Consider the following 57,671-nt stretch of genomic DNA (forward strand, 5'->3'; position numbering starts at 1 on the left):
GGCGGATCGCGAAGGAAGGCATGCCGATCGTGCTGTACGATACGCGCGGGCTGGAATTGGGCCATCCGATCCAAACCGAAGTCAAGAGGGAAATCATCGAGGCCATCAAGCATAGCCAAAAGGAAGGGTCCGATAAAGCGATCCATTTGGTCTATTATTGCATCAATGCGCATTCCTCCCGCATCGAGGAATCCGAGATCGCCTTCATGGAAGAATTATCCGGTCTGCTGCCGGTGCTGGTCGTCCTGACGCAATCGATCGGACAGCCTGCTACCGAGCTGAAGAAATACATCGAAAACCTAAATTTGCCGATCGCCGGGGTGCTGAACGTGATGGCGGAGCCCTATGCCATCACGGATGCGCTGGTGCTTCCGCAGAGCGGATTGAAGGAATTGATCGAGCGGACGTTTGCGGTGCTGCCGGAGGAGACGAAAGAGGCTTTTAACAACGCCCAACAAGTGGATATTGCGCGTAAAGCGAAAGCATCCCGAAGTTGGGCGACCAAATATATCGTGACCACATTCGGTGTCGGTTTCACGCCGATTCCTTTTTCCGATGCGACTGTCTTGGTGCCGATGCAGATCGGCATGCTGGCCCACATCACCGCCATCTTCGGCATTTCGATGGACAAAGCCACCATCACCAGCGTGATCGGCGCGGTTGGCGGAACAGGGGGAGCCACTTATTTGGGGCGGTACATCGTGTCCAACTTGCTGAAGTTGATCCCTGGTGCGGGGACGCTCGTTGGAGGGATCATCAGCGGCGCCACGGCTGCGGTGCTGACGACCGCGTTGGCGATGAGCTACATCGAGGTGCTGTCGGTCGTTGCGAAAGGCGAAAAGGACGGAAAGTATCCGGACCTCAGCAACATCGAGACGCTGATGCGCGAAAAAATGCAGGAACGGCTCAAAATGGGGACCAAGGATCAGGACGTCAAAGAGGTCCTGGACAACCTGAAGAAGAGCAATCCATTGAAAAAATGGCTAAAAAAATAGAAAAAACAAAAACGCGGACAAATTTGTCCGCGTTTTTGTTTTGGGGCCGGAACTCCGGCCAAGACATACCTTATTTTAGATGCCTGTTACGTTAAGCGGCTGTTTTAACGGGCCATTTTTCAGGGCGAAAAGGTAACAGAATCCGTAAATGACGCTGAGCGCCATCATCGCATACATCCCAATTGCATATGAACCGGTCACATCGTAAACGGCTCCCCAAAGCGGGCCAGAGATGGACATCCCGATGGAAGGCGCCATACCAAGGATGGACCAGATGCGCGGATAATCCCCGATACCGAAGACTTCACTCACGACCAAAGGGGTCAACACTGCGGGTCCGCCGAGCCCGAATGCGAGGATGAACATGACGATCGACAAGGCCAGGAAAGAGCGGGTGGTCGCAAGGAAGAACAAGGCGATCACCATGCAGACAACGACAACTGTAAGGGTGATGGTCGAATCGATTTTGTCATTGATGGCTCCCACCGAAATGTTGGCGATGATCATGCCAGCCATGACGAGCGAAAACAATGTGCCAACCTGTCCGGATGTGAACTCCAGGCCACTGAAGTGCGCCGGCAGATGTTGCATCATTCCGCCTCCGAAAGCGGAAAGGAAAATGCCTATGAATAGGATGTGAAACGGTTTCATCTTTTTGGCTTCTTCATAAGGGATGGACAGATCATGTAGAGGTTGATTATTTTCGCTTAGAGCCGACAATTCATTTCCATAAGCGGTCAACCCGATGCTGTCCGGCTTTTCAACCAACAAAAAGAGGGCGTTTGGTACAGTTAAGAGCGCGAAAAGTCCTGCAATCAAAAAATAACCCATGCGCCAACCGAAATTATCCAGAAATGTCGGCATGATCATCGAAACGATGGCTCCCGCAAGTCCTCCTGAGGCATTCAACAAGCCCATCATCAATCCTTTTTTGGCGGTGAACCAATTGTTGATCAACAAAATCGCCAGAAACATGGTGATCGGCATCATGAACAGACCGAGGAAGATGCCGCCCAGATAAAATTGCCATAAACGGGTGGCGAATGCCAACCAAACAAATCCAAGCGAAACCCAGAGACCTCCTCCGATCAGCAAGCGCTTTGCGCCAAATTTAGGTAGAAATTGTCCGATCAGGGGAAGCACGAAGACACCGGTCAAAGTCGACAGGCTGATGTAAAGCGAAAAGGCACTGCGAGTGAAACCTAATTCCGTGGTGATCGGCTCAACGAAGAAACCAACCGCATTCCCGGCAATGTACATGGCCATGATCAAAAAGGCTGCAGATAAAAAAGATAGATAGTGGCGTAAGGTCATATAATAGTTCCTCTCTACATTAAAATTAATGAAATATGATCCATGTCAGGTTTTTCATATAATAAAAAGGCATTCCACGATATGGAATGTCGTTTCGTGAAACCGAATACATGTATCTGCATATAAAATTCTATATTAATAATCAACAAAAAGCAAGAGACTGTCAAAAAAAACGTCACACCCCGAAGGATGTGACGACAGAAAGAGCTATTCAATTTGTTGGGATTACGCTCCAGGCATCCCAAATTTCAATCCTCAAAATGCAACTGCAATTGCGGAACCTGGAAGAAATGCTGGAGGGCCAATGCGATTCCGCCCAGAAGTGCGCCGTTTTTCCCCAGTGTGGACAAACTTACCGGAACGTTTTGTCCGGATTTTCGGTTCAATTCCGTTTGGATTGCGGTCACACATTCCGGCAATGCCCTGAAGAGATCGCCATTCAGATAGACTTTTTCTGGATCGAACAGGCTGACGACGTTGCTGATTGCGATGCTCATATGCAGCACGAGATGTTCCACTACGTTTTTGGCATCTTCATCGCCTGTTTTGTACAAGGCAATCAGATCGGCTAGCTTAAGTGCGGGATCCTTCTTCAGGTCCCTGATTTCCGCAACCAAAGCACCCGTTGAACAATATTGGTTCAGGCAACCTTGTTTGCCGCAATCGCAGTCTTTTCCGAATGGATAAAGGATTGTGTGCCCCAGATTGCCTGCCAAGCTGTTTTTGCTTCGGAACAACCGGTTCTGCAGTAAAATCCCGGAACCAATGCCTTCATCCAGATCGATACTGATGATGTTCCCCGGAGAATGAGCGAATACCGCTTCGGCTATAACAGCCAGATTATTCTGGTTCTCCAGAAAAATCGGGCAGTCGATGGCGTCACTCTCCAAGTGTTTGGCGGTCAGATGCTCTAACATTTTGTTAGTTGATGCTACTATCTCATCTTCATGCACAAAGCCGTCGATGGAGACAACAATACCCACGAAGCGAAATGGCGTCTTATTGAGGTTCTTCCGGTGGTAGATGACCACTTCCTCGATGCTGTCGATGATATTGCTGGCCTCAACTTTTCTGACCAAATCGTATTGCGCGACGATTTTACCTTGAAGATTGCAGACGAGAGAAGAAATCTTTGTTTGTGTAATGGTCAAACTCATCGCGTATCCGCCATTCGCGTTCACCTTCAATAACACCGGTTTTCTCCCGCCAACAACAGAACTTTGACCTGTACCGAGTTCGACGACAAGTTTTTCCTTAAGCAGTTTTTTGACAATTTCAGATACGGTTGCCTTATTGAGTCCGGAATCATGAGAGATGGCTGCTCTGGAGGTATTGGGATGATTGATGATTGCTGTCAAAACGATGGTTTCATTCTGTTCCCTGATTGTGTTACGGTTGACGATCATGGTGTGTCACACCCTTTACAGATTTTTTTTGAGTTTTGGGCGCAAGAAAGGTGATGGATCTGAAAAATATACAAGGAAAGGCCATCCTGAAGCAAGGTCGAACACGTTTCAGAAAGTCTATCGGATGTGGGAATATCTTGCATAGTCGTCAGAAGTGTACTGGTGAAGGCGATTACAAAAATGGTTATGAAGGAAGTGGGCTCGGTGAAGAGCGATGGTGGGGGGAACAGTCATTGTGGGCATAAGTCTTTGGTTACATTTTAACACTTTTTGCTGTTGAGTGCGAGGTTTGGATGACCGCCAAACCCAATTCACACGTACTTTTTTTCTAGTAACCGAAGTGATTAAGCGTTTTCCGGATTGTGGTCTCTGAGTCATTGTCATTTTTGAGGATAATCGGTAAAATGAAAGAATCGTTGGAGGGGGGTTACAGAATGTTGGGTTTGAACGGGATTGAATGGGTGATGTTGATCATTGCCGCGATCATCATCGGTTTTTCGAAAACAGGCATACAAGGTGCGACAATACCGGCAGTGGCACTCATTGCGGTTTTGTTCGGCGGGAAGGCGTCAGCCGGAATTATGTTGCCGATGCTGATGCTGGGGGATTTGATCGCCATCTTTCAGTACGGCAAACAAGGTAAATTCAGTGACGTCCTGAAATTGTTGCCTGCAGCCGTAATTGGTATTGCCATTGGAGCCATCACGGGCAATTATCTCGATGACAAGCAGTTTAAAGCTTTATTGGGTATCGTCGTGTTGATTTGCTTGGGGCTGTTAATCTACAGAGAGGTGGCAAAAAGAGTTTTACCGCTTCCGAAAAATCCAATCTTCCACTGGATGGTCGGGGCTGTCAGCGGTTTTTCATCGATGGTCGGGAATGCGGCCGGGCCTATTTTCAACGTCTATTTGCTGTCGCAGGACATTTCCAAGAACAAGATGATCGGAACAACGGCCTGGTTCTTCCTGCTGATGAATATCGTGAAATTGCCTTTCCATATCTTCATGTGGGGCACCGTTACCTGGGGAACGCTCCGGTACATGTTGCTGATGATTCCGTTCATCGCATTCGGCAGTTGGATGGGAATCACTTTCGTCAGGAAGATAAACGAAGTGTGGTACAAACGCATCATCATGATCATGACCGCAATTGCGGCGATTCGTCTGTTCATCTAAAAGTAAAAAGCGATGCCTTATGAACGAGTTTGCTCCGTTCATAAGGCATCGCTTTTGTTTTCCGAAAAATTAGCTACTTGGTGTGTTCGACTTCTACTTCATCAGCCGGATCGACTGGCCCACGCAAAGCGCGTTGGTTGGCCCGGTGGAGGTGGAATGCTTCCAAGATCGGAACCAGTATCGAAGCGACAAGTCCGCCCGAAAAGCCATTGTTGTAGAGGTTGACTCCGCCATGGAGATAACCGATATTCATGACCAACGTCAGATGCATGGCTCCCGCGATGATGCCCGCTATGTTCCCATAGCGACCCGCCAACGGTGCTAAGGTTGTACCGAACAGTGCCGAAATCAGCACGATGGTTGACTGATTGTCCTGATAATTGAGTCGGCCCATCAGCGTGACCCCGATTAGAATCGGCAGGACATTCTTGACGTTTTTCCCGAAGGCTCCAAAACCTATGACTGTGAAGATTCCTCCCAAAACGGGACCGTTGATTTCTCCACCCATTAAAAGAATGTAAGTCGTAGACAGGAATCCAAGCAAGGACATGTTAATGAGCGTCGCACCCAAACCGCCAAGCTCCAGGTAATCAGTGGACAATTGGCCCGAATGGCGCATGATTCGCTTTAACCCCTTGAAGCTCCATCCGTTGAGCCACAAGCCAAACAGGAACATGCCGCTGAACAGTGAATAGAGCATCACTGAAAATGGGCCGTTGTAGCCGCTGGCAAGGATATTTGCTGTTTTGATCTCGAAGCCGAAGTTGCGCATCAAAGAGATGAAGACCGTTCCGATGATGCCGCAGGTGAAGCCGACGTTATAGAGGCTGAATCCTCTTGTGAAGGTAACGAAATGATGCGCTAGTGGGGGAATCAGGAAGCCGGAAATGAAACCGGCGCCAAGCCCCAGAAGCACACCATAGGGTTGACCGATGCCGAGGCTGAAAGAGAGTTCACTGACCAACGGTGCCAAGGCAGTCCCGAAAAGGGCAGCCAGCAACGATTTGTGCATCGGTACTTTTGTGACTCTTGCATAAGTGAAGGCACCGATGCTGATCGGCATGGAATTGAATAAGTTCTTACCAAAAAAGGCAAATCCCGCAATCGTCAAAATGCCAGCTATGACCGGGCCGTTTATCTTGGCATCCGCCATCCGGACAATCCAGATGGCCTGCAGCGTCATCAACGAAACGTTGAATAATGCCGCTCCGACGTTCGTCAATGCCATGTAATCCGTAAACAGATTAGCCGGAGAGGCCAAGATGGTGAGGTTGCCTTCATAAATTTCCCGTGGGCTGTTGAACAGGAAGGCCACACCACCCATCAATAAGGCAAATCCTATCAATAAACCGAATTTTAATTGCTCGGAGAGTTCCTCTTCGCCACTCATAGTAGGCTGTCTTTTCTGTATCATTAGTGTCCCCCAATCTTATAGTGTTGAAACTGATAAATGAAAACGGAATATGGAAATTGCTGTTTGTCGTGACTGAAAGAACCTAATCTGACAAACTCATGTAAACGTTAACTTACATTTAATTATACAGGGCCGGAGCGACTCTCACAATATTTATTTTCAACTTTACTAAAATCAACTAATATTGCAACAGGAAATACACAAATGGAACAATCTGCGCTGAACATTTGGTCCAAAAGAAAGCACCCCATCTAAAAATGGGCGCACTTTTGTACCGATTCAGCCCGGATTGGTTTACATTCGGATATATACCGCTACAATATAGAGAGAAGATACAATCATTTAGGGGGAAGAAATATGCTGACAATCGGATACATCGGAAACGGAAAGAGCACGAACCGTTATCATCTGCCATTTTCTTTATCAAGAAGCAACATAAAAGTCAAAACAATCTATAGCCGGAATCCGGAGAAGAGCGATTGGGAAAAAATCGAGGGCATCCACTACACCGGGAATATTGCGGATGTGTTGGAGGATGATGACATCCAGTTGGTGGTCGTCTGCACGCATACGAATTCCCACTACGAGTTCGCCAAACAAGCTTTGGACCACGGCAAAAATGTACTGGTCGAAAAACCCTTCATGGCAACTTCCGAAGAAGCGGCCGCCATTTTTGCTTACGCAAAAGAAAAGGGCTTGCTGGTCCAGTGTTACCAGAACAGACGCTACGATTCGGACTTCCTGACGACGCAGAAAGTCATCGAAAGCGGCAAATTAGGCGATCTGTTGGAAGTCGAGATAGCCATTGATTACTATCGCCCGGAAATTCCCTTGTCTATCGACAGCTTCACCAAGGATACCAGCTACCTGTACGGAATCGGCAGCCATACCATCGATCAGGTCCTTTCCTATTTCGGCAAACCGGACAAAATCCATTATGATGTGCGCCAATTGTTGGGGCCGGGCCGGATGAACGATTATTTCGATTTGGATTTCCACTATCAGAATCTGAAGGTTTCCATCAAATCCAGCTTCTTCAGACTGAAGGAGCGTCCGAGCTTCATCGTTTACGGCAAAAAGGGTATGTTCGTGAAACAGACCCGAGACCGTCAAGAAGAGCACCTGAAAATATTCCACATGCCGAACAATTCCGATTTCGGTGTCGACCTGCCGGAACATTACGGGGTTCTGACATATATGGATGATGAAGGCGTCTACCACGAAGAAAAAGTTGTCTCCGAAAAAGGCGATTACGCCAGAGTCTATGACGATCTGTACAACGCAATCGTGAACGGTGCGGAAAAAGTCACCAAGGATGAAGAGACCCTGCTGCAGATGGATATCATCGAAACAGGCATAGAGGGTATGGTCTAAAGAGTATGATAGTGAAAGAACCCAGTGTCGGCCTCATAGGGGGCGGACACTGGGTTCTTTGTTTATTTGATTGTCCGGTAACCGTCTTTTTGAAGGGTTTGTGGCCAGCGGGGCTCTACCTCCGGTGAACGGTGCCTTCGCCGAAGTTCGGCCAACATTCCGTTTGCGTCCTCCGCCGAGCGCAGCCTCGCTGTAGTTACGGCTGAAAGTTACCCAAGAACTTCGGTGAGCGTACGCCTCACCGGAGCTGCGCACTCGCATTGATTGCTATTTTTCGTAAAAATTATCATCTGTAAAAATAGAAAAAACCTTAAAATGAACGCCCACTTTAAGGATTTTTTTGTTGGTTATTTAATTTGCGCGGACATCTTTCATCGCATCCAAAATGGCTACATCTTCCGGCGAAATGGTGAAATCAAGCTGTGCATTTTCGGTGATGCGGGCCTCATGCGTAGACTTCGGCAAAGGCAAAGTATCCTTTTCCAAACAGTAACGGATGGATAACTGCGCCGGCGTTACATCGTATTTTTCAGCCATTTGCTTGATTTCCGCGCTATCCAGAATCGCACCGGTAGCTAAAGGTGAATAAGCTTCAACCACGATTTTGTGCGTTTTGCAGAAAGTCAGCAGGTCTTTTTGGTCGCGGCCGATGTAGAAAGGAATCTGGTTCGCCATCGGGATGATGTCGCAGTTGTCCAGGATCGCTTGCAAGTCTTTGATGGAGAAGTTCGAAACCCCGATTGCGCGAATTCGGCCTTCGTCATAGAGCTGTTCCATGGCTTTCCAGACTTGGATGTTGCCTTCGGTACAGTCTTTGCCGATCTCGTCCCATGGCCATGGCGCATGGATCAGATAGAGGTCCAGATAATCCAGGCCAAGATTGTTCATGGTTTCTTCGAAGTGCTGCATTGCACCATCAAAATCTTTGATTTGCGCAGGCAATTTGCTGGTCACGAACACTTCTTCGCGCGCAATACCGAAATCGCGGATCGCTTTTCCCACATTTTCTTCGTTGTGATAGGCATGTGCCGTATCGATGTGCGTATAGCCGTTCTTCAAAGCCATCGTCACCGCCGCATGGGCTTCTTCGTTGGGGATTTGCCATGTCCCGAAACCGATAGAGGGAATCGTCACGCCGTTGTAAAAAGTGAATACGTCTTTATTTGTCATTAAATAACCTCCTGATATGATAACGTTTACTATTATTCAGTTTAGAGTAGTTGAGGGCAGATGTAAAAGAATACACCTCGCAATCCAAAAAACGATATAAATCAGATATGCGTAAATAGAATAATTATTGCGACATGATCTAGTAAAATATTATCGGTATGATAAACTGGTGAGTAAAGACACAAGTGAGGTGGAGCCATGTATTCGTTGATTACCAACAGCAAAAAAGGGACCTTGTTGGATGAATTAGTCCAATCGTTGGAAACGTGCCAACGCTTTTACCTGAACGTGGCCTTCATCAACTTTTCCGGACTGCAATTGTTGCTGGATCCGATCCAAAAAGCGGCAGAGAATGGTGCGTCCGGAAAAATACTGACGGGGACTTACCTGAACTTTACGGAACCGTATGCGTTGACCCGATTAAAAGCATTCCAGCATATCGATACGCGCATTTTTGTCGCTACCCATCAAACAGGCTTTCATCCTAAAGCTTATATTTTTGAATATACCAATTATTATAAAGTCATCGTCGGCTCTTCCAATATCACTCAAAGCGCCTTGAAAAGCAATATTGAATGGAACCTTCAGATCATCACCAAGGACGGCGATGAGGACGAGCAATTCATTTCGGAAATTATGGAAGCCTACAGCCTGATTTGGGAAAGCAGCGAAATATTGGATGATGCCTTCATCAATGATTACGCAAGTTTCTTGATGGATCGCAAAAAAGATCTTGTTGTCCAAGAGTCTTATCCTATGGTTTTCCAATTCACGCGCGGACCGTCGATCAAACCAAATATGATGCAGGAATTAGCGATAGAAAAGCTGATGCGGCTGCGGGAAAAGCACCAGGAGAAGGCGTTAGTGGTGGCTGCCACTGGAACCGGTAAAACGTTCCTAGCTGCTTTTGATGTGAAACAGGCAAAACCAGAGCGGCTTTTATTTCTGGTGCATCGAGAAGACATCCTGCATAGTGCGATGTCTTCCTTCAAAAAAATCATCAATCTGAAGGATAAATCGACCGGGATTTTATCCGGAACATCCAAAGAGCATCAGTCTGATTATTTGTTTGCGACGATCCAAAGCATGAAGAATATTTATGCAGAATATGATCCGGGGCACTTCGACTATATCATCGTGGATGAGGCGCATCATGCGACCAGTCCGAGATATATGGAGGTTCTCGAGCATTTTAATCCCAAATTCCTGTTAGGGATGACTGCGACTCCGGAGCGGACGGATGGCGGTAACATCTTTGACCTGTTCGATAACAATGTACCGGTTGAAATCCGGTTGCGCGAGGCTTTGGAATACGATTTGTTGGTGCCGTTCCACTATTTTGGCATCACCGATGAATCGGGTGTCGATTTAAAGGATTCGGAAAATCTGACGCCTGATCAAATTGCAAAGCGCCTCAGTGTTCATCGAAGGGTAGATTTTATCATCGAAAAAATGAACTACTATGGGCATGATGGCTTGAAACGAAAAGCGTTAGGCTTCTGTATGACGATTGCGCATGCAGAATTTATGGCGGAGGAATTCAATAAACGGGGTATCCCAAGCATCGCCTTATCCGGTGGCGATAAAGTATCCAGAAGAGAAGCCTACACGAAGTTACTGGAAGCGGAAGATTCTGATCTGGAAGTGATCTTCACCGTGGACATTTTCAATGAAGGAATCGATATTCCCGGCGTCAATCTGGTCATGATGCTGCGGCCGACCCAATCTTCCATTGTGTTCACACAACAATTGGGACGTGGCTTGCGCAAAAAAGACAACAAGGAATTCCTGACGGTCTTGGATTTCATCGGCAATTACAGCAAAAGCTTCCTGAACGCGATCGCTCTGAACGGGCGCCGCTTTTACGACAAGGACAGCGTCAAGACGTCAGTGAAACGCAATTTCTCGGATTTGCCGGGAGCGACCCATATCCAGTTGGACGAAATCAGCAAACAACAGATTCTGGAGCAAATTGATTTTGAGAACTTTTCTACTCTGGCCTATTTAAAGAATACGTACAATGAATTCAAAAACTTGAATAACGGAAGAATTCCTTGGCTATTGCAGGATTATTTAAAAGTCGATGCCGCACCAGACCCGGTTAAATTCTTCTCCAGATCGGGTAAATTTAAAGCGAAGAACTACATCGAATTTTTGGATAAAGTCGAGCCGAATAATGAACTAGTGATGGAATTGCAAGGTAATCCTTTATTCATGGCCATGTTGACTGATTTGTCTCAAAAATTACCTTTAGTTCGGCTACATGAAAATATGATCTTAAACTATCTGCTGACAAGTGAAACATGTAGTTTGGAGACAGCAAGAGCAGAATTACTAGAGTATTTGGATACAGTCGATGACGAGACCATTCTGCATGCTTTCCGTACCTTGAATATGGAATTTTCTGATAAAGGGGAATTGAAATCTGCAAGACCATTGGTGACTTTGGATGATAGGAATATGTTGCATCGGACGGAAGAATTTTCAATCATCTTGGCAGATGAACAGTATCGTCCTTTTATCGAAGATGTCCTGCATTACGGCAGAATGCGCTATTTAAAAACATTTGGCTCAATAAACTATGGCATCCCGCATTTGAAACTCTACGAAGAGTACACAATGAAGGACATCGCCATTGTTTCAAACTATAAAAAAATACATTCTTCCTTCCGAGGACAGGGCGTGCTGAAAAATGATGAAATCAATCATTACTTCTATTTTGTGGACCTTCATAAAGGTGACGACGTAGAAGAACGCGTGAACTACAAGGATAAGTTCATCAACACCAAGCAGTTCCAATGGGAATCGCCTAACTCCACAAAAGTAGACTCTGACCGAGGGCAAGACTTCATCCATGCGGAAAAACGAGGCGTAACCTTGCATTTGTTCGCGCGGAAATTCAAACAAATCGATAATGTGACATCCAAATTCATCTATTTAGGCAAAATAAATCCATTGTCATACCGAAATGAAAAACCGATTGAGATTCAATATAAGCTGCAAAACGAAGTGCCGTGGGAGTTATATCAAGAGTTTGAACCGGAACTTCCCATCAAGTAAATACATTTGGTGCAAGACTGCCGGGAACTGTAGCTGTGATTCTAGGCGAGCTACAGCTTCCGGTATTTGTCTGCACACATGCGAATGAATCTGGTTTCGTCAGGAATGGCGACAACCAATGTCAGGGTTAATTTGAGAACGCTTTTAAAAAACGGTATATTTTAGACAGGGGTGAATGTTATAATTTCGCCAAGGGGGAATGTTCATGGGCTTCGATAGGAATCAGTATTTACGTGAATTGGAGACGATTGTCAATATCGACAGTGGCAGCAGAAATTCTGCGGGCACACGGGAAGTGGCGGCGTTTTTGGAAGAGAAATATAGGCAGCAAGGTTTTCTGACTGAGCTGGTTTCGGTCGGTCCGGAAGTTGGGCCGGTGCTGGTGGCGACGAATGCTCCGGACGAACCCATCGATTTGCTCTTCATCGGCCACACTGATACTGTGTTCCTGGATGGGGAAGCGAGCAGACGGCCTTTCAAGATAGAGGGAGAGCGGCTTTATGGTCCGGGTGTCTATGACATGAAAGGCTGCAGCCTGTTGACGGCTTATGTGCTGGAAAACTTGCCCGAAGAACTGAAGGGGAACCTCAATATCTGCGTGATTCACAATCCGGATGAGGAGATCAGTTCCTTTTATTCTCGCGAAGTGATCATCGAGAAAGCGAAAACGGCCAAATTCGCCTTCGTCATGGAGCCGAGTTCAGCGGACGGTTCGATGATCAAGGAAAGGAAAGGCATCGAAAAACTGAAGATCCATTTCAAGGGCCGGTCATCCCACGCCGGTGATGCTCCCCAGGAAGGGCGCAGTGCCATCAATGAACTGGCTCATTGGATCGTTCGCATGAATACTTTGATCGATTACGCTGCCGGTGTGTCTGTCAATGCGGGCACGATCCAGGGCGGCAGCGTACCGAATGTCGTTCCCGAGCACGCCCAGATGGAACTGGACTACCGTTACTCAAACCCCGCGGACGTCACGGCCTTCTTTGATATGCTGGAGGAACTGCAGGCTCATGCTGCCGAAATGGAGATTGGCATCGACATCGAAGTGATTGGCAAGCGTCCGCCTATGGTCGACGTTCCCGGAGCGAAAGCTTTGCGGAGCGTCTTCGAGGATGTCGGCAAGCGAATGGGCACAGTCGTTTCGTTCAAGAAATCGGGAGGCGTATCCGACGCTAACTTCACGACTAGTGTCGGGGTTCCGACGGTCTGCAGCATCGGTCTGATCGGCGGTGCTTTCCATACCAATCATGAATATGTGGAGCTGGATTCCATTTTGCATCGCTTGGATCTTTTGACGGCGGTCATAGCAGAAATGAGTCAGCGGAAGATGTTCTGCGAAAGCGCAGATCGACTTTCCATTATGTGAACTCCAACGATTCAGACATGAAAAAATATAAATTGAACAGCAGCGCGAAGGCCATTATCTGGTCCTCTGCGCTGCTGTTTTTTTTGATGGAAGGCGCAGTGTTCCGCGGCGGAAATACTTGCCGAAGCACACCGGAAGAACAGCACTTTTACCGCTCCAGATGCGATAATAGAGGTATAGCATTTCAGCCGTAAATACCGATTTGTGCAGACTGCAGTTCGTGCAAATCAGTGATTGGATAATTCCGGGGGATTAAGCAGAAGGAGTGGTAACATGGTGAAGATTGGTGAGAAGACAGTTGTGTCCGTAACGTGCCAAGATGTTATTCTGCAATTAGCTGAGCAATATTGTTCTGAAGGCGAGTACCTTCATTTCGGGATGAAAGAGAATCCGAAAAAATATGTGTTGGTGACCGATGAAAAAATATATCTGATCAAATCCAAAGAGATGGCGGATGATAAGCATAAAGAGGATGTTTTCAGTATCCAATATACGCAGATGCGAAAAGAGGAATTAAGGATGAAGTTTGATGGCTGGTTTGTGGAAATGTCCACCAACAGCCCCACGAAGAAGGAGCCTCATTTCCATGTAATTTTGGACAAAATCCAAGGCTTGCATCCTGAAGAAAAGGAAATTTCCAACGAGAGTCCGCAACCCGTTTTGCCGGATTATCTGGATGCGGAAATCAACTGCTTAAAAGAAATATTGGCGGAAGGCCTCATCACGCAGGAGGAATACGAGAGTGTGAAGGACAGACTTTCGGAAATGTGACCAAGCAGCCGGTTCCTCGGAGTCGCGATACAGAATATATAAAAGAAAAACATGGATCTGCCTCGTTTCGAGACAGATCCATGTTTTTTGGAGTAGCGTGTTACTGGTGTTGCCCGATACTTATGGATTATCGGACAACTACGGGTGAAAGCAAGCAATGATTGTCCGATACTTAAAGGTTATCGGACAACTTCTTATGAAATTAAAATCAGACTGCCAAGCTTGTTCTTTTGAATGTGTTGAACTGGTCGCGCAGAAGGGCGCGCGTCAGGTGATCTTCAAAAGTCACGTTCAGATTCGGCAGTTTTGCGATATTGTAGATGTCGTTTGTATCTTCCACGAGCACCCAATTATTCAATACTTTTACGACGATGGAGGACAGTGGTTCTGCATGGCTGCACTTGAACAATGTATCATCCACAAATTTTTTGAAAGGATTGGCCAGTTGCGTTTCCGGCAGCATGTTCTCCGCCAAGTCCAAGGCATTATCCCGATAAATTGTGAATTCTTTCTCATAAACAGGTGGGGATTGTTTGATGAGTTCGTAATCCCGTTCCTTAATGTAGGCTAAGGCATCCTGATAACCTTTGCGGTATTCCTTAGTCGATTTGATGCCGCTGTTCATGTAGGTTTTGGCTGCGATGACTTCTTCCAATGAATCTTCAGGGATCAACCAGCCCTCTTTGTTGCTGAATTTCACGGCATCCTTGATTTTTCCTTTGCGGATCCATCTGCGCACCATTTCTTCTGAATGGGTAATATTTTTTTTGCTGAGTATTTTGACTGCTTCGGCTACGGTAAGCACTATTCATTCCTCCGTTATTACTTGTTTAGTTGACTCTATAGTAGCATTAAGCTTTCGGGATGTGGTGTTTCTTTTGTGTACTCCCAAACATAGTACAGTGAAAAAACACTTCTCGGATGCAAAAAAGTCTAATACACCAGTACAGTGTTTTTTTACTGTTCAAAATATCAAGCACATCATAAGTACACCTCATTATCGGCACAAACACAGAAAAGCATACTATAATGAAGGCATCAAAACTACGGAGGTCGAGTATGGCAACAATTGAAACGTACCAAAGATCTGCATTGAAGAAAACCAATCCATTGTTAACTAAATTACGCACTACAGTCGAAACTGCTTTCTACGGCAGCAATATGCATGAAGTGACGACACTTGCCGAAGCCTATGAGTTGGCGAAAACATCCCCAGGGGTCATCGTGACCGACCTTCCAATCAAAGAAACGGAAAAATTGGGCCTGCCTGAAGACGCAAAAGTGCTGGTCGAAAACGGCGGAAAGATAGTCGGACGGACCGCTAAAGCAAGAAGGATCGTCGGCGAGGACAAAGCGGAAGACGAACAATTGATCGCGATCGTCCGTGATGTCATCTACCAGAACCGTACCAAGAAGTACCACCATGCAACCGGCTATGTCGGATTGGATGAAGCGTTCATCATTAAAGCGCATATCGCATTTCCGGAAGGGAACGAAAATAATCTTTATTCTTGGTTGTTGAACTTCCAGTGGGCCAATGACATGTACAACGAATTGTACGCGCATTCAAAGAAATATGATGAAGGGGATATCTACATCTATGCAGATCCTGATTGGCGCCATCCCGATTATCCGCTTGGCCTTGCTTACTTTGAACCCGATCATAACGTCGCCTGTATTTTGGGTATGCAGTATTTTGGGGAATTCAAAAAAGGCACGCTGTCATTGGCCTGGGGTACCGCGCATCGCAACGGGTACGCTTCCTGCCACGGCGGCCTGAAGAAATTTGTGTTGGAAGACAAGAAACGCGTCTTTGCATTCTTCGGCTTGTCCGGTTCGGGTAAATCGACTCTGACGCATTCGAAGCACAACGGAAAGTACAAAGTGAAGGTATTGCATGATGATGCCTTCATCATCAATCTGGTTGACGGCTCATCGATTGCATTGGAACCGGCTTACTTCGACAAAACGCAGGATTATCCGGCTGACCATCCTGAGCAGGAATATTTCCTGACGGTGCAGAACGTAGGCGTGACGAAGGACATGGACGGGAAACGGGTCTTGGTGACGGAAGATATCCGCAACGGCAATGGCCGCACCGTTAAATCGCGTTACGTGACGCCGGACAGAGTGGACAAATTCCATTCGGGGATCGAGGGCGTCTACTGGATCATGAAAGATGATGCCTTGCCACCGCTTGTCAAAATCGAGAATCCGATCCTTGCCGCCACATTTGGAGCAACATTGGCAACGAAACGCTCAACAGCGGAAACCGCAAGAAAGGGCGAAGATAGAGACCGATTGGTTATCGAACCTTATGCCAACCCATTCCGCGTCTACCCGTTGATCGAAGATTACGAAGATTTTAAAGCCCTCCTGAGCAAAGAAGCAGTGGATTGCTATATCATCAATACCGGCGCTTTCCTGAACAAAGACATCACCAAAGACATCACGCTCGGCGTAATCGAAAGCATCGTCGAAGAGACCGCCGTATTCAAACCTTTCGGGAACGGGACCGGTTTGGCATACTTGGACGTGCCTGAATATGAACCGCCGTTGGAAGATGAGAATTACAAGAAACTGGTTAAAGAACGGATGACAATGCGCACGGAATTCCTGCAGACGTTCAACCAAGAACATCCCGAATGTCCGCTTCCGGATGAAGCCATCCATGCGTTTGACCAGATTGTCCAGTCTCTGTAAGTGCCAGCAAATCGGTTAACTCCTGATTTGAAATGAAAAAACCAACAGCATTGTCCCGTCAATCAGGAATAATGCTGTTGGTTTTCATTTGTTTTTGTGTCAATTTTTTTGGAGTGGGATATTGATGCAGACCGTCAAACCTTTTTGGGCTCTGTCCAGTCTGATTTGCCAATCATATTTATCAGCGATGGAAGAAACCACAAACAGTCCCAAGCCGGACCCATTGATGCCTTTGGTAGTGAAGAAAGGGTCGAACAGATCATTGCTCTCCAATCCTTCCGCGATGCCGGGTCCATCGTCTGTGATGGATAAGACCGCAAATTCCTTGTCCTTCGTCACAATCGAACGCTTCTGCAATTCGGCGTTGCATTCGGCATCAGCTTTTTTCAGCCTGATCCTGACATTGCCGGGACGCGTATCGATCGCTTGGAAGGCGTTTGTCAGAAGGTTATACAGGACCACCTGCAAGTCCTGCTTATCGAAGCCTTCAACCAAGATGCCAGGAGCGATGTCACTCTCGACTGTGATGCTCTTCGGCGTCAGGATCGTGATTTCGGAAATGGTGTCCTTGAGCACTTGCGAAAGATCGTGCGCGGTATCTTGTTGTCCTTCGCTGACTTTGGAAAAACGCAATACGTTTGTTGAGAGATCCTTGCCTTTTTCCGCCGCAAGGTAGATTTCCTTCAGTTCGCTGACCAATTCCTCGTTCTCGGCGTAGTCATCCATCAACAGCTGAGCATTTCCCAGGATAGGGGTAAGAAAATTATTCATGTCGTGAACAATGGTCGTGGTCAAAAGTCCGATTGCTTCCAGTTTGCTTTCTTTCAGGATCCGTTTTTCCAGTTGATGGCGCTCATTTTCGAATTTTTGTTTTTCGATGAGGCGTTGGCTTTCTTCGTAAGCCTGATTCTTTTTGTTGTAGCCCCTTATCAAAAGGATGAAGATGAGAATTATAGCAGAAATCAGCAATAATAGACTTAATAGGATATAATTGTTTTGTATAGGAACGCGGTTGTGCTCGTAGAAATCCGAGTTCAGTGCGACTACCCAGTGGGCTGCACCAATGTCGATCCACTCGAAGGCACCCAACTTCAGGACCTTGGTCGGATTCTCTTCGTCCCACCAATAGGAGTAGTAGCTGAGCGTCCCTTGTTCTTGGGTAAGCTGCGCTTCCTCCAATCGTCTCAGGTCGGAAAGATCCAAATCCGGGAACTGCTCTTGGCGGCCGGAGATGATATCAAGTCCGACTTGGCTTTCGACAGGATGGATGACGACTTCCATATCGGCATTCTTTACCAAGGGATAGCCACTGTAATCACTGGTGTCGCTGAATATTTCCGCCTTGAACATGTTCTCAAGGTTCAACGGTGCGACAAAATAACCGCTGACTTGGCCATCGTCTTCAACGATGGGGGAATAAAGATTCACGAAAGATTGATTTTCCAGAAAATAATCGCTGCTGTTTTGGACGGGTGACCCACCAGTGAACAACGATTTCAAACTCGGATCTGCTTGCAGATACGATTCGGCACGAGTTTCGGAAAGTACCTGGAGGGACCCATCTTCGATCTGCCATGCCTTCGCGAAAACACCTGCGCCATCCAGTTGGATCAAGAGATTCGTTTGATCTGCATAGGAACCGAGATAAGCGGCTACGATTGCCTCTATATCGGCATCGGCGAGTTGCGATTCTGGGAGATCCTCGGAAGCCAGTTTCTGAGAAAATTGCTGGAGCGATAAGGAACGGTTTTCGATGACAAGTTGCAGATTGTTCGTCACATAGTTCAAGGTGCGCATCAGTTGTTCCTGGCCGCTTTTCTTGGCATTCTCCTCCACGGAGTAGAAGCTGCCGGCGATCGTGACCAAGGTAATCGCGATGATGATGAATAACCCTGTCATGATGATGTTGATGATACGTGTCGTTGGTTTATTTTCCATCATAAGAGCCCTTTCTTAAAAAATACACAGTATGTAAATTATCAGTTGACAAAACGATGTTCTGCTTGCGAAACTAGAGAACATTGAGGAGGAAAAATATGAATAATCAAAAAATACTCGTCGTTGATGACGATATCGCAATCCGGCGCCTTATTTGGAAGTCGCTGCAATCAACGGGTGTTCTTATTTACCAAAGTGATTCCATCGAAAAAACACTGGATATTATGACCCGTGTGACTTTTGATCTTTTTCTGTTGGATATCAGTCTGGAATATGAGAATGACGGCTATCATCTGGCGCAGCTGATCCGTGCTGACTACCCGTTAACCCCTATTATATTTATAAGCGGCAAAAAAAGCGAGACCGATATCATCAACGGTCTCGAAACAGGGGCGGATTATTATATTACAAAACCTTTTTCACCTAATCTTTTGCGTGCTCAAATTTTGAGCACGTTGCAAAGAATGAAGACCATTCAGTCACAAAAAACAAATCCGAACAGCCGTGTATTGAAAGTGGGCGATTTTACTTTCGATAAAAACCTGTATCAACTGCAGAAGCGGGGGCAGGATATCGCCCTATCATCCAAAGAAATCCAATTGATGCTGTTTTTCCTGGAAAATCCGAATCAAGTCTTTTCGAAGGAGCAGATCTATGCGAATGTATGGAATGATGGGGAAATGGACAATAATCTGATCATGGTTTACATCAGTTATCTGCGCAACAAGATTGAGGATGACTCGAAAAAGCCGCGTTATTTGAAGACTGTCTGGGGAATAGGCTATACGTTCAGCCCGGACGGCGAATAAGATCAGAGAAGATTTTCCAATTTTGCAAAAAAGATACCTAAGGATAAAAGATCGGCAGCTCCGCCTGGGCTCAAGTGTCTTTCTATCAAGATCAGGTCATAGCTGTACATCAACTCTTTCAGGTTTCCTTCATGTGAATCTTGCAGGAGTTGTTTTGCTTCCGTTTTGACTGTCTGCCAGGCGTCGATGCCTCCGCGGTGGATGATGTTGCCATCTTCAACTTGGCTCATCAACAGGAGCAGCGCCTTTAATAATAGCGTTTCAATGGGCTGGCTTTGATTTGCTCTTAAAAAGGGCAAAATCAGTTGGCTCAAGGCAGGGTAGCCGGCTTCGGCTTCACCGCGGATACCGGTGACGCCATAGCTGAGGTATAATTTTTCTCCATACGTCAAGGAGTCTTTGGCTGCGAGATCGGCAAAATCATCCGTCACCAATCCATGACTCATTTCTTGGGCATAGGAGAGTACTTCTTGTGTATCATTTTGTGTGAAAGGAGGCTGCAGACCCCGACCAATGCAAGCGCCAGTCGCCCCCAACAGTACCGCGAAAGAGAAGTTGGCCCCTTTATGGGTATTGATGTTTTTGGTGGCAGCCAACATCGCTTTTTCGGCATGGACGCCCATTGAGCGGACTTTGTGGAACAACTCTTTTGCGGTTCCTTCATGTTCCATTCCTAATTTTACATATTGGTACAGGTAAGGGCTTAGGCTGACGATGCTGTCCAAGAAAGTAAAGAAGTCCATGTCGGAGTGGGCACCGCTGTTGTTGCGGTCCACCAGACCAGGTTTTGGCGTCAATGCTACCTCATAAAGGAGAGCTTTCTCGGCTTGCCCGGCAATTTCGACAAGCAGCTCATTCATTGGTTTCAAAGTCAATTTTACGTTTCTCCATTTCTTTGACGATAAAATTCAGCGAGTGATCCAAATGTTCATGGGTGATGAGTTGGATCTGGAGCGCATCCTGTGTCTTCATCCCGCGGTAGATCAACCAGTGTTCCGCCAATGCAAAATCACGTCTTTCCTTCGAACTGATCGAGATGTCCCTGAAGTACATCAAGTATTCCGAAAGCTTCAAAACGATGGACTTCAAGCGTTGCATCTGGCTTTTTTCGTATATGAAATCGTTGAACTCAAAAAATTTTTGCTGTAATTCTTCAACTTTATCTTCCTGATTCAGCATTTCGCAATATTCCAAATGCAGGCGCATCACTTTGAAATCCTCGGCTGTCATCAGCTTCATGGCTGTTGTGGTAGCGAGGGTATCCAGCGCTTTGCGGATATCATAAATTTCGTACGCATCTTTGATGCTGATGCCTTTTACGACAACGCCGACTCCAGGGACGTGTTTCACTAAATCTTCTTCGGTCAACTTTTTCAGAGCGTAGCGGATGGGTGTGCGGCTGATGTTCATGTTTTCGGAGAACTCTTTTTCGTTGATGCGTTCTCCAGCTGGGATTTCGCCTAAAATGACGGTCTTGCGAAAAGCTTCGTAAATCAAGTCTTTGAGTGGCTTGTTTTGGCTAAGGTCTAAGTTTTTGCTGACTGCTTTGATTATAGTGCTCATCTTTTTCCCCTTCATCCTATTATTTTTTGGTTAATTGTTGGTTAGTTCTTTATGAGAGCGATTCCTTTATACTAAAAAGCCGAGCAGAGTCGCCCGGCTTTCCAGTCCTTATAAGGATTATACGTTTCTTTATTGTGGGATGTAAAGCGGCATTTGGCCGAACAATACGATTGTCACTAGGAAGATAACGAAAATTCCCAATGCATATTTCGCAGATTCTTTCTGCCAAGCGCCCATGTCCAATCCAGTCAAACGAAGCAACAGGTAGATGAATGCTACCAATGGGCTAAGTAAGTGGAACGCTTGACCCATCAGGGAAGCCAAAGCCATTTGCATGTTTGTGAATCCGTAAGAGCGACCAGCTTCAGCCAATACAGGCAATACACCGAAGTAGAAGCCATCATTGGAGATGAAGAAAGTACCTGGTGCAGAGATAAGGGCGATGATGATTCCCCAGAAACCTGCTAATTGTTTAGGAATGATTGTTGCGAAGCTTTCTGCCAAAGCAGTAGCCATTCCTGAACCTTGGAATAAGCCCATGAATACGCCAGCTGCGAATACTAAGATAACTACTTGAACAGCGTCGCCGCCGTTTGCGCCGATACGAGAAGATTGATCTTTAAGAGCAGGGTAGTTGACCATCAAAGCGATACACGTACCAACCAAGAACAACATCAAAGGTGGCATTGAGATAGCTTCGATAAATGATCCAGCAACCAACCAACCGATCAAGCCGATTGTAAGGATACCATTGAAAGCGAAGTTTTGTGGACGACGGATTTCTTGTGTTTCAGGATCAGTAACAGTAGTCATTTCATCGATTTCTTCATCAGTCAGGACTTTAACGCCTAGACGAGCGCGTTCTTTGCGGCCCATGTGTGGAGCAACCCAGAAAGTGACATAAAGTAAAGCCAATATCATACCAGGAGCAAGGTAAGAAAGGATGCTTGCATCAACTTCCAGAACAGCCATTGCACGAGCAGTAGGACCGCCCCATGGAAGCAAGTTCATGATTGTGTTTTGCAGGATAACCAAGACAGCAAGGTTCATCAAGTTCATGTTTAACTTCTTATAGATAGGAATAAAAGCTGAACAGCAGATCAAAGTTGTTGTAGTACCGTCACCATTCAAGGAAACAGTGGCAGCAACGACAGCAGTTGCCATCAATACTTTCATAGGATCGCCTTTAGCGAAGTGGATCATTTTTTTAGTGATAGGGTCGAATAGACCAGTATCCAACATGATAGAGAAGTAAAGAATAGCGAACAATAACATGATACCAGTTTTAGAAGTTGTGGTTACCCCTTCCAAAACAAATTCCCCGATGTTTCCAGAGGTAACACCCGTTGCCAAAGCGATAAGCGTAAAAACAAGTGGGATGATTACTAATGCGGTGAACGGTGATAATTTCTTTTTCATGATCACGTACATGAAGATCGCGATCATTCCATAAGACAATACTGTAAGTAACATTTTTTTTCTCCTTCCGACTATAAAAAAGTTTTTTGAGAGTGCCTGACCGCTTCTGTATTTAAATAAGTAAGTGAATCGATTCACATTTCTTCTAATTTAAAAAACCCGAAGTTGTTTGGGCTGTCTCTCTAAGAGCAATAATAGTTACTTTGCAAGTCAATTGAAAGCCGTTACTTTAAAAAAACACGAAAAACACACTCGAATTGAAACGCTTTCTTAAATGCGGCTTAACCAAATATTAAAAAAGTCTTAAATGCCTCCGAACGTTGATATGACAACGTTTTTAGTGTTTGGTCGTTTTTGAGAACATAAAAAAAACAATAAAACAGGCGTAATGACCTGTTTTTAATGAGAGAAATTTCTATAATGGGATTAAATCCATAGAAAGGACGTGAGAAAATGATTTTTTTCAAAGGTTTCTTTGGGAAAAAGGACACAATAGCGCCTAAGCAAGCACCGCCAGCAACTGTTTCAGCAAGTGCACCCGTGAGTGATCTGATTGAAATTCCAGCTTTTATACCCACTGATCCGAATGAATATGAATTAGTCAGTGTCATCGCGACAGCAATCGCTGCAGGAGATCATCCTAAATCGCAGTTTGTGGTAAAGAATATTATGAAGCGTAATCCCGAGGCTCATCTTGTTTCGCTGATTTCCGCAAGTATTGCGGCAGGCACCATGCCTGAAAGTAAATTTGTCGTAAAAAAAATAAGTCAGGTTAAATAATAAGGAGGAATTATAAATGTTAAGAAAATTTAAGATTGCAATCGATGGTAAGGAATACTTAGTGGAAATGGAAGAAATCGGCGGCGTGCAACAACCGGTTCAAGCACCAGTTGCAGCAGCACCGGCAGCTCCAGTAGCAGCACCAGCAGAACAAGCAGCACCAGCTGCAGTGCCAGTTTCAGCAGCTTCAGGAGACGCAATGACATCCCCAATGCCAGGAACTATCTTAAGAGTGTTAGTGAACATCGGCGATGAAGTTAAAGAAAACCAACCATTGATGATCCTTGAAGCAATGAAGATGGAAAATGAAGTTGTCGCAAACCATGCTGGTAAAGTAGCTGGAATCCATGTGAACCAAGGGCAAGTCGTAAATGCCGGCGATGCATTAATCACCATCGCATAATTATTTTATTAGGAGGAAGTGAATAAATGGAGACATTATTAGCAGGAATTACATCCATTACGATGGGCCAAATCGTGATGATGCTTATCGGAGCCACCCTGATTTATTTAGGAATAAAGAAAGAGTACGAACCTACATTATTGGTGCCTATGGGACTTGGTACCATCTTGGTCAACTTTCCAGGTACAGGCGTTCTGACTCAAATGGTCAACGGATCTGAATCAGAGGGCGTTTTGGATGTTCTCTTCGAAGCAGGTATCAGCACAGAGCTGTTCCCGTTACTGATTTTCATCGGTATCGGTGCCATGATCGATTTCGGTCCGCTATTGCAAAACCCGTTCATGTTATTATTCGGTGCTGCCGCTCAATTCGGTATCTTCTTTACAATCGTTGTCGCTATCTTCTTCGGATTTGATATCAGAGAAGCCGCTTCAATCGGTATCATCGGTGCTGCTGATGGCCCGACAGCCATCTTCGTATCCAACCAGTTGGCGCCTAATCTACTAGGACCGATCACTGTTGCTGCTTATTCCTACATGGCGCTTGTTCCGATCATCCAACCGATCGCGATCAAAGCTGTCACTACCAAAGCAGAACGTCGCATCCGCATGACTTATAAAGCGGAAGGCGTATCCAAATTGACAAAAATTCTTTTCCCGATCATCATTACGATCGTTGCCGGTTTTATCGCACCAATTTCCCTTCCGTTGGTAGGTTTCCTGATGTTCGGTAACTTGTTGCGCGAATGTGGCGTCTTGGACAGACTTTCATTGACTGCCCAAAACGAATTGGTAAACATCATCAGTATCCTGTTGGGTCTTACGATTTCCGTCAAAATGCAGGCTGAATTGTTCTTGAATTTCCAAACATTGATGATCATCGCTTTCGGTTTGGTTGCCTTCATCATGGATACAATCGGCGGCGTATTGTTCGCAAAACTGCTGAACTTGTTCAGAACTGAAAAAATTAACCCAATGATCGGTGGAGCCGGTATTTCCGCCTTCCCGATGTCAAGCCGTGTTATCCAAAAAATGGCTACGGATGAAGATCCTCAAAACTTTATTTTGATGTATGCGGTCGGTGCGAACGTATCCGGACAAATTGCATCGGTAATCGCTGGTGGTTTAGTACTTGCCTTCTTTAGTTAAGAAGGTTCATTGAAAGGAGAATTATTATGGTATATGATCCAGAAGCTTTAAAAATTGCATTTGAATTGATGATTTTCGGTATGGGCGGCATCTTCCTAGTCCTATTCCTCCTGTATGTTGTATCGATTGTACTGATCAAACGTTTTCCAGCCTAAAAATAAAACAAAGAAGGCTTACCTATGTATGAACTGAAAAGAATCTGGATAACGCGTGTTCCAGCAGACAAAAAAGCTTGGGAGGATTTATTGTTCTTAGGCGGACTTGTCCCGGACGAGCAAGTCGACTATACAGTAGGCCTTTACGACCGAAACAAATTAGTCGCTACCGGATCGACTTATCAAAACATCATCAAACTTGTCGCTGTCGATCCTGAATATCAAAGCGAAAATTTATTGACAAAAATCGTGATGGCTTTATCTTCCAAGCTTCATGATGAGGGCATTATCCACTTCTTTTTGTACACGAAGCCCTGTGTGGCGATTTCCTTTGCATCTCTGGGTTTTAAAGAGATCATCCGCACAAACACGATTCTCTTTATGGAACAAGGCTCACCCGATTTTTCGGACTACATGGCCTTGCTTGAAAGCCATAAGAGGGATGCCGATCATGCGGGAGCCATCGTAATGAATGCGAATCCGTTCACTAAAGGTCATTTGTACTTAGTTGAAACGGCTGCTGCACAAGTCGATATTCTCTATCTTTTTGTCCTGTCCGATGATCGCTCCGAATTTTCGACGGAAGAGCGATCAATGCTTGTCAAGGCGGGCACACAGCACCTTCCGAATGTGGTCATCCTCCCGACAAGGGATTACCAAGTGTCATCCGCTACTTTCCCATCCTACTTTCTGAAGGATCAGGCAGTAGAAAGCATAGCCCGCGTACAGGCAACGCTGGATGCAACCTTGTTCAAGGAGAGGATCGCGCCTGCTCTCCAGATCAAAACGCGCTTTGTAGGGGAAGAACCACTATCCCCCGTTACAGAGGTATATAACGAGAGTATGCGTGAGATTTTTTCTGATACGCTTGCCCTGACAGTCGTTCCCCGGATCGAACTGGATGGACAGGTCATCAGTGCTACACGTGTACGAAAAGCATTGAAAGAAGATGATTTTCAAACAATTAAAAAACTTGTACCACCAACAACTTATATTTATTTGGCAGAAAATTATGGAAAAGACAAATTTAGGGGTGAAAAAAGTGGAAATTAAAAAATATGCAGTAGCTGGAACGACTGAATCAAGTGACATCATGATTGTCGTTGAACCTAGTGATAACAATGAAGTTGCAGTGACACTGGATTCAAGCGTGGAAAAACAATATGGCGATCGTATCGAGGAAGTCATCATCGCAACACTTAAAAATCTGGGCATCACAAGCGCGAAAGTATCCGCTGTTGACAAAGGCGCATTGGATTGCACGATCGAAGCGCGCACAGTAACAGCCATTCATCGTGCTGCTGAAAACGACGACTACAACTGGAAGGAGATGGACACATGGAACGTTTAAGAAGAACGATGATGTTTGTCCCTGGCGCAAATGCTGCAATGCTTAGGGATGCACCCCTGTATGGTGCTGATTCAATCATGTTTGACTTGGAGGACGCTGTTTCTCTGAAAGAAAAAGATTCAGCCCGCACATTGGTGCATTTTGCATTGAAAACGTTTGATTACAGCAAATCAGAAACAGTTGTACGTATCAATAGTTTAGACACTGTTGGAAAACTAGACATTGAAGCTGTAGTTTTGGCTGGCGTAAATGTTATCAGACTCCCAAAAACAGAAACTGCTCAAGATATCATTGATGTAGATGAAGTAATCACTGAAGTCGAAACAAAATATGGTATCGAAATCGGAACAACTAAAATGATGGCAGCCATCGAATCTGCTGAAGGTACATTGAATGCTCGTGAAATCGCAAAAGCATCTACTCGTTTAATCGGGATTGCATTAGGCGCAGAAGACTACGTAACAAACATGAAAACAAAACGCTACCCTGACGGACAAGAATTGTTCTTCGCAAGAAGCTACATTCTTCATGCTGCTCGTGCAGCTGGAATTGCTGCTATTGATACAGTTTACTCTGACGTTGAAAATGTACAGGGCTTCTCCAGAGAAGTTGAACTTGTTAAACAACTTGGTTTTGATGGTAAATCTGTTATTAATCCTCGTCAAATCCCAATCGTGAACAAGATTTACGCACCAACAGAAAAAGAAATTCAAAATGCAAAAGAAGTTATCTGGGCAATCAGAGAAGCAGAAGAAAAAGGTTCAGGCGTTATCTCATTGAAGGGTAAGATGGTTGACAAACCAATTGTTGAACGTGCACAACGCGTTATTGCATTGGCCAAAGCGGCTAAACTGATTAACGAGGAGGAAATTTAATAATGGCCATCAATAAAGTTGGAAAAGACATTCCTGAAGTATTTGCTCAACAATACGGTGTTTATGACGGGGAATTAGCAAACATCGCTGATTACGAAGAGTCTACTCGTAAACTTCATCCTGTAAAGCCTAACGACAAAAAGATGTTAGGTAGCATTCGTGAAGCGATTGAAAAAACAGGACTTAAAGACGGCATGACAATTTCTTTTCACCATCATTTCCGCGAAGGCGACTTCGTAATGAACATGGTTATGGATCAAATTGCTAAAATGGGTTTCAAAAACATTTCTATCGCACCAAGCTCCATTGCAAATATTCATGAACCATTAATTGGACATATTAAATCAGGTGTTGTGACAAACATTACATCAAGCGGATTACGTGATAAAGTTGGGGCAGCTATTTCCCAAGGTATCATGGAAAACCCTGTTGTGATTCGCTCTCATGGTGGACGTGCCAGAGCAATCGTCCGTGGAGATATCCATATCGATGTTGCTTTCTTAGGCGCTCCAAGTTCTGATGAATATGGTAATGTGAATGGAACATCAGGAAAAACAACGTGCGGATCTTTAGGCTATGCTATGGTAGATGCAAAGTATGCTGATAAAGTTGTCGCTATTACTGACTCATTGATGCCTTATCCAAACACTCCAATCAGTATTCCTCAAACAGATGTTGATTATGTTGTTGTCGTTGATGCAATTGGCGATCCTGAAGGAATTGCTAAAGGGGCAACACGGTTCACTAAAAACCCTAAAGAACTATTGATTGCAGAATATGCTTCTAAAGTAATCATTAATTCTCCTTATTATAAACAAGGTTTCTCTTTCCAAACAGGTACCGGTGGAGCATCTCTTGCTGTAACGCGCTTCTTGAAAGATTCTATGATTGAAGATGGTATCAAAGCTAGCTTTGCTTTAGGTGGTATTACTAACGCAATGGTAGAATTGCTTGAAGAAGGACTTGTTGGAAAAATCATCGACGTGCAAGATTTTGACCATCCATCTGCTGTTTCTTTAGGAAATAATGTTAACCATTATGAAATTGATGCAAACATGTATGCTTCTCCATTAAGCAAAGGCGCTGTCATCAATCAATTGGATACAGCTATTTTATCTGCGCTAGAAATCGATACCGACTTTAACGTGAATGTTATAACAGGTTCTGATGGTGTTATTCGTGGCGCTTCAGGCGGACACTCAGATACAAGTGCAGCATGTAAAATGAGTTTGGTTATTTCACCACTTATTCGTGGACGTATCCCAACAATTGTTGATACAGTAAATACTGTCGTTACACCAGGTGCTAGTGTAGATGTAGTTGTTACCGAAGTTGGTATTGCTATCAATCCTGAACGTAAAGATTTAATTGAACACTTCAGTAATCTTGATGTTCCTCAATTTACAATTGAACAATTAAAAGACATTGCATATTCTGTAGTAGGAGCACCAGAACCTATTGAATACGGGAACAAAGTAGTTGCTTTAATCGAATACCGTGATGGCACGATAATCGATGTGGTAAAAAATGTCTAATTCAACCCTTTTTACTGAAGGAGAACGCGTCACTTTAGCAGAAATGTTGGCGGTGCGTGAAAAACGTGTCGCCATCCAACGGGAATTATTGAGCAGCCAGAAAGAGGACAGCCTCTTGATGGCACTCATGAATATCCCGGGTCCGATAAAAAATAATCAACAGTTGGAAGCTGTCTTTACTGAAGTTCTGGAACGCATAGAAGAAGTGGTGGGCAATGATCTGCCGCAAGCTTCCCTCTACCGGAACCTGAAGACAGGGGCGGAATATTATTTCCTTTCGCCATTGACGCCAGCACAACTGAAAGAAAAAATGGTGATGATCGAAGAAACGCATCCTTTCGGCCGATTGTTTGACTTGGATGTTCTTTGGATGGAAGGTAATGATCTGAAGAGCATCAGCCGGACCGAATTAGGCCTGAATACGAGACGTTGCTTCATCTGCAATCGTGATGCAAAAGATTGCGGCCGAAGCCGTCGCCACACCATAGAAGAAATGCAAGATGCCATTTCTAAAATAATACAAGAAGGAAGTGACCAATTACATGACTAAAGAAATCCGTTTTATGGAAACGGTCTTGCGTGATGGTCAACAAAGTTTGATTGCAACACGTATGCCACTTTCAGATATGTTGCCGATCATCAAAACCATGGATGAAGCCGGCTACCACTCCATCGAAATGTGGGGAGGCGCCACCTTTGATTCTTGTATCCGTTACTTGAACGAGGATCCTTGGGAACGTCTGCGCACGATCCGTAAAGAAGTCAAAAATGCAAAATTGCAGATGCTTTTACGTGGCCAGAACTTATTGGGATACAAACACTATTCCGATGATGTCGTCAGCGCATTTGTCGAAAAATCGATCGAAAACGGAATCGATGTTGTGCGTGTCTTCGATGCATTGAATGACTTGCGCAACCTGAAGACAGCCATCGATATCACCAAAAAAGCTGGCGGCCATTGCCAGACTGCCATCTCTTATACAACCAGCGAATTCCACACAGTCGACTATTTCGTCGGCTTGACGAAGGAAATGGCTAAAATGGGCGCAGATTCCATCTGCATCAAGGATATGGCAGGCGTTTTGACGCCAGCCGTCGCTTTTGAATTGGTAAGCAAAATCAAAGCTGCAGTTGATTTGCCATTGGAAGTCCACACACATGCGACAAGCGGCATTGCTGAAATGACGTACTTGAAAGCTGTTGAAGCAGGTGCTGACATCATCGATACAGCCATCTCTCCGTTTGCTGGCGGAACAAGCCAACCGGCTACGGAATCCGTCGCAATCGCGTTGGAAGGTCTGGGATATAACACGGGTCTTGATATGAACAAACTTGCAGAAATCGCGGATCACTTTGCACCGATCCGCGATCGTTTCCGCAACGATGGTATCCTGAACCCTAAAGTGAAGGACGTCGAGCCGAAAACATTGCTGTACCAAGTACCAGGCGGCATGCTTTCAAACTTGTTGAGCCAACTGACTGAACAAGGCCTGCAGGACAAATACGACGATGTATTGGCAGAAGTTCCGAAAGTGCGCGCGGACTTAGGCTATCCTCCATTGGTTACACCGTTATCGCAAATGGTCGGTACGCAAGCCTTGATGAACGTCATCTCAGGCGAGCGCTACAAACTTGTGCCTAACGAAATCAAAGAATATGTAAGAGGTCAATACGGCAAACCGCCAGTAGCGATTTCTGCAGAAATCACGAAAAAAATCATCGGCAACGAAGGCATCACAACTGTGAGACCTGCCGATCTGATCTTGCCGCAAATGCCTAAATTTGAAAAAGAGATCAGTCAATACGCTAAATCTACGGAAGACGTCTTGATGTACGCTTTGTTCCCGCAACAAGCAAAAGACTTCCTGGGACGCAGAGAAGACAGATTCTACGATGTTCCGTTACAAACAATCGATGTTTCCATCGACGTACAATAATTTTGTATCAAACCAAAAACTTCAAGCAAACCTTTAGTGGTTCGCTTGAAGTTTTTTTGAGTTTCGGATGTTAAAATAAATGTATACACAGTCGATAGACCGAGTTTATCGACGGGAAAAAGGAGGGCTATAATGTTCTGCGATTATCATGTCCATACGTATTACAGCGATGATTCCGTCTACCCGATGGAAGACGTCGTAAAGGATGCTATCGGATTGGGGATGGCGGAAATCTGCTTCACGGACCACGTCGACTACGGCATCAAGGTCGATCCGGAAAACTTGTCGGAAGAGGAAAAAATCGGAAAGATCCTGAACGTCGATTATCCGGCTTATTTTGAAGAGTTAGGCCGCTTGAAGGAAAAGTATGCGGAAAACATCGCCATCCGGACAGGCTTGGAATTCGGGATGCAAACCCATACCATCGAAGTTTTCCAAAAGTTGTACGATCGCTTTGAACTGGATTTTGTGATCCTTTCCTGCCATCAGGTCGGAGACAAAGAGTTTTGGACTCAGGACTTCCAGAACGGGAAAACCCAAAAAGAATACAATGATAGTTACTATCAAGAAATCCTGGATGTCATCTCCCGCTACAAAGACTACAGTGTGCTGGGTCATCTTGATCTGATCAAGCGCTATGACATGAAAGGGGATTACCCATTCGAAGCGGTAGAGGAGATCATCACCGAAATTCTCAAGAAGGTCATCCAGGACGGCAAAGGAATCGAAGTGAACACGTCCTCCCACAGATATGGCCTGAAGGATCTGACGCCATCCAGAGCCGTTTTGAGGCTCTACAAGGACTTGGGCGGCAAGGTTATAACCATCGGCAGCGACAGCCATGAAAAGCATCACCTGGGGGCATATATTGAAGATACAAAGTTGGAATTAAAGGCGTTGGGGTATGAACAGTACTGCACCTTTGAAGGGATGCAGCCGATTTTCCACGAATTGTAGAACGATGAAAGAAGAGCCGAATGCCTGTGAGCATTGCGGCTCTTCTTTTTGTCGATTGGCTTATATGATTGCCTTGTGGGGTTCGCGTTCATGGCGTGATTCCCCGCCAAATTGGTTTTGAAGGGGAATCTCGTGTTGTCCGCGAGCGTTTTTCCCCGCCAAGGTGGTTTTGGCGGGTTTTCTGACTCTGATTTGAACTGATTTTCCCCGCCAAAATGCTTTTGACGGGTTATTTCTGTAGCTTGCAGTCCCTGCGTCTTTATGTTGTATGCGGCACCTCAAGGGAATCACCGGTGTGAGCTTTTTGCTGCTCAACCTGCCAAAAAGATTTCCGGTATTTCTCCGGCGTGATGCCTACATAATCTTTGAAGGCTTTTTGGAAGTGGCTTTGGCTGGAGAAACAGAGATAATTGCTGATTTCGCCTAGGCTTTGCATGGAATAGGACAGCAAATCTTTGGCTTCCTCCAATTTTGTATCCCTGATGAAAGTACTCAGGTTGAAACCAAGTTCTTTTTTTACCTTTCTGGAAAGAGATGTGCGGGTGTAGCCCACGCGGTCCGCGATTTCCGCTACAGTAAGGGATTTATTCGTGTTGTTGCGGATGTATTGGACCACTTCATGCAGTACTTTGTCGGCATGGAGCGGAATTGCGGAATCGGCTACCCGTTGCGCATAATCGAATTGGACTTGCCAAAGGAGCGCTTTGACAGCCTCCACATCGGCCAACCGTTCCACTTGCTGCAGATAGACATTCGATAATTGGTAAGCTGTACTCGGGGAGAGTCCGCCTCGCATGGCAGCCCGGGAAACAAGCGTGACGCTGACAATAAACAAATTTTTCCATTGCCGCAGAGCGCCCGGCGCAATCGCACCTATTTTTGCGTATCTGGCTTGGTTGGCGAATTCTTTCAATTTCTCGACTTGGCCGGTCTCGACAAAACGCACCATCGCTTCCTCTACGTTGAAGGTGTTATACAGGGCACCTTCCTCTTTTTCCAGAGCATTCGTCAGTACAAATTCTTCATGGATGGGCATATTGGACTGCTGCGGGGAAATGAGCGCAACCTCTTTTTTTGTCAGTTTGGTTCCATTCAAAAGGAAGTCGACAAACAGCAACGTATTGATGAAAGAGTCCCAGTTTTGGGAAGGTATCTTTTTGAAAAAATCGCTGAAGGTAGGAGAATCGGCATCCGCGACGCCAAATTCCTTTTGTATCGCCGCCAACGAGTCTTCCGAATAGGCGAAATCATTCACTGGCCCAATCAGGAGATGCTGATTCCCTTCCAAGTGCACACAGCCGTAATAAGAGTGGAAGGAAGTCATGATATAGGTGATCTTTTTGGAAGGATCTCCCGTCAAAAGCGCCAAATAATCTTCCGGGGGATGGGTGTCTTCTCCTTGTGACGGGACTGCGCGGATCACTTCCTGATTTTTACATAAGTAGACCGGAATGTAGTAGGAAAAGTAAAAGTAGTCCAAAAAAGAAGATAGATCCATTATTCACGCCTCCTGAGCATTGTTGGCACCATTATATAATTTGAGGAACATATTTGCAATACAGGATTGGAAACGCTCTCTATAATAACTACTATACGACAGAAAAGGGAATGGTAGAAATGGAAAAAATGGATTTCATGAAAGGTTGGGAGTTCTTCAGAGAGGGAAGTACAGTAAAGGAGATCATCAAGCTGCCCCATGATGCCATGATAGCGGAAAAACGGCATCCTGAGAATCCATCCAGCAGTGCGGGGGCATTCTTCCCAGGCGGAGTCTATACCTACAAGAAAGAGTTTTTCGTTCCTGTTGATTGGAAAGGTAAAAAGATTCTGCTTGAATTTGAAGGGGTTTACAAAGATGCTTGGGTGTACATAAACGGGGAAGAGGCGGGCAAGAATGCCTATGGGTACACGCCCTTTGTGGTTGATACAGATGGTTTCCTCCATCATGGGGAAAGCAATGATGTGAAAGTGGTGGTGGACAACAGTCAGCACCCGAATAGCCGTTGGTACACCGGCAGCGGCATCCATCGCCCGGTCTGGTTGCATATCGGGAACAAGGCACATATCCAGCGTCAAGGGGTGAAAATAACCACTTTATCCCATCAACCGGCAAGCATCCGGATAGAAACGGAACATACCGGGGAAGAAGTGCAGGTGGAAATCCGCCGTGAAGATGCAACCGTGGCCTCCGGAAAAGGAGACAAACTCACTTTAGATATTCCGGATGCGCAGCTATGGAGTGACGAAAGCCCTCATCTTTACCAGTGCGTGGTCCAGCTTAAAAGAAATGGAAAGATTGTTGACCAGGTAACGGAAGATTTTGGGATCCGCACGATTGAATGGAATGAAAACGGTCTCTTCGTCAATGGGAGAGAGACATTGCTCAGAGGCGGCTGTGTCCACAGCGACAATGGCCTATTGGGTGCCGTTTCGCTTCCTGAAAGTGAAGACCGTAAAGTCAGGATCATGAAGGAAGCCGGTTTTAACGCTGTGCGGGCTTCGCACAATCCTGCATCCGAATCTTTCCTGACGGCTTGCGATAAATACGGCATGTATGTGATGGATGAGACGTGGGACATGTGGTACTTCCATAAGAGCAAACATGACTACGCATCTCAATTCATGGATAACTATCAGGGGGACATCCGCGCCATGGTGGAAAGGGACTACAATCATCCTTCCGTGATCATGTATTCGATCGGAAACGAAATCTCCGAACCGAAGGACGAGAAAGGTGTCCAGCTTGCGCGGGAAATGGTGGATATCATTAAGGAACTGGATGCTACGCGTCCTGTGACTTGCGGGGTGAATCTGATGGTCATCAATATGGCAAGCAAAGGAAAAGGTATCTACAAAGAAGAAGGCGGAAGAGAGAAGGAAACCGCTGGCGGAGACAATAAGAAAGTAAGCAGTACCTTGTTCAACCTTATGACATCAGTCGTAGGTACGGGGATGAACAAGGCTGCCAACTCCAAAAAAGCGGATGCCGTCACTACTCCGTTATTCGATAGTTTGGATATCGCGGGCTACAACTACGCTTCCGGCCGTTACCGGAAAGAAGGGAAGATCCATCCCGAAAGAATTCTGGTAGGGTCAGAAACCTTTCCACAGGATATCGCCAAAAACTGGAAAATGGTAAAAGAATTGCCTTATCTGATCGGGGATTTCATGTGGACTGCTTGGGACTATTTGGGTGAAGCCGGCATCGGTGCCTGGTCGTATACGGAAGACGGCAGACGGTTCGACAAGCCTTATCCTTGGATCTTGGCGAATGTAGGCGCCATAGATATCTTGGGCAACATCGGCGCGGAAGCGGAATATGCAGCAGTTGTCTGGGGAGTCCGGAATGACCCCTATATCGCAGTTCAGCCAGCCAATCAGCCAGGGAATCGTCCCGCAAAATCCGTTTGGCGAGGAACGAACGGGCTCAACAGTTGGTCCTGGAAGAATTGCGAAGGAAATAATGCCATCATAGAAGTGTATGCAGCTGCCCATTCAGTGCAATTACTGCTGGGCGATAAAGCAACGAAGAGGAAAAAACTGAAAGACTGCAAAGCGACTTTCAAGAGTACTTATGCGGCGGGTACACTTATTGCTGTGACCTTCGATGAAAAAGGCAATGAAACGGGCAGGACAGCACTCAGCTCCGCGAGCGGCAAGACGGGTTTGCAGTTGACCACAGACGGCGCTACAATCAAGCAAAATGAAGTCGTATACATAGAAGTGTCCTTGATCGGCGAGAACGGGATCATCGAAAGCAATGACGATCAGCTTTTGCAGGTAACGGTTGACGGCGGGGAGCTGCTTGCTTTCGGCAGCGCAAATCCCCGGACCAAAGAGGAATACCACAAGGGCGCGTTCACTAGCTATTATGGCCGTGCACAAGCAATCGTGCGGAGCGGAAAGCAAGGCGAAATCACCGTTAAGGTGCAAGGAGTAAGCGCAGGAACGGCTGAACTGAAAATTCAGGTAAAAGAGGAGGGACAAGCGTGAAGGCATTTGAGCTTCGGACAGAGTATTTAAAAGAACCGATTGGTATGGATATTCTCCGTCCCCGTTTGTATTGGAAATGTGAAAACGGGATTCAGCAGACCGCCTACCAATTGACCGCAAAAAAGGATAATGAAATCATTTGGGATACTGGGAAGGTACAGTCCAACAGGATTACGCATATCCCGTACGAAGGCCCTCCTTTGAAGAGCCGTGACCGCATAGCTTGGTCCGTCGCGCTTTGGGATGAACAGGACAGAAAAGGGGAAGCCGTTACCTCCTGGTTCGAAATGGGGCTTCTGGATGAAACCGACTGGGAAGCACATTGGATCAGCGGGGATTACATCCCCCGTAAGAATGAAAGATACCCGGTGGATTGCTTCAATAAGACTTTCCGACTGCACAAGGAAATCAAAAAAGCCCGGTTATACATCACCGCCTGCGGGCTGTATGAGGCGGCTATAAATGGAAAGCGCGTCGGCAATTTTGAATTGGCGCCCGGCTGCACCGATTACCGTCACCGCATCCAGTATCAAAGCTATGATATCACAGATCTTTTGGGAACGGAAAATGCCTTGGAAATCCAATTGGCGGATGGCTGGTATCGTGGATCGATTGGTTGCTTTGGCCCAACGAATGTTTTCGGAAAACAGACAAAACTGCTTTGCCAACTGGAAGTGGAATTTGAGGACGGAACGAAAGAAAAAATAATCAGCGACGAGCGTTTCGCTTGGTCGAATGATGGCGCCATCCGGTTTGCTGACCTGAAGGATGGGGAAGTAGTAGATGCCTCCTTCACACCTTCCTATCAAGGGAAAGCGGCGCTTGTTAAAGAAGAACTGTTTCCTACAGCTTCCAACAATGTCGACATCAAACAACAGGAACACTTCACGCCGAAATTGATCGTGACACCTTCAGGGAAAAAAGTGCTCGATTTCGGCCAAAACATCGCCGGATTCATTTCATTCCGGATAAAAGGGGATAAAGGGCAAAAACTGAAACTGCGCTTGGGTGAAATTTTGGATGAGGATGGGGAATTCACCCAAAAGAATTTCCAAAAACTGAAGCCCGCCAAAGAATTCGGGACAGTGAAAAAGTTGCTGCTGATAACCGGAAATGAGAGCAAGATTCCGGGGGAAATGGCCGCTACACCCAAACAGGAAGTTGAATACGTTTGCAGCGGCGAGGCTGATGCCTACCAAACCCGGTTTGCCATCTTTGGCTTCCGTTATGCCGAAGTGGAAACGGATATCCGCATAGAACCCGAGCAATTCACAGCAATCGCCGTGTATTCCGATATGGAAGAGACAGGAGAATTTTCCTGCTCAAACGAGAAGGTCAACCGATTTTTGGAGAATACGCGCTGGAGCATGAAAGGCAACTTTGCCGATATTCCAACGGATTGTCCTACGAGAGAGCGTTTGGGATGGACCGGTGATGGGCAAGTATTCTTCCATACCGCAGCATTTCTGATGGATATCGCTCCTTTCTATCGGAAGTGGATGCGCGACTTCGCGGATGGACAATTCAAAAATGGTAAAAATGCTGCAGTGATTCCTTATGTCGGAATGGACATGGTGTACAACAATACCGGAGGATCGGTTGGTTGGGCGGATGCTATCGTGTTGATCCCTTACCGCTACTGGAGATGGTATGGAGACAAGGACATCATCGAAACCTTCTACCCACAGATGGCGCGCTATGCGCAGTTCATGATCAAAAACACAGGAATGAAAAATAAAAAACTGGCGAAGGATAACCCTTATGACAAGTATACGTACGAAAAGGGTTTCCATTTAGGGGAATGGCTTGAGCCCGAGGAATTCAGGACCTCTCCAAGGCAACCGACGACGTTGCACACGGAAATATGTACCGCCTACCTGCACGAAACGATGAAGTGCATGGCTGAGATAGCTGCAGCAATCGGGAAAGAGGAGGATGCGGCTGTATACGGAGAATACGCAAAAGGCGCAAAAGAAGCCTATGCATGGCTGTTCCTCAAGGACAAGTCATTGGATACCAACCGTCAAGCCGTATTGGTCCGGCCTTTAGCATTCGGTTTAGCAGAAGATGAAAAACGAAAAGAAATCGCGACAGCTTTAGTAAGTGCGGTCAAGAATCGGGATTACCGCGTCGGAACAGGCTTTCTCTCCACACCGTTTCTCCTGACGGTCTTGTCGAAGAACGGGCATACGGATGTTGCCTATAAAATGTTGGAAAATGAAAAGTCCCCCAGTTGGCTCGCAGAGGTGAATGCTGGAGCTACGACGGTTTGGGAAGATTGGGAAGGGAAAGAGAGCCACAACCACTATTCTCCTGGTGCGGTATGCGAATGGCTGTTCAACACGGTTGGCGGCATTACAGTTGCTGGCGAAAATCATTTCAGGATCGAACCCCAGCCCGGAGGAACATTTACTTATGCCAATACGCAATACAACAGTTTGTACGGAATGGTGGAGACGCGATGGGGAAAAACAGCAGCTGGCTACCACTTAGAGGTGAAGATACCGGCGAATACATCAGCCGAAATCCAGTTGCCGAACCAGAAGCCGGAAACATTGGGCACCGGGACTTATCACTATACATTTCAATAAAAGAAAGGTGACCAAAAATGACATATACATCCATTAGACCCGGCCAAGTTTGGTTGGATACAGAGGGAAAAAGAATCCAGGCACACGGAGGATCCATCCTCGAAGTAGATGGAACTTATTACTGGTACGGAGAAAATAAGGAAAAAACGCAAGTGGGCGGGGGCATCTGGCACTGGGGTGTCCGCTGTTACGCATCCACTGATCTTTACAACTGGGAAGACAAAGGGCTGATCATCCCGCCGGAACCGGATAATCCGGAATCGTCATTGCATCCGGAAGCCTGCATGGATCGTCCGCATATCATTTATAACCGTTGGACGAAGAAATACGTTTGCTGGTTGAAAATCATGCATAAAGACGATACGCAGACGGCCACAATCCTGACAGCGGATCACATATTAGGACCGTATACGAAGGTGAAAGAAGGCTACCGTCCGCTGAACATGAATGCGGGAGATTTTGATCTGGTGGTCGCACCAGATGGAAAAGCTTATTACTATTTTGAAAGAGTCCACAGTGAGACAATCTGCGCGGACCTCACCGATGATTACACCGGTGTAACCGGCTATTACAGTACGCATTTCCCGAACATCGCGCCACCATTCGTCAGGGAGGCAACGGCTCATTTTTATCGGAAAGGCCGCCATTATTTAGTGACATCGGGAACGACGGGGTACTTCCCGAATCCATCCGAAGTTGCTGTCGCAAAAACATGGCATGGGCCTTATGAAGTGCAAGGCAATCCGCACACAGATGATCATGAAAGAACTTCTTTCCAATCCCAAATCACTTCCGTGTTTAAGGTGCCGGGGAAAAAGGATTTGTATATAGCGCTGGCTGACAGATGGTTAGTGGGCGAACTGCCGATCCGCTATGATGACTTAGAAAAAGTGTTTGCTTGGCTTTATGCTCCTGCCCTTTACGAAATGCCGACCGATGTCGATCCGGAAGTGCGAAACGCATTAAAGAACTTAGGTAACCCGGATACTGCGGTTGCGGATTATGTGTGGCTGCCGTTGCGTTTCGATGGTGAAAAAGCGTATCTTGATTGGGAAGATGAGTGGACAACAGAAGAATTTGAATAAAAAAATTGATTAGAAGGAGTAACATATAATGAAAAAAGAACGCGTACAGAATCCGGATAACATCGGAGCGTTAAAGTTTTGGGCATGGCAAGGACGGGGAGTATCCGTTGCGGCTTCCGTAATTCTGATGGCTCATCTGATGTTTTACACAACGGAAATTTTACATTTGAACGCTGCGATTGTAGGTACCTTGTTGATGGCAACCCGCCTCTTGGACGGGGTGACGGATATATTTGCCGGCTACATCGTTGACCGCACGAATACGAAAATGGGTAAGGCGCGGCCTTATGAATTGGCGATTCTGATAGTGTGGCTATCCATGTGGCTCATGTATTCGACACCTACCGGATTAAGCGATGTCCTGAAATATGTATGGGTATTTGGTTTTTATTCTCTTGTAAACGCTGTCGGAATCACTTTGCTTAGTGCCAATAATAATGCTTATATGATCCGCGCTTTTGGAAGCAATGAGCAACGGGTTAAAATTGCTTCTTTCGGTGGTGGCGTCATCATGTTGGGTGCCCTCGTCATCAATATTTCTTTCCCGATTTTTTTACAGCGAATGGGAGATACTGCAGCCGGATGGAGCACGATGTTTGCGATCTTCGCTATTCCTATGGCAATCATCGGAATTATGCGTTTCGTCTTTGTGAAGGAAACGAATCCCGTTGAAGTTTCAACAGATCCGCCAAAAGTAAAAGATATATTCCGGGTATTAAAGGGTAATCCGTACGTACTGATGGTTGCCGGAATGTATTTCTTGTATTCGGCTGCAACAGGATTGGGGATCGCCACCTACTACTTTAAGTATATCGTCGGCGATCTTAGTCTGATGGGTATCGCAACTGCCGTCAGTGTATTGGTGGTTCCGCTGCTGTTCATTTTCCCTAAGCTGATGAAAAAAATATCTATGGGTAAAATGATTGTTTTTGGAAGTATCGCAGCGATTCTTGGTAATATTACGATGTTCTTTGCAGGGGCTAATTTCCCTGTCATTTTGGTCGCAAATCTTATGATGGCAGTCGGAATTCTTCCTGTAACGTATCTGACTGACCTGCTTATGATCGACTGCGCTTCCTACAATGAATGGAAAGGAGAGCCCCGCATGGATGGTACTATAGGCGCAGTAAAAGGGTTGGCCGGAAAAATCGGTGGAGCAGCAGGAGCAGCGGTTGTCGGGGTTTTGTTGAGTTGGGGTGGTTACAGTGGAGCGTTGGCTGTGCAACCTGCTTCGGCTATGCTGATGATCCGCATCATTATGGCAGTTGTTCCGGGAATCATGAACGTGTTGATCCTGTTACTGATGTCCTTTTATAAATTGGATCGTTTGATGCCTCAAATCAACCAAGAACTGGAAGAAAGAAGAGAATCCGCAGCAGCAGAAGTTGCAGCAGTAAAAGAGACAGTTGCCTTGGACGTGAATTGATCCAGGAAGACGGAAAGGAACGATAAGTCATGACAATTTTAATAGGAGCTGCTACGGCAGCGCATCAGATCGAAGGAAACAATACGAACAGTGATTTTTGGGTGTTGGAAAACATCGAAAATACGACCTATAAAGAACCGTCTTTGGATGCAGTGGACCATTATAACCGATACAAAGAGGATATTACGTTGCTGAAGCAAGCGGGATTGAACGCCTTCCGCTTTTCAATCGAGTGGGCAAGGATCCAGCCGAATAAAGATGCGGTCGATCTAAAAGAAATTGAGCATTATAGAGATGTCTTAAAATACTGTCAGAGTTGCGGTATTACCCCTGTTGTGACGCTGCACCATTTTTCATCCCCAAAATGGTTGATTTCGGAAGGCGGATGGGAAGACAGAAAAACAATCGGCTACTTCAAGAAATATGCCGGGATCGTGATGGAGCATCTGGGCGAATACATCCCTTATGTGTGCACAATCAATGAAGCGAATATGGGCGTCCAATTGAACCGGATCATTGAGGAATTCAGAAAACAGGCACGAAAAATGAGTGAAAAACAAAATGATGTTCAAGTGGGTGTGAACCTCCAGCATAACAAACGGGAACTGGGAGCGATCGAAGCGAGTGAAATCTTTGGTGTCGCACCTGATAAAATGGCTACCTTCCTATACCCAAGGAGCGAAGAGGGGCAAAAAGTTATTTTTGAAAGTCATACAGAAGCAAGAAACGTCATCAAAAAATTTGATCCAAACATAAAAGTGGGCCTGACGCTTTCCTTGTACGATTATCAAACAGTAGGGGAATATTCATCCCTCGCAGACAATCTCTGGCAAGAAGACTATGGGCAATATCTGCCATATCTGGCGGAAGATGACTTTATCGGGGTACAGAATTATACAAGGAAGCTAATCGAAGGAGGGGAAATTCTCGATGTTCCGGATACTGCCATCAAGACGGAAATGGGGAACGAATTTTATCCCCATTCTCTGGCGAACGTATGCAGAAAAGTATCCGAAACTTGGCATAAAGAAATCCTCATCACCGAAAATGGTGTTTCAAGTTCGGACGACAGCTTGCGCGAAAAACATATCGAAGTAGTGATGGATGATCTGAAGGCTATCTTAGAAGCGGGAATCCCGGTAACAGGTTATTTGCATTGGTCCCTCCTGGATAATTTCGAATGGCAATTAGGGTTCGCTCAAAAATTTGGCTTGATCGAAGTGGACAGGGAGACGATGGAAAGAAAACCGAAGAACAGCTTGTGGTTATTGGGGCGTTTGGGCGCAACTTTAAATGAACAACTGGAAGAAGCAGTAACTACGTGATAAAAACAAAAAAGTGAAATCAAGAGAATCATAAAGGGGACACGTTTACCAATGAAAGACAAAATACAAGCATGGATAGAAGAAATGACATTGGAAGAAAAAGCCGGCTTATGCTCGGGCAAAGATAATTGGCGGACAAAAGCGGTCGATCGTCTTACTATTCCCGAAATTTGGGTATCGGATGGCCCGCATGGCTTGCGGAAACAAGATGGGACGCAAGACCATCTGGGAATCAACGAAAGCAATCCCGCGGTATGTTTCCCGACAGCTTGCAGCAGTGCCGCCAGTTTTGACACAGATTTGCTTTATGAAATCGGCGAAGAATTGGGTAAACAAAGCAAGGCTGAAAATGTGCACGTACTCCTGGGACCAGGCGTAAACATCAAACGCTCCCCGCTGTGCGGTCGCAACTTCGAATATTTTTCGGAAGATCCGCTCTTGTCGACTGAATTGGGAACGGCCTTTGTCAAAGGAGTCCAGGATCAAGGCGTCGGCACAAGTTTGAAACACTTTTTGGCAAACAATCAGGAACACAGACGGAATACCTCTTCCTCAAATATTGATGAGCGGACGCTGCGTGAAATTTATCTGCGCGCATTCGAAAAGGTCGTAAAAGAAGCACAGCCTTGGACGATCATGTCCGCCTATAACAAAGTGAATGGCACTTTCGCTTCACAGAGCGAATATTTTCTGACCGAAATCTTAAGGGATGAATGGGGATTTGAAGGTGCGGTCGTCAGTGACTGGGGCGCTGTTCATGACCGCATAGCTGCACTTACTGCCGGATGCGACCTGACCATGCCAGCAGCGTTGGATACGGATAACGACATTGTGAAAGCAGTACAGGATGGAAGCTTGGAAGAAGCAAAGCTGAACCAAGCGTGCGAACGCATCCTTACACTCATTCTGAAATCACACGAAGCAGAACAGGCAACAGGAACCATTGATCTGAAAAAAGGGCATCAGCTTGCGCAAAAAGCGGCTGAAGAGTCCATCGTCCTGTTGAAGAACCAAGACAACATTCTGCCTTTACAAGACACCCAAAAAATTGCTTTCATCGGAAAATTTGCAGAAATTCCACGCTATCAAGGCAGCGGGAGTTCGCGCGTCAACAGTTGGAAAGTCATACCGGCTCTGGAAGAAGTGGCCCACAAAGCCAAGGTAACCTATGCGCCAGGGTTTGATCCGGAGCAGGATGTGGATGATCCGGCATTAAGAGCGGAAGCCGTTAAGGTGGCCGCTGAAGCTGACGTCGCCGTTATTTTTGCAGGATTGATCGAACAGATGGAATCAGAGGGCTTTGACCGCAAGCATCTGGGTATGCCTGCGAATCAGAATGCACTTATTGAAGCCGTTTGCGACGTGCAACCAAATACCATCGTGATTCTCCATAATGGGGGGCCGATCGAAATGCCTTGGCTTGGACGCGTGAAAGGGGTATTGGAAGCCTATTTGGCAGGCGAAGCGGTTGGTGGAGCAGTCGTACGGATTCTTTTTGGGGATGTAAACCCAAGCGGAAGACTGCCGGAATCATTTCCTATCCGTCTGAAGGACACTCCTTCCTATCTGTCTTTCCCGGGTCAAGGAGATCAAGTGGATTATCAGGAAGGAATCTTTGTCGGGTACCGCTACTATGAAACGAAAGACGTGGACGTTCTGTTCCCGTTTGGTTACGGACTTTCCTATACACACTTTACTTACAGCAATCTGCAGGTAAGCCAGAAAAAAGCCACTGCGGAATATCAGCTGACGGTTTCCGTCGAAGTGACAAACGTAGGCGAGCATGATGGCAAAGAAGTGGTTCAGCTTTACGTAGGCCGAGAATGGGATATGTTGGGGGTTCACCGTCCTCTAAGAGAACTGCGGGCCTTCAAGAAAATCAGTTTAGCTGCAGGTGAGACAGCCAGGGTTACGTTTGAGTTGGACAGAAAAGCATTTTCATACTGGGATGTGGAGGCGCATAATTGGCGCGTGGATGGCGGTGTCTTCCAGATCCAAATCGGTAAATCCGCCCATGAGATTGTCCTCAGCGAGGAAATTGAAATGGAAGATGAATTCATTCAGGGCTTTGCAAGATATACCATGCTGAGCACGGTTGGGGATGTCATCCGTCATCCTGCCGGAGCGAAGTTCATTGAAGAGGCTGCCCCGATCATGATGAAAAATCTTATCCAATTGGGATTTATAAATGAAGAACAGCTGACTAACCGGGAACAGGACAGCCAGGCGATGAACGGGCTGCCGTTAAGCGTTGTAAAAGGGCTCGTTGCTGAATACGAAAATGCAAGATGGGAAGATTTATTGAACGAGCTGAACGAAGTGGATCTGAGCAACGATAGTGAAGAGTAGCCAGCTACCAGTGTTATTTCACGAACTGTAGAAGGACAAAAGAAGAGCCGAAATGCCCGTTGGCATTTCGGCTCTTCTTTGTCTTTAAGTTTTTTCAGATTTGTCTTAATGCTGTTCAACCAGTCCACCTTGTCCTTTTTCTAACTGGAAGAAGCTTATGCTTCCGGAAACAACAGCTCCACGATATCGTTTGTTGTGATGCAGTACAACTGCCCTTCAGACAATATTGGCGTTAAACGGTTTGCTATATCCGATTTCTCAAAACGGGAACCGCGCAGAGCGAACTCGAGTGTATCGATATCAATCGAACTGAAGAAATCACCAGAAATTTGACAGTCTTGAATGACGTAATGATCTAGCTGAAGAGCAATCTCGATGCGTCCTCCGGGCAAACGGCCGGTAACGCTGAAGTTGGTTTCACGTGATTGGCCATAGTTCCATTCCCAGCGGCGATATTTTTGTTCAGCCAGCTGCTGCACGGCTTCATATTGCTCTGGAGTGAGCTCAAGGATGTGTGCTTCTTGGCCCAAGAGGTTCCGGCGAAATGCGTCAGCAAACCAGTTGCGTTCAGTCGTAGGCCCTACATGGTCGCTGATGAGGGTGGTGCGTTCACGGACCGAATCAATGCCCTTGCTGCGCAGTTTTTCGGGATCAACCTTCAAGGCAGCCGCCATATGATCGATATTCGTATCGAAAAGGAGAGTCCCATGATGGACGGTAAAGCCCGCCTTCATATATTGGGCATTTCCCGATATTTTTTGACCGTGGATGGCGATATCGTTCCGGCTGTTCCGCTCTGCTGGAATACCAAGCGTTTGCAGGGTATGGATAATTCTGTCCATATAAGGTTCGAAATCGATGACTTGATGTTGGCCATCCACGATGAAGCTGTATTGGTAGCAACCGCCATCGGTGTAAATAGCACCACCGCCGGAAGGCCGCCGCACAACATCAATTGATTCAGCATCGATATAGGCTGAATCAACTTCCTTGAACGCATTCTGGTATTTTCCCAACATCACGGTAGGACGCGTCTGCCACAGTAAAAAAAGGGTGTCTGCCTCTGCCGGGAAGTTTGTTATACAGTATTCTTCCAAGGCAAAGTAGAAAGCGGCATCCTGTTCCTCACATGAAATCGTATACAATATTTTTCCTCCTTATTGGTTATGAGTGGATTCGACAGCGGCACGGGCACGGTAAGAGCTTCGCACAAGCGGTGAACTAGCTACATATTTGAATTTTTTCGCCATACCTGTCCGTTGGTATTCAGCAAAAGTTTCCACGGAAACATATTCATGCAACGGATAATGTTTCGGCGAAGGCTGTGAGTATTGGCCGATTGTCAAAAAGTCCACATCGACTGCACGTAAATCATCCATCAATTCATTGATTTCGCTGGCTGTTTCTCCTAAACCAAGCATAATGCCTGTTTTCGTCAAAATGCTGGAATCTTGTTTTTTGACATATTCCAGTACGTCCAGCGAACAATCATAAGTGGCGCGGTGACGGATTTTTGGTGAAATGCGGCGCACGCTTTCCATATTATGGTTAAACACATCTGGTTTTGCCGCAATGACTTTATCGATCGCCAACCGGTCTCCTTGGAAGTCGGGTGTCAGCACTTCGATCATTGTGTGTGGATTCTGTTTGCGGACTTCTTCGATGACTTCAGCAAAGTGACCAGCTCCGTAATCCGGTAAATCATCGCGGTCGACGCTTGTGATCACGACATATTCCAAGCCCATTTTTTTTACTGCTTGAGCCAGTTGCTGAGGCTCTTTTGCATTGACAGGGCTTGGTCTGCCATGGGTAACGTCGCAAAAACGACAACTGCGCGTACATATGCGCCCCAAAATCATAAAGGTTGCTGTGCCGCTGCTGTAGCATTCACCCATGTTCGGACAACTGGCTTCATTGCACACAGTATTTAATTCGAGTTCATCCATTAATTGCGTTACTTTTTCAACAGCTTCTTGGTTATAGCGCACTTTGAACCATTGTGGTTTGGTTTCCAAAATCATTCCTCCTGAAGTTTAGCGAATGTCGATAATAGCGATAGCTTCACCGGTTTTGACAGCATCATTTTCCTTGACCAAAGTTTCTGCAAGCACGCCGTTAAAGTTACTCTCGACTTCGCTGACGACCTTATCCGTTTCAACCTCGAATAATACTTCGCCAGCTTCGATTATATCTCCAATATTTTTCGTCCAGATTCCAAAAATGACTTCATCACTTTTCGGGTTAATTTTCGGCATCGTTACTGTTTGTTGCATGAAATTCCCTCCATTTTTTCAGAATACACAGTTAAAAATTTAGATTGGTACAGTTTGCGTTTCATTTTAAATCATTGCATCCGGGTTAAAAAAAAGATATATTTTAACCACTTTATCATTTTAACGGTTCGATCAGCATAATTCAAGGGGATATGGTGAAGAATGGAAATATGCTGAATAACCTCCCGCCTTCGCCATTATGCTAATGGGAGGACGGGAGGTATTCATTTTATTCGTGCTTTGGATCGGCGGCAAAAGGCATGTCAGGATGTTTGCACCGGAATTTTATCCGGTAAGGAAACGTTTGGTTTTCTTACCGGATGAAAACGGTACAAATTTTGGGTAAATAATACAGATATTCAATCTGTTTGCTGAGGGTATCCAGTGGTGGAATAGTTCAGCGATCCCAAATTTGCTTGGTGGAAAGACCGGAAAGCAGCCAGCTATTCTGGTTGCGTTTGATCAGATTGTTGACCCTGCGCTCCTCGTAGCCGGAACAGATCATCTTTTCTTCTTCGGATTCAGGCAGAATCAGCGGCATCGCAAAGTCCGGATCCGAGCTGTCGGTGATGACGAAAGTCAGGAAGGCATAGGCGCAGATGCGGCTTTCGCCGGTGCGGACGTCGGTGGCGGTCAGTTTGGCGAAGGCCTCCACGGATGTGTTCCCGCTCCCGGAAACATACGCCTCCACATAGATGGCCTCATTTTTCCGGACGGGCTGGATGAAGGCGACCAAATCGACAGTAGCGGTGAAGGAAGGCCGCTTGACGAAATTGAACACCGCCCTTCCGCAAGCTGAGTCGAAGTGCGACATGATTTCGCCGCCGAACAGGGTATCTTTATCGTTCAATTCGCTGTAGGATACGAACGCGGTGCGCACGTTACGCGTCTGGTTGCATGTCATTTCTTTTTTGGTATGGTCCATATCATCATTCCTTATTTTGGATTATTTTTTTCATTGTATCATAGCTTTTGGCCGCAATAGTGTCTTCCTGCTTCTTTTGCGCTTTGTCGGTCGAGGGTTCTGGTTTGTGTCCGCTTACATTACGTTATAAAATGGACACAAGAGATGCATGGCCTACCCAAAGGAAAATGTTGCTTGCATCTGTCATTCGAAACCAGCAGAAGAAAAGAGGTCTCAGTAATGAACAGAAAACTGATGCGCATACTGATTGTTGCCGCATATATCCTTCTCCCTGTACTTATCGCTGCAGTCGCACTTAGGAACAGGAGCTTTCTTTCCGCAGGCCCGCCATTTCTGGGGATTGTTTCCTATACTTGGCTTTTGACGGGAGTCATCATCGCATCCCGTCCGAGGGTCATCGAACAATACTTCAGCTTAGACAAGCTGAATCGATTCCATGCCATCATGGCCGTCATCGCCTTGTCGATCGGAGTCACGCATAAATTATGGGTGACGCTTCTCTGGGGCTGGGTATACCGCTTTTCGACCATCTTCGGGGACTTGGCAATCATCTTCTTTTTGACCATCGCCGTCCTTTCTGCTCTCATCATGACGAACTGGTTCGGACGAAAAAAAATCGTCAAAACGGCCAAAACAACCCTCAAAAAATATCCCATCGCCAACTACGAGAAAATGAAATTCGTACATAATTTCAACATAGTCGCTGCCACTTTTTTGGCTATCCATGTCTTGACCATGACCGTGATTGTGCAGGGTGATTACCTTGCCGCCGCCATTCTCGGAGGCTATTTTGCTTTGGCGTTTGGCCTGTACGTCAACCACAAATTTCTCAAACCCGCAAGACTCAAGAAAAACCTGTTCACCGTCACCGTCACAAAACCGGAAAAGGGCAATGTCCTGGAAGTACATTTGAAGCCTGACAATGGCGAACTATTCCCGTACCAAGCCGGACAGTTTGTCTTTCTGCGCCTCTATGACGCACAGTATTCATCGGAAGAGCATCCGTTCTCGCTGATCAGTGCCCCTCAGGATCGGGATGAAGTCGCATTGGCCATCAAGGATTCAGGGGATTACACCCATCGGTTCCAAACGCTGCAGCCGGGAGTCAAAGCGTCGCTTGAAGGCCCTCATGGCGGTATGTGGCATGTTCAGGAAGGTATGCACGATAAAACGGTGAGCATGGTCATGTTTGCAGGAGGCATCGGGATCACACCGATGCTTGGTATATTGGAAAACAGTGCGCGCCTACAATTTCCGAACAGAACAGTATTGATCTGGAGCCTGAAAAATCAGGATGAATACGGGTTTACCGATAAGCTGCAAGCATTGAAGAACACCCTCCCTGATTTCCGTTTGGTGCCATTCTTTGCTAATGAGAGCGGCTTTCTCGATGAAGGGAAAATTGATAAGATTCTCAAGGATCAAGAAATACGATTTGAGGCTGCAGAATATCTTTTGTGCGGTCCGCCGCCATTCATGAATGCAGTCGAAGCAGTTTTGCTTAAAAAAGGAGTTTCCAAAGACCGCATCCATTATGAAACATTTGGTTTATGATTAAGGAGGAACCGAAGATGTCGAAAATAAAATTGAGCATGATGCTGCAAGCAAGCATAGTCGTCTTGTTATTGGTCGCGTGTGCGCCTGCCACTGTCGAAGATAGTGCAACAACGAGTTCCGAAGTCGTCTCGGTCAGCAGTTCAGCTGAAGAAATGCGGACCTTCACGCTTGAAGAACTCAGCCAATACAACGGCAAGGATGGCCAGCCAGCGTATGTTGCTGTCGATGGCGTAGTCTACGACGTCACAAACGTGGAAGCATGGAAAGATGGAGAACATAAATTGGGGTTAACTGCAGGCAATGAACTGACGGAAGAAATCACCAACCAGTCGCCTCACGGCCTAAAGGTCCTTGAAGATCTGCCTATAGTCGGCGAACTTGTTGAATGATTTTTTGAGAATAAAAGAGAAAGTGGAGCCTTCCGTATGGAGAGCTCCTTTTTCTGGTTTATGGGATACTGTGACAAAAAAATGACAAACAGATCAGGCTTTCTTTTTGTTCGTAGGGATTTTCCAAAGTATTTACCGATCGATTGAAATGGCTTCACAGCGCGGTTTTTGATGCAGGGAAGTTCTTGGCATCAACTGTTTTTGTCCAATGGTTCAATTTTGAACAGAATCCGAACCTTTTGAAAACAGGGTGAAAGTGCCTTCATTTTTTTAGATAAAATGCCTATACTTGTTCTTGTAGGAAAGGCGGTGCTGACGCCAACCCGCTGCAGCATCGATCTGTTCCAGAACTATTTTGAGAGGGGTCAAATCATGAGAGTCGACTTAACAAGCAAACCTTATAAACTGGATGCCGAGGGAATCAAGTGGGTCAAAGATACAATCGCAGACATGACGATCGAAGAAAAAATCGGTCAACTGTTCATCAATATGGGTTCAGAACGCACGGAGGAATATTTGACTGGCGTATTGAATAACTATCACATCGGCGGAGTCCGTTACAATCCAGGCTTGGCGGAAGAAGTATATGAGCAAAATAAAATTCTGCAGGAAAACAGCAAAATTCCTTTGTTAATCGCTGCCAACACGGAAGCGGGCGGTAACGGCGCTTGTAAAGACGGCACCTATGTAGGCGTTGAAGTGAAAATTGCTGCTACAAACGATACGAAGTACGCATACGAAATGGGCCGCGTTTCCGGTGTGGAAGCTGCTGCTATCGGCTGCAACTGGAGTTTCGCCCCTATCGTGGACATCAACCGCAACTGGCGTAACCCAATCATCGCAACCCGTACATGGAGCGGCGATGTGGATAAGACTATTGCATTATCGTTGGCATACATGAAGGGAATCCAGGAAAGCGGCATCGCGCCAGCGGCAAAACATTTCCCTGGTGACGGAATCGATGAGCGCGACCAACATTTATCTTTCAGTGTAAACCCATTTTCGACAGAAGAATGGGACGCTACTTTCGGTAAAGTGTACGGCACTTTGTTCGATGCTGGCTTGCCGTCCATCATGGCAGGACACATCTCCTTGCCTGAATACGTGAAACACTTCAACCCGGCTGCTACCGTTCAGGAACAGATTATGCCGGCTACTTTGAACAAATACATCCTGACTGATCTGTTGCGCGACAAGATGGGCTTCAATGGTTTAGTAGTAACAGACGCTAGCCACATGGTTGCGATGACTTCTGCTATGAAACGTCAAGATATGCTGCCGACAGCTATCGCTGCAGGTTCTGACTTGTTCTTGTTCTTCAACGATCCGGACGAAGATTTCCAATGGATGTTGGATGGCTACAACAACGGCGTCATCACGGATGAGCGTTTGGAAGAAGCTCTGATGCGTATCTTGGGTACAAAAGCTGCTTTAGGCCTGCACAAAAAAGCGAAAACAGAAATCTTGCCATCCAAAGAAGAAGCGATGGCTAAAATCGGCTTGCCGGAAAACAAAGCAATCGCAGTTGAGGTTGCCGACAAGGCAATCACTTTGGTCAAAAACAACCAAAATATCTTCCCGATTTCACCAGAAAAGACAAAACGTGTCCTATTGGTCAACGTTGAAGGCCACAAAGGCGGCTTCGGCGCAATGATCGGCGGCGAAGCGGTTCGCCCTGTCGATACGTTGAAAGGGATCCTGGAAGCTGAAGGTTTTGAAGTTTCCATATGGGAATCCACGGAAGAGCGGATCAACAAATTGCCGGAAGAAGAAAGAGGCGCTGCCGTTGCGAACGTATACGCTCAAAAACGTCCGATCAAAGAATTGATCGCAGCCTACGACCTGATCATCAACGTAGCTTCGGTACAACCGAATACGGATCAACGCATCCAATGGCCAGCTTCAAAAGGGACACCGGACATTCCTTTCTATGTCCATGAAATTCCAACAATCTTTATTTCTGTACAGGCACCGAACCACTTGGCTGACGTGCCGCAAGTACAAACGTACATCAATACATACGATAGCAAGGACTTCACTTTGCAAGCCCTTGTCAACAAAATGGTAGGCCGTTCCGAATTCACTGGCGTTTCTCCAGTAGATGCATTCTGCGGATTCCTGGATACGCGTTATTAATCGATAAGAAAAAACTTCACAAGTCCGCGCTCCGCGATCCTGTGGAGTTTTTTTGTGGTTTATCCAGTGTTGATGCGCCATCTTGCCAGCCGTCATTCCCGAAAACATATTTGCAAGTGCCTGTTAGTGGTGATAAAATGAAAGAAATTTCATTTATAAAATAAATGAATATTAGAGCCTGAGAATGGCCCGAATGCGTATAGCCAGAGGAGGCAAAACGATGAAAAACGAATTGAAGGAAAAAATCCTGAAGATTATCGAAAAGAACAACAAACTGACTGATGAAGAAGTTGCGGTGATGTTAGGCGTGGCCACAGAAGCAGTGGCGATTGCGGTGAAAGAACTGGAAGCGGACAAAATCATCTGCGGCTACCATACCTTGATCAATTGGGACAAGACCGGCGATGACGAAGTTTCTGCCATCATCGAGCTGCGCGTAAATCCGCAAAGAGGGTCCGGATTCGACCGTATCGCGGAAAAAGTATACCAATTCCCGGAAGTGGAAACTGTTTTCCTGATGTCCGGCGGTTTTGATTTCATGGTGCAACTGAAGAAAGCTCCGATGAAGGAAATTGCTTTGTTTGTTGCGAAACGCCTTTCTGTGATCGATGAAGTACAATCAACCACTACTCATTTCGTATTGAAACGTTATAAAGACCACGGCACGTTGTTCGTGGATGAGGGTGACGACAAACGGATGGTGCTGACTCCATGAGAAATCCGATAAATGCTAAGGTGCGCGAAATCAAACCTTCCGGCATCCGGAGATTTTTTGATATTGCGAATGAGATACCCGGAGTGATTTCGTTGGGGGTAGGCGAGCCCGACTTTGACACCCCTTGGATTGTGCGTGACGAAGGCATGTATACCCTCCAAAAAGGACGTACGTTCTACACTGCTAATGCCGGTTTGGCCGAACTGCGCCAGGAAATCTGCTTATATTTGGAACGTCGCTACAATCTGCACTATTCCCCCGAGGATGAAACTGTCGTTACGGTGGGCGGAAGTGAAGCCATTGATTTGGCGCTGCGGGCCATGCTGGATCCGGGCGATGAGGTCGTCTACGCGGAGCCATGCTATGTTTCCTATCTTCCATGCATCGTATTGGCTGACGGGGTTCCCGTAGCTATCCCGTTGCAGGAGAAGAACCAATTCCGTTTGACGAAAGAAGAGCTGGAAGCAGCGATCACTCCCAAAACAAAAGTACTGATTCTTTCTTATCCCAACAATCCGACTGGGGCCGTTATGTCCAAAGAGGACCTGGAAGCGATCGCTGAAGTCATCATCGCAAACGATCTATTCGTCATCACTGATGAGATCTATAGTGAACTTTCCTACAATGGAAATCACTTCAGCATTGCCGCTTTGCCGGGAATGAAGGAACGGACCGTGTACATCAATGGCTTCTCGAAAGGATACGCGATGACCGGTTGGCGTCTGGGCTACGCAACTGCTCCGCCGATCATTATGGAACAGATGATCAAAATCCATCAATTCGCCATCATGGCCGCACCGACGACAAGTCAGTACGCCGGCATTGTTGCGTTGCGGAATTGTGATGACAATGTAGCCGAGATGCGTGAAAGTTACAATCAACGTCGCCGTTATCTAATGAAAGTCCTAAAAGATTTGGAATTGCCTTGTTTTGTACCTTATGGCGCCTTTTATATCTTCCCGAACATAACCGAATTCGGCTTGACTTCGGAAGAATTCGCCACCCGGTTGGTTCAGGAGGAGAAAGTGGCTGTTGTGCCAGGCACAGCCTTCGGAGAGAGCGGAGAGGGATTCATCCGTATTTCCTACGCTTATTCAATCGAAGAGCTGAAAGAAGCCTTCGAACACATAAAAAGCTTTATCGGACGCCTACGTGCAGAGAATAAAAGCAATCAATAAGAAGAAAGACTGCAGAGTTGCGTTCCTACGCAAATTTTGCGGTCTTTTTTATCTTTATCATGCGGGAAAGAAGCGTATAATTCGGGAGGGATGCTTGTGCGTTTATTTTCTAAAGCATCAGAAGAATGGCTATGTATCAAGATTTTTGAACATTTTAAAAATTTTTGAATAAAAATGGTTTACAAAATATACCCTATGGGGTATTATAAGTCCATAAGCGATTGATACTACTTACGAAAAAGGAGCCAAGTATGCTATTTAATTTATTCAACAGTATGCCTTCCGTATCCACTAAGGAATTGGAAGCCAAATTAACCGAAAAACCACAAATAATCGATGTCCGTGAACCGAACGAATTCATCGCAGGACATATTCCTGGCGCAAAAAATGTTCCGTTGCGAAAAGCGGAGACATATACCCCTAAGGGTAAAGTTTATGTGATCTGCCAATCAGGCGGACGCAGCAAACGGGCGGCGACCATCTTAAAATCCAAAGGCTACGATGTAGTCAATGTAAAAGGCGGCATGTCCGCATGGTCAGGACCGACAAGAGGAGGAAAACTATGATGAAAATTGTTATTATCGGTGGAGTGGCAGGCGGTATGTCCGCTGCAACACGTTTGAGAAGATTGAATGAAGATGCAGAAATCATCGTATTGGAAAAAGGACCTTTCGTTTCCTTTGCGAACTGTGGCTTGCCTTACTATGTTTCAGGCGATATCCAAGAACGCAGTGATCTCTTGGTCCAAACCCCTGAGCAATTGCGCGCACGTTTTGACTTGGATGTCCGTCCTTTCAGCGAAGCGATCGCAATCGATCCGGATAAAAAAGAAGTGACAGTCCGTTCTAAAGAGGGCGAATACCAACTGGCTTACGATAAAGTCATTTTATCCCCAGGTGCGAAACCATTCGTACCGCCGGCTGAAGGCCTTTCCGAAGCCAAAAATATCTTCACAATGCGCAATGTACCGGATGTGGATGCTGTCACAGGCTTCATCCTTGAGCACAAACCGAAAAAAGCGGTCGTCATCGGAGCAGGATTCATCGGTCTTGAAATGGCTGAGAGCTTAGCGCACCGCGGTTTGGCTGTAACGATCGTCGAAAAAGCACCGCATGTCTTGCCTCCATTTGATGAAGAAATGGCTGCCTACTTGGCGGATGAATTGAAAGCGAACGGCGTGACGCTGTATACAGGCGTTGCGGCTACTGCTTTCCAAAATGAAGGCAAAACAATCATCTTGGAAAACGGCGTGGAACTCGAAAGCGACTTGACAATCATGTCAGTCGGCGTCCAACCTGAGAACAGCCTAGCGATCGCTGCGGGTATCGAAACAGGCATGCGCGGCGGTATTCTGGTCGATGAAAACTATGAGACAAGCAAAAAAGACATCTACGCAGTAGGTGACGCAATCATCGTGAAACAACAAATCACTGGTGAAGATACGATGATCGCTTTGGCTTCGCCAGCGAACCGTCAAGGACGTCAAGTAGCTGATGTCATCAGCGGCTTGAACAGAAAAAATAAAGGCAGCATCGGAACCGCAATTGTGCGTGTATTCGGTCTGGCCGGCGGTTCAACAGGTTTGAACGAGCGCCAATTGCAGCTGTCAGGAAAAGAGTATGCAGTCGTGCATATCCAAGGAAAGAACCATGCCGGCTACTATCCGAATGCGTCAGCGATCGTCCTGAAATTGGTTTTCCATCCGAAAACCGGTGAAATTTACGGAGCGCAAGCTATCGGGGCGGATGGCGTAGACAAACGGATCGACATCATCGCTACAGCAATCAAAGGCAATTTGACAGTCCATGATTTGCCGGAATTGGAATTCACTTACGCGCCGCCGTTCGGTTCAGCCAAAGATCCAGTCAATATGGCGGGCTACGCAGCCATGAACATCATCGAAGGCGTTTCTGAATCCATCCAATGGTATGAATTGGAAAAGATGCAGGAAGCTGGCTATCAACTGTTGGACGTCCGCGGTGAGGGCGAAATCGCAAGACTAGGAGCCTTGAAGGGCGCCATCAACATCCCAGTCGATGATTTACGCGCACGTATCGGAGAATTATCGAAGGAAACACCGATCATCGTCAGCTGCCAAAGCGGCTTGCGTAGCTATATAGCAGAACGTGTATTGAAACAAAATGGATTTACAGTCAAAAATTTAGATGGTGCATTCAGCTTATATGCAACCGTCAGACCAGAAAAGGTGGTAAAATAATATGTATCAATCAATTACAATGCCGGAATTCGAACAATTATGGAAAAAAACTCCTGTCAAACTAGTGGACGTACGTGAAGATGATGAATTTGCACATGCACACGTTGACGGTGCCATCTCTATGCCTTTGAGCGGTTTAGAAGACACTGTGGATCAACTGGATAAGGATGAAAATTACTATGTTATGTGCCTGAGCGGTGCTCGCTCAACTGCAGCTTGCCAATATCTTGCTTCAAAGGGCTACAAAGTAACGAACGTAATGGGAGGCATTTCGGCCTGGAGGGGTGAAGTTGTGTGAACCAATACAACAAAAATATAATCAACCGCATTAAGCGTGCGGAAGGACAAATGCGTGGCATCCTTGCCATGATGGAAGACGGAAAGAACTGTTCCGACGTCGTGACGCAATTATCCGCAGTCCGATCCAGCATCGACCGCGCAATGGGGATCATCGTTGCGGAAAATCTGGTCGCCTGCGTGAACGACCAGGAAAAAGACAACATTTCGAAAGAAGAAAGCGTCCAACAAGCAATCAATCTGTTGGTTAAGAGCAGATAGAGCGAGATGATTCGCATTTAGACACCCATACGTTGGAGGAACCTGCTGCCGTTCATCGTTTTTGTGGACGACAGCAGGTTGCGAAACGGCAGTGGTGTCTGCGAATCAGAACGCGTTTGCTGAGAGCGTAACAAATGTAAGCAGGGGCTGTCTCGAAAAGAGATGGTCTCTGCTTTTTTGTTGTCCGCTATAAATATGTTGGCAGCTGCCGCTGACCGGAGGAGGGCAGCTGGAGTGATCATCAGCTCCGGCGAGGATCCGCCCGCCGGAGTACGCCGGTAACGTTCATCCCCACCTCCTGCCAAGCTTCCCTCATCGGAGGACAGAATCAGAATGTTGGCCGACCTCCGGCGAAGCCTCCGTTCGCCGGAGCACACATAATAAAAAAACGAATGCCAAACTCCGGCACACAATTATTTTGTACACACACGCCATTCTGATACACTGAACATGAAGAAGTTATTACATATTCTGGAATAGCAATGCTTCGCTATCAGAGAGGGTGTTTTCAGTTGGAAAAAATCATAGAAGTCAAAGGCTTATCAAAGCGTTTCGGGGATGTGCAGGCGGTCAATAACATCGATTTCCATGTGAATACCGGCCAGCTTTTTGCATTTTTGGGGCCGAACGGAGCGGGAAAGTCAACAACAATCGATATCATCTGCACGCTGCTGCAGGCGGACAGTGGAGAAGTCATGATAAATGGTTTCACTTTAGGAAAGGATGATTTTGCGATCCGTTCCAATATAGGCGTCGTCTTCCAAACGAACTTGTTGGACAAACTGCTGACCGTCAAGGAAAATCTTGAGGTGAGAGGGAGTTTTTACGGATTGTCCAAAGCTGATTGGGAGCCGGCATTCCTCAGAGCGACTCAGGCTGCCGGGGTAACCGAATTTTTGGACAGGCCCTATGGAAAGTTGTCCGGGGGGCAGAAGCGGCGAGCCGATATCGCGCGGGCGTTGATCAACACGCCAAAGATCCTCTTTTTGGATGAGCCGACAACGGGCTTGGATCCCCAAACCCGCAAGAATGTTTGGGATACAATCCGGCAACTTCAAGCTGAACACGGGATGACGATTTTTCTGACGACGCATTACATGGAGGAGGCAGCCAACGCTGATTATGTCATGATCATTGATGAAGGAGAAATCATCGCAGAAGGAACCCCTGATGCGCTAAGGGAAAAGTACAGCTCTGACGTATTGAAGATGCGGACCGAAACAGTTTCCGAAGTGATCCGCATTTTGGATGCTCAACAGGCACAGTATGAGCTGCAGCAAGATCTCTTCCGTGTGAAATTAGGTAAAACAATGGATGCACTACCCATTCTGG

The 57,671-nt window shown here is 46.2% G+C and carries 49 protein-coding genes (2 of these 49 only partly in view); 35 read left to right on the forward strand and 14 right to left on the reverse strand.

Annotation, left to right across the window (positions count from 1 at the left end; all coding sequences use genetic code 11):
- Positions 1–995 carry the 3' portion of a YcjF family protein gene (locus C7R56_RS01305; protein WP_107994832.1) on the forward strand. 196 nt of this gene lie to the left of the window's left edge, so 995 of the gene's 1,191 nt are visible here — the last part of the coding sequence; its start codon lies off the left edge, out of view; its stop codon occupies positions 993–995.
- A gap of 75 nt (positions 996–1,070) precedes the next feature.
- Here the strand turns inward: C7R56_RS01305 and C7R56_RS01310 are convergent, their stop codons facing one another.
- The gene (locus C7R56_RS01310) at positions 1,071–2,309 is read right to left on the reverse strand and encodes an MFS transporter (protein ID WP_107994833.1); all 1,239 of its coding nucleotides are present in this window, start codon (positions 2,307–2,309) and stop codon (positions 1,071–1,073) included.
- A gap of 248 nt (positions 2,310–2,557) precedes the next feature.
- Positions 2,558–3,715 (reverse strand): ROK family transcriptional regulator, encoded by a 1,158-nt coding sequence (locus tag C7R56_RS01315; protein ID WP_107994834.1) that lies wholly within the window; start codon positions 3,713–3,715, stop codon positions 2,558–2,560.
- Between the two features lie 434 nt (positions 3,716–4,149).
- On the opposite strand from C7R56_RS01315, the gene C7R56_RS01325 reads away from it, so the two are divergent.
- Positions 4,150–4,890: a sulfite exporter TauE/SafE family protein gene (locus C7R56_RS01325; protein WP_159072119.1), complete on the forward strand. Its 741-nt coding sequence runs from the start codon at positions 4,150–4,152 to the stop codon at positions 4,888–4,890.
- Between the two features lie 73 nt (positions 4,891–4,963).
- On the opposite strand, the gene C7R56_RS01330 is transcribed toward C7R56_RS01325, so the two are convergent.
- A complete protein-coding gene (locus tag C7R56_RS01330) occupies positions 4,964–6,304 on the reverse strand; it encodes a DUF1576 domain-containing protein (RefSeq protein WP_107994837.1) in 1,341 nt (446 codons plus the stop codon).
- Positions 6,305–6,661: 357 nt separating this feature from the next.
- Between C7R56_RS01330 and C7R56_RS01335 the strand changes: the two genes are divergently transcribed.
- Positions 6,662–7,678 (forward strand): Gfo/Idh/MocA family oxidoreductase, encoded by a 1,017-nt coding sequence (locus C7R56_RS01335; protein ID WP_107994838.1) that lies wholly within the window; start codon positions 6,662–6,664, stop codon positions 7,676–7,678.
- Between the two features lie 351 nt (positions 7,679–8,029).
- On the opposite strand, the gene C7R56_RS01340 is transcribed toward C7R56_RS01335, so the two are convergent.
- Positions 8,030–8,848: an aldo/keto reductase gene (locus C7R56_RS01340; RefSeq protein WP_107994839.1), complete on the reverse strand. Its 819-nt coding sequence runs from the start codon at positions 8,846–8,848 to the stop codon at positions 8,030–8,032.
- A 198-nt stretch (positions 8,849–9,046) separates the two neighbouring features.
- Between C7R56_RS01340 and C7R56_RS01345 the strand changes: the two genes are divergently transcribed.
- The 3 genes from C7R56_RS01345 to C7R56_RS01355 all read left to right on the forward strand — a co-directional run bounded on the left by C7R56_RS01345 (position 9,047) and on the right by C7R56_RS01355 (position 14,048).
- Positions 9,047–11,908: a DUF3427 domain-containing protein gene (locus C7R56_RS01345; RefSeq protein WP_107994840.1), complete on the forward strand. Its 2,862-nt coding sequence runs from the start codon at positions 9,047–9,049 to the stop codon at positions 11,906–11,908.
- Positions 11,909–12,113: 205 nt separating this feature from the next.
- Complete coding sequence (locus C7R56_RS01350) at positions 12,114–13,277, forward strand: M20 family metallopeptidase (protein ID WP_159072120.1); 1,164 nt, start codon at positions 12,114–12,116, stop codon at positions 13,275–13,277.
- A gap of 273 nt (positions 13,278–13,550) precedes the next feature.
- The gene (locus tag C7R56_RS01355) at positions 13,551–14,048 is read left to right on the forward strand and encodes a hypothetical protein (protein WP_107994842.1); all 498 of its coding nucleotides are present in this window, start codon (positions 13,551–13,553) and stop codon (positions 14,046–14,048) included.
- A 208-nt stretch (positions 14,049–14,256) separates the two neighbouring features.
- On the opposite strand, the gene C7R56_RS01360 is transcribed toward C7R56_RS01355, so the two are convergent.
- Positions 14,257–14,853 carry a helix-turn-helix domain-containing protein gene (locus C7R56_RS01360; RefSeq protein ID WP_159072121.1) on the reverse strand — a complete coding sequence of 199 codons (597 nt, stop codon included), beginning with the start codon at positions 14,851–14,853 and terminating at the stop codon, positions 14,257–14,259.
- Between the two features lie 254 nt (positions 14,854–15,107).
- Between C7R56_RS01360 and C7R56_RS01365 the strand changes: the two genes are divergently transcribed.
- On the forward strand, positions 15,108–16,751 hold the full coding sequence (locus C7R56_RS01365; RefSeq protein ID WP_107994844.1) for a phosphoenolpyruvate carboxykinase (ATP): 1,644 nt from the start codon (positions 15,108–15,110) through the stop codon (positions 16,749–16,751).
- A gap of 99 nt (positions 16,752–16,850) precedes the next feature.
- On the opposite strand, the gene C7R56_RS01370 is transcribed toward C7R56_RS01365, so the two are convergent.
- Entirely contained in the window at positions 16,851–18,692 is a 1,842-nt protein-coding gene (locus tag C7R56_RS01370; protein WP_107994845.1) for a sensor histidine kinase, read from the reverse strand.
- Between the two features lie 95 nt (positions 18,693–18,787).
- Here C7R56_RS01370 and C7R56_RS01375 point away from each other — a divergent pair, with 95 nt between their 5' ends.
- Positions 18,788–19,498 (forward strand): response regulator transcription factor, encoded by a 711-nt coding sequence (locus C7R56_RS01375; protein WP_107994846.1) that lies wholly within the window; start codon positions 18,788–18,790, stop codon positions 19,496–19,498.
- A 2-nt stretch (positions 19,499–19,500) separates the two neighbouring features.
- Here the strand turns inward: C7R56_RS01375 and citG are convergent, their stop codons facing one another.
- The 3 genes from citG to C7R56_RS01390 form a co-directional block, all read right to left on the reverse strand.
- Positions 19,501–20,373: a triphosphoribosyl-dephospho-CoA synthase CitG gene (citG, locus tag C7R56_RS01380; RefSeq protein ID WP_327229066.1), complete on the reverse strand. Its 873-nt coding sequence runs from the start codon at positions 20,371–20,373 to the stop codon at positions 19,501–19,503.
- The gene (locus tag C7R56_RS01385) at positions 20,351–21,061 is read right to left on the reverse strand and encodes a GntR family transcriptional regulator (protein WP_107994847.1); all 711 of its coding nucleotides are present in this window, start codon (positions 21,059–21,061) and stop codon (positions 20,351–20,353) included. Before C7R56_RS01385 ends, citG begins: the two co-directional genes overlap by 23 nt.
- A gap of 129 nt (positions 21,062–21,190) precedes the next feature.
- Positions 21,191–22,534, reverse strand: coding sequence for a CitMHS family transporter (locus C7R56_RS01390; RefSeq protein WP_086987245.1), 1,344 nt, complete (start codon positions 22,532–22,534; stop codon positions 21,191–21,193).
- 399 nt (positions 22,535–22,933) lie between these two features.
- Here C7R56_RS01390 and C7R56_RS01395 point away from each other — a divergent pair, with 399 nt between their 5' ends.
- From C7R56_RS01395 to C7R56_RS01440, 11 genes are all read left to right on the forward strand, one after another.
- Positions 22,934–23,260, forward strand: a complete 327-nt coding sequence (locus C7R56_RS01395; protein WP_107994848.1) for a hypothetical protein — start codon at positions 22,934–22,936, stop codon at positions 23,258–23,260.
- Between the two features lie 16 nt (positions 23,261–23,276).
- Positions 23,277–23,663, forward strand: a complete 387-nt coding sequence (locus C7R56_RS01400) for an acetyl-CoA carboxylase biotin carboxyl carrier protein subunit (protein ID WP_107994849.1) — start codon at positions 23,277–23,279, stop codon at positions 23,661–23,663.
- Positions 23,664–23,689: 26 nt separating this feature from the next.
- Positions 23,690–24,811, forward strand: coding sequence for a sodium ion-translocating decarboxylase subunit beta (locus C7R56_RS01405; protein WP_106449006.1), 1,122 nt, complete (start codon positions 23,690–23,692; stop codon positions 24,809–24,811).
- Positions 24,812–24,837: 26 nt separating this feature from the next.
- Positions 24,838–24,966, forward strand: a complete 129-nt coding sequence (locus tag C7R56_RS09105; protein WP_086988847.1) for an OadG-related small transporter subunit — start codon at positions 24,838–24,840, stop codon at positions 24,964–24,966.
- Positions 24,967–24,999: 33 nt separating this feature from the next.
- On the forward strand, positions 25,000–26,019 hold the full coding sequence (citC, locus tag C7R56_RS01410) for a [citrate (pro-3S)-lyase] ligase (RefSeq protein ID WP_199902968.1): 1,020 nt from the start codon (positions 25,000–25,002) through the stop codon (positions 26,017–26,019).
- On the forward strand, positions 26,009–26,317 hold the full coding sequence (gene citD / locus C7R56_RS01415; protein WP_086987251.1) for a citrate lyase acyl carrier protein: 309 nt from the start codon (positions 26,009–26,011) through the stop codon (positions 26,315–26,317). The genes citC and citD overlap by 11 nt, the downstream gene beginning before the upstream one ends.
- On the forward strand, positions 26,305–27,192 hold the full coding sequence (citE, locus tag C7R56_RS01420) for a citrate (pro-3S)-lyase subunit beta (RefSeq protein ID WP_106449004.1): 888 nt from the start codon (positions 26,305–26,307) through the stop codon (positions 27,190–27,192). The genes citD and citE overlap by 13 nt, the downstream gene beginning before the upstream one ends.
- Positions 27,193–27,194: 2 nt before the next feature.
- On the forward strand, positions 27,195–28,727 hold the full coding sequence (gene citF, locus C7R56_RS01425) for a citrate lyase subunit alpha (RefSeq protein WP_106449003.1): 1,533 nt from the start codon (positions 27,195–27,197) through the stop codon (positions 28,725–28,727).
- On the forward strand, positions 28,720–29,277 hold the full coding sequence (citX, locus tag C7R56_RS01430; RefSeq protein WP_107994851.1) for a citrate lyase holo-[acyl-carrier protein] synthase: 558 nt from the start codon (positions 28,720–28,722) through the stop codon (positions 29,275–29,277). The genes citF and citX overlap by 8 nt, the downstream gene beginning before the upstream one ends.
- Positions 29,270–30,664, forward strand: coding sequence for an oxaloacetate decarboxylase subunit alpha (locus C7R56_RS01435; protein WP_107994852.1), 1,395 nt, complete (start codon positions 29,270–29,272; stop codon positions 30,662–30,664). The genes citX and C7R56_RS01435 overlap by 8 nt, the downstream gene beginning before the upstream one ends.
- A 132-nt stretch (positions 30,665–30,796) precedes the next feature.
- Positions 30,797–31,621, forward strand: a complete 825-nt coding sequence (locus C7R56_RS01440; RefSeq protein ID WP_107994853.1) for a histidinol-phosphatase HisJ family protein — start codon at positions 30,797–30,799, stop codon at positions 31,619–31,621.
- A gap of 259 nt (positions 31,622–31,880) precedes the next feature.
- Here C7R56_RS01440 and C7R56_RS01445 read toward each other — a convergent pair whose 3' ends face one another.
- Positions 31,881–33,119, reverse strand: a complete 1,239-nt coding sequence (locus tag C7R56_RS01445; RefSeq protein WP_107994854.1) for a helix-turn-helix domain-containing protein — start codon at positions 33,117–33,119, stop codon at positions 31,881–31,883.
- 119 nt (positions 33,120–33,238) lie between these two features.
- Here C7R56_RS01445 and C7R56_RS01450 point away from each other — a divergent pair, with 119 nt between their 5' ends.
- Genes C7R56_RS01450 through C7R56_RS01475 form a run of 6 tightly spaced genes read left to right on the forward strand, consistent with a single transcriptional unit; the run spans position 33,239 to position 44,390 of the window.
- Entirely contained in the window at positions 33,239–35,614 is a 2,376-nt protein-coding gene (locus C7R56_RS01450) for a glycoside hydrolase family 2 protein (protein WP_107994855.1), read from the forward strand.
- Positions 35,611–38,205, forward strand: coding sequence for an alpha-L-rhamnosidase (locus tag C7R56_RS01455; RefSeq protein WP_107994856.1), 2,595 nt, complete (start codon positions 35,611–35,613; stop codon positions 38,203–38,205). The genes C7R56_RS01450 and C7R56_RS01455 overlap by 4 nt, the downstream gene beginning before the upstream one ends.
- A gap of 17 nt (positions 38,206–38,222) precedes the next feature.
- Positions 38,223–39,290 (forward strand): family 43 glycosylhydrolase, encoded by a 1,068-nt coding sequence (locus tag C7R56_RS01460; RefSeq protein WP_107994857.1) that lies wholly within the window; start codon positions 38,223–38,225, stop codon positions 39,288–39,290.
- Positions 39,291–39,318: 28 nt separating this feature from the next.
- Complete coding sequence (locus C7R56_RS01465) at positions 39,319–40,716, forward strand: MFS transporter (RefSeq protein WP_107994858.1); 1,398 nt, start codon at positions 39,319–39,321, stop codon at positions 40,714–40,716.
- 29 nt (positions 40,717–40,745) lie between these two features.
- Positions 40,746–42,041, forward strand: a complete 1,296-nt coding sequence (locus C7R56_RS01470; RefSeq protein WP_107994859.1) for a glycoside hydrolase family 1 protein — start codon at positions 40,746–40,748, stop codon at positions 42,039–42,041.
- Positions 42,042–42,092: 51 nt separating this feature from the next.
- On the forward strand, positions 42,093–44,390 hold the full coding sequence (locus tag C7R56_RS01475; protein WP_107994860.1) for a glycoside hydrolase family 3 C-terminal domain-containing protein: 2,298 nt from the start codon (positions 42,093–42,095) through the stop codon (positions 44,388–44,390).
- A gap of 155 nt (positions 44,391–44,545) precedes the next feature.
- On the opposite strand, the gene C7R56_RS01480 is transcribed toward C7R56_RS01475, so the two are convergent.
- The 4 genes from C7R56_RS01480 to C7R56_RS01495 form a co-directional block, all read right to left on the reverse strand.
- Entirely contained in the window at positions 44,546–45,535 is a 990-nt protein-coding gene (locus C7R56_RS01480; RefSeq protein WP_159072122.1) for a lipoate--protein ligase, read from the reverse strand.
- Between the two features lie 12 nt (positions 45,536–45,547).
- Positions 45,548–46,405 (reverse strand): lipoyl synthase, encoded by an 858-nt coding sequence (gene lipA / locus C7R56_RS01485; RefSeq protein ID WP_234402543.1) that lies wholly within the window; start codon positions 46,403–46,405, stop codon positions 45,548–45,550.
- Positions 46,406–46,423: 18 nt separating this feature from the next.
- Entirely contained in the window at positions 46,424–46,663 is a 240-nt protein-coding gene (locus C7R56_RS01490; protein ID WP_107994863.1) for a lipoyl domain-containing protein, read from the reverse strand.
- Between the two features lie 397 nt (positions 46,664–47,060).
- Positions 47,061–47,588 (reverse strand): acyl-CoA thioesterase, encoded by a 528-nt coding sequence (locus C7R56_RS01495; protein WP_107994864.1) that lies wholly within the window; start codon positions 47,586–47,588, stop codon positions 47,061–47,063.
- Positions 47,589–47,807: 219 nt separating this feature from the next.
- Here C7R56_RS01495 and C7R56_RS01500 point away from each other — a divergent pair, with 219 nt between their 5' ends.
- The 10 genes from C7R56_RS01500 to C7R56_RS01545 form a co-directional block, all read left to right on the forward strand.
- The gene (locus C7R56_RS01500; RefSeq protein ID WP_159072123.1) at positions 47,808–49,142 is read left to right on the forward strand and encodes a ferredoxin reductase family protein; all 1,335 of its coding nucleotides are present in this window, start codon (positions 47,808–47,810) and stop codon (positions 49,140–49,142) included.
- A 155-nt stretch (positions 49,143–49,297) separates the two neighbouring features.
- Positions 49,298–49,534, forward strand: coding sequence for a cytochrome b5 domain-containing protein (locus tag C7R56_RS01505; RefSeq protein ID WP_107995073.1), 237 nt, complete (start codon positions 49,298–49,300; stop codon positions 49,532–49,534).
- 372 nt (positions 49,535–49,906) lie between these two features.
- Positions 49,907–51,670, forward strand: coding sequence for a glycoside hydrolase family 3 protein (locus C7R56_RS01510; protein ID WP_107994866.1), 1,764 nt, complete (start codon positions 49,907–49,909; stop codon positions 51,668–51,670).
- A gap of 220 nt (positions 51,671–51,890) precedes the next feature.
- Positions 51,891–52,385, forward strand: coding sequence for an Lrp/AsnC family transcriptional regulator (locus C7R56_RS01515; RefSeq protein WP_107994867.1), 495 nt, complete (start codon positions 51,891–51,893; stop codon positions 52,383–52,385).
- Entirely contained in the window at positions 52,382–53,563 is a 1,182-nt protein-coding gene (locus C7R56_RS01520) for an aminotransferase class I/II-fold pyridoxal phosphate-dependent enzyme (protein ID WP_107994868.1), read from the forward strand. Before C7R56_RS01515 ends, C7R56_RS01520 begins: the two co-directional genes overlap by 4 nt.
- Before the next feature lie 251 nt (positions 53,564–53,814).
- Complete coding sequence (locus C7R56_RS01525) at positions 53,815–54,129, forward strand: rhodanese-like domain-containing protein (RefSeq protein WP_086626845.1); 315 nt, start codon at positions 53,815–53,817, stop codon at positions 54,127–54,129.
- Positions 54,129–55,781 (forward strand): FAD-dependent oxidoreductase, encoded by a 1,653-nt coding sequence (locus tag C7R56_RS01530; protein WP_107995074.1) that lies wholly within the window; start codon positions 54,129–54,131, stop codon positions 55,779–55,781. Before C7R56_RS01525 ends, C7R56_RS01530 begins: the two co-directional genes overlap by 1 nt.
- A 1-nt stretch (position 55,782) precedes the next feature.
- Positions 55,783–56,079, forward strand: coding sequence for a rhodanese-like domain-containing protein (locus tag C7R56_RS01535; protein WP_107994869.1), 297 nt, complete (start codon positions 55,783–55,785; stop codon positions 56,077–56,079).
- The gene (locus C7R56_RS01540) at positions 56,076–56,339 is read left to right on the forward strand and encodes a metal-sensitive transcriptional regulator (protein ID WP_084253961.1); all 264 of its coding nucleotides are present in this window, start codon (positions 56,076–56,078) and stop codon (positions 56,337–56,339) included. Before C7R56_RS01535 ends, C7R56_RS01540 begins: the two co-directional genes overlap by 4 nt.
- A 512-nt stretch (positions 56,340–56,851) precedes the next feature.
- Positions 56,852–57,671 carry the 5' portion of an ABC transporter ATP-binding protein gene (locus C7R56_RS01545; RefSeq protein ID WP_107994870.1) on the forward strand. 95 nt of this gene lie beyond the right edge of the window, so 820 of the gene's 915 nt are visible here — the first part of the coding sequence; its start codon is at positions 56,852–56,854; its stop codon lies beyond the right edge, outside the window.

It is taken from the genome of Trichococcus paludicola, assembly GCF_003052295.1.
GTDB classification, from domain to species: Bacteria; Bacillota; Bacilli; order Lactobacillales; family Aerococcaceae; genus Trichococcus; species Trichococcus paludicola.

Excerpts from the sequence above, each read along its gene's own strand:
- C7R56_RS01310 (WP_107994833.1), bottom strand. The coding sequence starts at position 2,309 with ATGACCTTACGCCACTATCTATCTTTTTTATCTGCAGCCTTTTTGATC.
- C7R56_RS01315 (WP_107994834.1), bottom strand. The coding sequence starts at position 3,715 with ATGATCGTCAACCGTAACACAATCAGGGAACAGAATGAAACCATCGTT.
- C7R56_RS01325 (WP_159072119.1), top strand. The coding sequence starts at position 4,150 with ATGTTGGGTTTGAACGGGATTGAATGGGTGATGTTGATCATTGCCGCG.
- C7R56_RS01330 (WP_107994837.1), bottom strand. The coding sequence starts at position 6,304 with ATGATACAGAAAAGACAGCCTACTATGAGTGGCGAAGAGGAACTCTCC.
- C7R56_RS01335 (WP_107994838.1), top strand. The coding sequence starts at position 6,662 with ATGCTGACAATCGGATACATCGGAAACGGAAAGAGCACGAACCGTTAT.
- C7R56_RS01340 (WP_107994839.1), bottom strand. The coding sequence starts at position 8,848 with ATGACAAATAAAGACGTATTCACTTTTTACAACGGCGTGACGATTCCC.
- C7R56_RS01345 (WP_107994840.1), top strand. The coding sequence starts at position 9,047 with ATGTATTCGTTGATTACCAACAGCAAAAAAGGGACCTTGTTGGATGAA.
- C7R56_RS01350 (WP_159072120.1), top strand. The coding sequence starts at position 12,114 with ATGGGCTTCGATAGGAATCAGTATTTACGTGAATTGGAGACGATTGTC.
- C7R56_RS01355 (WP_107994842.1), top strand. The coding sequence starts at position 13,551 with ATGGTGAAGATTGGTGAGAAGACAGTTGTGTCCGTAACGTGCCAAGAT.
- C7R56_RS01365 (WP_107994844.1), top strand. The coding sequence starts at position 15,108 with ATGGCAACAATTGAAACGTACCAAAGATCTGCATTGAAGAAAACCAAT.
- C7R56_RS01370 (WP_107994845.1), bottom strand. The coding sequence starts at position 18,692 with ATGATGGAAAATAAACCAACGACACGTATCATCAACATCATCATGACA.
- C7R56_RS01375 (WP_107994846.1), top strand. The coding sequence starts at position 18,788 with ATGAATAATCAAAAAATACTCGTCGTTGATGACGATATCGCAATCCGG.
- C7R56_RS01385 (WP_107994847.1), bottom strand. The coding sequence starts at position 21,061 with ATGAGCACTATAATCAAAGCAGTCAGCAAAAACTTAGACCTTAGCCAA.
- C7R56_RS01390 (WP_086987245.1), bottom strand. The coding sequence starts at position 22,534 with ATGTTACTTACAGTATTGTCTTATGGAATGATCGCGATCTTCATGTAC.
- C7R56_RS01395 (WP_107994848.1), top strand. The coding sequence starts at position 22,934 with ATGATTTTTTTCAAAGGTTTCTTTGGGAAAAAGGACACAATAGCGCCT.
- C7R56_RS01400 (WP_107994849.1), top strand. The coding sequence starts at position 23,277 with ATGTTAAGAAAATTTAAGATTGCAATCGATGGTAAGGAATACTTAGTG.
- C7R56_RS01405 (WP_106449006.1), top strand. The coding sequence starts at position 23,690 with ATGGAGACATTATTAGCAGGAATTACATCCATTACGATGGGCCAAATC.
- C7R56_RS09105 (WP_086988847.1), top strand. The coding sequence starts at position 24,838 with ATGGTATATGATCCAGAAGCTTTAAAAATTGCATTTGAATTGATGATT.
- citE (WP_106449004.1), top strand. The coding sequence starts at position 26,305 with ATGGAACGTTTAAGAAGAACGATGATGTTTGTCCCTGGCGCAAATGCT.
- citF (WP_106449003.1), top strand. The coding sequence starts at position 27,195 with ATGGCCATCAATAAAGTTGGAAAAGACATTCCTGAAGTATTTGCTCAA.
- citX (WP_107994851.1), top strand. The coding sequence starts at position 28,720 with ATGTCTAATTCAACCCTTTTTACTGAAGGAGAACGCGTCACTTTAGCA.
- C7R56_RS01435 (WP_107994852.1), top strand. The coding sequence starts at position 29,270 with ATGACTAAAGAAATCCGTTTTATGGAAACGGTCTTGCGTGATGGTCAA.
- C7R56_RS01440 (WP_107994853.1), top strand. The coding sequence starts at position 30,797 with ATGTTCTGCGATTATCATGTCCATACGTATTACAGCGATGATTCCGTC.
- C7R56_RS01445 (WP_107994854.1), bottom strand. The coding sequence starts at position 33,119 with ATGGATCTATCTTCTTTTTTGGACTACTTTTACTTTTCCTACTACATT.
- C7R56_RS01450 (WP_107994855.1), top strand. The coding sequence starts at position 33,239 with ATGGAAAAAATGGATTTCATGAAAGGTTGGGAGTTCTTCAGAGAGGGA.
- C7R56_RS01460 (WP_107994857.1), top strand. The coding sequence starts at position 38,223 with ATGACATATACATCCATTAGACCCGGCCAAGTTTGGTTGGATACAGAG.
- C7R56_RS01465 (WP_107994858.1), top strand. The coding sequence starts at position 39,319 with ATGAAAAAAGAACGCGTACAGAATCCGGATAACATCGGAGCGTTAAAG.
- C7R56_RS01470 (WP_107994859.1), top strand. The coding sequence starts at position 40,746 with ATGACAATTTTAATAGGAGCTGCTACGGCAGCGCATCAGATCGAAGGA.
- C7R56_RS01475 (WP_107994860.1), top strand. The coding sequence starts at position 42,093 with ATGAAAGACAAAATACAAGCATGGATAGAAGAAATGACATTGGAAGAA.
- C7R56_RS01490 (WP_107994863.1), bottom strand. The coding sequence starts at position 46,663 with ATGCAACAAACAGTAACGATGCCGAAAATTAACCCGAAAAGTGATGAA.
- C7R56_RS01495 (WP_107994864.1), bottom strand. The coding sequence starts at position 47,588 with ATGGACCATACCAAAAAAGAAATGACATGCAACCAGACGCGTAACGTG.
- C7R56_RS01500 (WP_159072123.1), top strand. The coding sequence starts at position 47,808 with ATGAACAGAAAACTGATGCGCATACTGATTGTTGCCGCATATATCCTT.
- C7R56_RS01505 (WP_107995073.1), top strand. The coding sequence starts at position 49,298 with ATGCGGACCTTCACGCTTGAAGAACTCAGCCAATACAACGGCAAGGAT.
- C7R56_RS01510 (WP_107994866.1), top strand. The coding sequence starts at position 49,907 with ATGAGAGTCGACTTAACAAGCAAACCTTATAAACTGGATGCCGAGGGA.
- C7R56_RS01515 (WP_107994867.1), top strand. The coding sequence starts at position 51,891 with ATGAAAAACGAATTGAAGGAAAAAATCCTGAAGATTATCGAAAAGAAC.
- C7R56_RS01520 (WP_107994868.1), top strand. The coding sequence starts at position 52,382 with ATGAGAAATCCGATAAATGCTAAGGTGCGCGAAATCAAACCTTCCGGC.
- C7R56_RS01525 (WP_086626845.1), top strand. The coding sequence starts at position 53,815 with ATGCTATTTAATTTATTCAACAGTATGCCTTCCGTATCCACTAAGGAA.
- C7R56_RS01530 (WP_107995074.1), top strand. The coding sequence starts at position 54,129 with ATGAAAATTGTTATTATCGGTGGAGTGGCAGGCGGTATGTCCGCTGCA.
- C7R56_RS01535 (WP_107994869.1), top strand. The coding sequence starts at position 55,783 with ATGTATCAATCAATTACAATGCCGGAATTCGAACAATTATGGAAAAAA.